The sequence below is a fragment of the Agrobacterium sp. 10MFCol1.1 genome, from assembly GCF_000381165.1.
Taxonomy (GTDB): Bacteria; Pseudomonadota; Alphaproteobacteria; order Rhizobiales; family Rhizobiaceae; genus Agrobacterium; species Agrobacterium tumefaciens.
Map to the genome: position 1 here is coordinate 113,704 of NZ_KB906083.1, position 43,272 is coordinate 156,975.

The following is a 43,272-nucleotide window of genomic DNA, read 5'->3' on the forward strand; positions in this document are numbered from 1 at the left end:
CTGAACAATCCTCACGCCGGTCGATGGACCGCAGCGTTGCATCGACGATGCCGGAAATCGTCTTCATGTCACCGCTGCCGGTAGCGACCATTGCCAGCGCGCGGCCGATGCGCCATGCACCAAAGCGGGCGCTGAAGGACAATGCCGCTTTCTTTCGCTCGGCAATATCGGTGGCGGCCGGTTGTGGCGCCATATCGCCCATGAAGGCTGCGTCGATGACGCGCGTTACCGTTCCGGCACCTGAACCGATGGTGATCCTGACGCCATGATATCCGTCCGAAATGCCTACCGTCTCGGGGATCGTCAGGGTCGATTGCCCGGCTTTCAGCACGGTATCGACCTCGGCAAGGGCGGCGCGCTCGTGGCCGTGGCTTTTCACCGCGATGTGGACGGGAAGGTCGCTGGCAGGTGCTGCCCCGAAAACCAGCTCGAGGGCCGCGCCGGAAAAAACGTCGCGTGCGGGGCGAACATCGCGCACCAGTGCGGCAAGACGTTTCGTTTCTTCCCGGTCGAGCGGCACCGGCAGCACGACGGTGAGCGGCGTGGCGTCCGTAACCTCAAGCTCGAAGAACCAGATGATGTCACGTTCCGCCAGATCTTCGCAAAGCAGCAGCACTTCGTTATCGCCGGCCGCAAGTTCGAGCGTGATATCGCGGCTGCTTTCGACATTGCGGATAAAGGGCTCAAAGCGGACCTGCTCCACGCCGCCCACCCAGATGCGCACGCCGCCGCAGGTGCGCAGCCGGAAATGCGCCTGTCTTGTGGTGTCGCTGCGGAACGTGCCCTTCAGCCAGCGCTGCACATGGGTCGGAACATGCCAGAAGCCGGTGAATTCAACTCGTCGATTGGAACCCGGCAGGTTGAGGTGCGAAACTGTAAAGCTGGAGTCGGGCGCGATGTCACGGCCGATCATCGTCTGTTGAAAGGCCTTGCGGCAGGGCAGGTCGCCAACATCCACAAAGCCGTTGATGAAGCGATAATTGACCCGGTCTTCCGCCGGTGCCGCAGTTCCCGGAAATGAGGTTTCCACCAGATCCGAGACGATCCAGGCGGTAACCGTTTCGCCTGTCGGCACGGTATATGTGGGCTGCGACGTGCCCGTTGCCAATGGTCCATCCGTCATAATGGATCGCCTCCCGTCGATCTTTATGAAATTATTTTCACAAATCTATTTTCGCTTTGTTGCGGCGATTTGTGCGATTTAGCCGAAACAAACAGCTTGACGTTTATTCTGTCAAGTCGCAAAACAAGCGAAATCGAATTAAGACGAGGAGCTTCAATTCGATTTGTGAAAAGTTTTTCATTGGGAGGATGAGCATGCTGAAACTGTTTTCGGGCGTCAGCGCCCTCGTATTGGCCTCTATCGCCGGCCTTTCGGTCGCAGAGGCCGAGACAAGAACGATCACGTTCCTTTTTACGGATGACGACCAGGGTTATGTGCAGCGCATGTCTGAACTCAGCAAGGAGTTCGAGGCGGCCAATCCGGGCGTGAAGATCAACTTCGTGTCCTCCGGTTATGATGCCGTTTCCAAGCAGCTGCCGGTACAGCTTGCGGTGGGCGAGGGGCCGGATGTTGCCAAGATCACCGACTGGCAGCTCGCTTCCTACTATCTCGACATGCGCCCCTACATGAAGGATGCGGATGGCTTTGCGAAGCTGCACGGCTCCAGTCTTGCCCAGCTTCGCCTGCCCGGTGTCAACGATCCGCAGTCGATCAACGGTTACATGGCCTCGCAGACGCTGAACCTGCCCTTCGTCAACAAGACGCTGTTCGAGCAGGCTGGTGAACCCTTGCCCGGGCCGACAGCGAAATTGAGCGAGATCGTCGAGGCGTCCGCGCGCGTTGCCAAGTCGACCGGCGTGCAGATTCCCTTCACCATGGACCGCTCCGGCCACCGCTTCTCCGGCGGCGCCTTCGCTTATGGTGCGACCTATGTGAAGGACGGCAAGTTCAGCTTCCCCGACGACGCGGCGAAAAAATACATCTCCGACATCTATTCATGGACGCAGAACGGCAGCTTCCCAAAGGAAATGTGGGGTGCTGCGGGTGGCTCGCAATACAAGAACATGGGTGATGAATTCGTCAACGGCAATGTCGTGACCTATCTGGCCGGCAACTGGATGGTCAATCCATTCCAGAACAAGATCGGTGACAGCTTCGAATGGACCGCGATCAACGCCCCCTGCGGCGATGCCGGTTGCTATGCCATGCCCGGCGGCACGGCGATTGTCGGCTTCAAGCGCACCAAATATCCCGAAGATGTCGCCCATTTCGTCGAATTCCTCGGCTCTGAAAAGGTGCAGCGGGAAATCGCCGAAAATTACGTGATCCTGACGGGCGCCGAAATCGTCGATCCGCAATACAAGCTGAAAAGCGAAAACGCCAAGGCGGCGATGAAGGTCTTCCTGGACAACAAGAAGAATGTGCCGCAGGCCGCCCGCGAATTCGAGCACGCCAAGGGTGGCACTGCCATGTATCAGCAGATCGTCCAGCGCATGAGCCAGCTCATCGTCGGCGAACTGACGCTCGACCAGACCTACAAGGTTCTGGAAGACGATGTCGCCAAGATCAATGAGGCCGTTGCGGTCAAGAAATGATGAGCGCCCGTTCTTTCATCACGAAATAACGATGCTCTCGATCTGCCCGGAGTTATGCTCCGGGCATACTTCGCCGCTTGTTCGCCGGCTGTTGTGGCATATGCGATCTGACTTAATCAGCAAGTCGAAAAAAAACTGCAATACGCCCGGCATAAAAGCTGACGGCGAGGCGCGCCGGAAGCTGCGTGCGCGCTTCGTCACGCGTCATCCGCTGAAATCATAGGATTCGTCATGGCTAAACTGAAGATGTCGTCTTTTCCGTTCGTGCGGTCGGCCTTGCTTGCCTCCGTCGCATTGCTGGTTCTTGTCCCGAACGCACAGGCATTCGAGCGCACTCAACCCGCAGGTCGGGGTTATGCCATTACGGTACCCGAACCCGCAGCAAGATATCCGCTGCCGCTTTCCGACACCTATCGCAACCAGACTGGCAAGAATGCCAAGGGCGAAGACGTCCGTGCCTATGACGACCGCGACAATCCCGTCATCGAAATCCTCTCGGGTTTTAATCGCATCTGGACGCTGGGCGATGAAGAATGGGCGGATGGCGGCGCCAATGGCGACGGTCCGAGTGATTTCAGCCATGTAAAGGCCGTCAATCCCGCTGTGTGGCAGGAAAACATGCGTTACGTGCTTTCCGTAACCGGTGAGAACCGCACCCCCGCCGCGGCCTTGAACGCCTATATGAAAGACCGCCGCTCGCAGGGTTACAGCATGATCGACGGCATGGGGCCGCTTGCTCCGTGGTATCGCGAAGGCGCGGGCGCGACGACGACCATCAACCACACCCTGGCGGATTTCGATCCGAACGAGGTCATCACGCGCAAGGAAGAGGACAAGGGCACCGAGGCTGGAGCGGCCGATTCCGAGCTGAAGGATGTCGTGGCCCTCATGAAGGTAATGCGTGGCCCGGAAGGCACGACGTCGCCAGCGAAATATTTCTATTCCACGCCGCGCCCATGGCGCATGAATGCCAAGGGCGAGGTGATAGAGACAGGCACCGAGACCATCGGCGACCGCAAGTTTGAAACTTACGAAACCGATCCCGGCGTCATTGTGCCCGCGCTCAAATATGCGCGCGAGAACCGTGGACGCGGCAAGGATGGCGGCTTTCCGAGCGGTCACACCAATGCCGCCTATCTCGCCGCCATCACTTATGCTTACGTTTTGCCGGAGCGGTTTTCCGAATTGCTGACTGCCGCTTCCGAGCTTGGCGAAAGCCGTATCGTTGCAGGGATGCATTCCCCAGTCGACGTGATCGGCGGCCGCATTACGGCCACCGCTATAGCCGCCGCTATTCTGCAGGATCCGAAAAACGCCGATCTCAAGAAGGCCGCGCATGATGAATTGCAGGCCTATTTTGCCAAACGCTTACCAGCGGGACAGTCCCTGATCGACTTTGCCCATAGCGCGAAACCGGATGTAGACCCTTTTGCCGATGCGGCGACCAACGAGGCTGATTATCGCCGGCGTATGACCATGTCCTTCAGCCGCGACAAAACCGTTGGCGATGCGCCCATGGTGGTGCCGAAGGGTGCCGAGGTTCTGCTGGAGACACGCCTGCCTTATCTCGATGCCGCGCAACGCCGCGCCGTCTTGTTCTCCACTGGTATCGAGGCCGGTTATCCGCTGCTTGACGACAGCAATGGCTGGGGCCGGATCAATCTGGTGGCCGCCGCTGCCGGTTATGGTGCCTTTAACGGCGATGTCGACGTGACGATGGATGCTGCAGCCGGCGGGTTCAATGCGGCTGACCGCTGGACGAACGATATTGCCGGGGCAGGGCGTCTCGTCAAATCCGGCAGTGGCGCGCTCACGCTCACCGGCGCCAACAGCTATAGCGGCGGCACCGTCTTGCAGGACGGAACGCTTGTGGCATCCTCCGCCAATGCGCTTGGTACAGGCGGCGTGCTTGTCTCCGGCGGAACGCTTTTGCTGAACGGCGAAAGTGACATCGTCATTGGCGGCGATTATGCCCAGACGGGCGGCACCCTGGCGCTTGATCCGCAAAAGGCTCCGCTGCGGGTCAAGGGCAACGCGACGCTTGATGGCGCAACCCTGCGGCTCGCCTTCGATGGCGCCGCACCCGCTGCCGGCAAGCGCTTCAACGTCATCGCCGCAGACGGCCTGACTGGCACCTTCGCTGCGATCGACGCGGGCAATGTGAAGGTGCGGCCGGTTTATACCGGCTCGTCGCTGTGCGTGGTGGTCGAATAGGCTGCGAGGCCAAGGTTTCGCGGGCGCGGTTTAATCGCCGCGCCCGGCCGACCCTGGTTACAGGAAATAACGGATCCTGAGCGGCAGCAATGTGGCGCCGAGTGCCGAGGAATCGCCTTCTGTCTCGCTGAGCACCAGTTTTGCTTCCTGCGGGCCGATGCCGTAACGGTGTTCGCGTTGCGAGGGCATGTGTACACGTTCGATCATCATCCGGCCGAGTGCGCGCGGCAATTGTCCACCAAAGACGATCGCCTGTGGATCAAGAACCGCAATCAGGCTCGCCACCAGCCGGTCCACCTGCGGCATGGTCCGCTCAAGCCATTCCTCGACGCCCGGCCAGGCAGGGTCAAAATGCTGATAGAGCGCTTCGATCGAATCTATCTCGCTCCCGTGTTTCTGCAGCGTCGCGATCAGATATTGCAGCGCCGGCCGCCTGTCGGCTTCATCCGGGTTGAAGATGCCGCTGAATTCACCGGCATTGCCGTGAAAACCGTAGAAAGGCTGACCTCCCAGAATGAGGCCGCCGCCGAAGCCATAGTTGAAGGATAGATAGGCGAAGGTCTGGCACCACAGTCCCACGCCGCGAAGGCTTTCGCCGATCGCGCCGGTGGTTGCGTTGTTTTCCAGCCAGACCGGCAGACTGAATTTCTCTTCAAGGATCGGTTTCAGGTCCATCAGCGACCAGTCGCGCAATGGTTCCGGCGCGTTGAATGCCCGATCTTCCGACACGAAAAATCCCGACATTGAAAAGCCGAGGCCGAGCAGGCGTTCGCGCGGGATGCCGTGGTCCGCCAGCAACCGTTCCAGAGCGAGCGACAATGCGGCAAGCGTCATTTCGCGATCGCTGGGAAGCATCCGCAATTTTTCTTCGACAACCACCATGCAGCGGAAATCGGCGATGCAGATCACCACGGAGTCAGTGTTGATGGAAATTCCGAGCGAATAGGCCGCCTCAGGCACCAGTTCAATGGTCGGGCTCGGCTGGCCACGCGTTCCTTTAAGCGGTGCGCCGGTACGCAAAAGGCCGCGTTCCAGCAGGCCTTCGATCAACCGATGCACGGATTGCTGCGTCAGGTTTGTGTGACCGGTGATTGTTGCACGGGCAATGGGGCCGTGGCGGCGCACTATATCGAGAATGAGGCGCTCATTCTCGCTGGCAAGCGGCTGGCGGTCGAAGGTCTGGCGCGGTGTCTTATCTGTTGTCATGGCCTTGGATAGCGGCTGCACAAGGCCTTCGCAACTCGGGCCGCGCGCCGGGGACGGCATTTTTCACTGGACTGTCATAAATAATACACTTAGAGTGTAGTAATAAGAAGCCGGTCAATAACGGATCCCCAGGAGGAACCATTCAATGAGCATGAAATTTATTGCGATCGCCGCGCTTGCGCTGGCGACGACGGTAGCGCCTTGCCTTGCGGCGGATACCAACATGAAGAACCTCGACTTCGATCTGTCGAAGGTCACGCGCGAAAATTTCTATGACATCGTCGTTCCCGCTGCCAAAGCGGAAGGCACGGTGACGATGTACAATTTCGCCGGCAGTTTCGCGGATACGTGGAAAGAACTGATCACCCGGTTCGAGGCCAAATATGGCATCAAGGTCACCTATAGCGACGTAAAGGGTGATCAGGCGAACCAGCAGCTCATCGCCGTGCAGGCGGCTGGGCAGGATTCACCCGTCGACGCCTATTTCGCTGGCGGCGGCGGCTATCCGCTTTTGTCTTCCAAGGGCGTCGTCGGCAATATTCCGCTGACGAAGATCTTGCCCAACATGGCCAATTACAATCCGGAACTGGCCGAGACCGTTTTCGGCAAGGCGCATGGCGGCAGTTTCCCTCTGGTGCATCTCAACCAGACCGCCCTCGGTTACGATTCCGCCTTCGTGAAAGCCGAAGACGTGCCGAAGAGCTTCGACGATCTTCTCGTCTGGGCTGAAAAGAACCCGAAGCGCCTTGGCGTCACCCTGCCAGCCAAGGGCGGCTCCGGCGGCGGCTTCATCTATTCGGTGGCGCTCAATTATCTCATCGGCGACTGCCGCAAGCAGCTTACCGACTATAATCAGACGCTGCAGCAGGCCGAAGACTGGGCAATGACGTCCGAGTGCCTTACGCCGGTCTGGGATTATTACCGTCGTCTTCTTGCCGTGGCTGAACTGACAAACGGCAACGCCGACACGCTCAACCTGATCAACAACCAGCAGCTCTACATGGGCACCGTCTGGGAAGACCAGGTCATGAGCTTCCTCGGCACCAAGCAGCTGCCGGAAAGCTTCCGCGTCACGCTGCTGGAAAAAGGCCAGGTCGGCTCGGGCGATGCCATTTTCGTGCCGGCAAATGCCAAGAACGTCGCGTCCGCGCTCCTTCTCATCGATATGGCGATGAGCAAGGAGTTCCAGCTCTGGAAGCTGGAGAACAAGGCTTCGCGCTCTCCGCGGGCGGATGTCACCAACGACCTGATGCCCAAAGCCGTACAGGAGCATGTTCTGCCGCAAAGCGTTTATCCGCGCCTGTCGGTTCCGGCGTTCTGGGACATGTCGACGGCCCTTGCCGAAGCGCTCGATGAAAAAGTGCTCAACCAGTAACACCTTCCCGGATCGACCGGACCGTGGGGCTGGAAACCGCCGAACGGTCCGGGAGCCTTGGTCGAAACCATGAGGGAGCCTCGCCATGAGTGAACTCGAGATCAGCAATATCAGCAAGGATTACGGTTTGAGCCGGGCGCTTCATCCCGTGTCGATCACTGTCGAGCGGGGCGAATTCGTCACCATTCTCGGCCCCTCGGGCTGCGGCAAGTCCACGCTTTTGCGCATCCTCACCGGCATCAGCCAGCCTTCGGGAGGCGAAATCCGGCTGGGCGGCAAGCGTATCGATCAGGCGCCGCCGGAAGCGCGCGACATCGCCATGGTATTCCAGTCCTATGCGCTTTTCCCGCATATGTCGGTTGCCAAAAACCTTGGCTTCGGCCTGAAGATGAAGAAGGTCCCGAAGGACGAGCGCGCGCGCCGCATCGCCCATGCGCTTGAAATCTGTAATCTTGCCGGCCTGGTGGACCGCATGCCGCGGCAATTGTCCGGCGGGCAGCAGCAGCGCGTTGCGCTGGCGCGCGCCATTGTCATGCAGCCAAGTCTGTTGCTGTTCGATGAGCCGCTCTCGAACCTCGACGCCAAGCTCCGGGACACGCTGCGCCATGAACTGACTGAACTTCACCGCCGGATCGGCGCGACCAGCCTTTATGTGACGCATGATCAGGCCGAGGCCATGGCGATGTCGGACCGGATCGTGGTGATGAATGCCGGCCGCGTCGTCGAAGTGGGAACGCCGCTCGAACTTTACCGTGCGCCCAAACACGCCTTTACTGCCGGTTTTCTGGGGCAGACCAACCTTTTGCCGGTTTTGGCTGAGGGTAGGCAGGCGCAATTGCCCTGGGAGCAGTCCGTAACGCTGGATGCGACTGCTGCCGGCTCCGCACAGATTTCGGTTCGCCCGGAAAACATCCACATCAGCGCCGACGAGGCGGGTGCCGGCACGGTCTCTGCCGTTTCCTTCATGGGCGCCAATGCGCTTTATACGGTCGAAATCGGCAGCCACCAGATCAAGATCAGCCAGTCCGGTGCGGAATATCTTATCGATGCGGGACGCAGGGTCGCCTTGCGTTTTCCCGGATCGGTGCATCTGCTCGATGACGGGCAGGCAGGGGAGGCGGCGTGATGCGCGGGGTGCTTCGCGACAGGCGCGCCCAGCTGCTGGTCCTGCTTGCGCCGGGGGTGGGTTATTTGCTGATCTTCTTCGGCGGTCCGCTGCTTTCGGCACTGATCGGCAGCTTCAGGCAGGACGATGGCAGCTTCACGCTGATGTTCTACGAGCGGATCTTCACACGTCCGTCGATGATCCGCGGCCTGACGACGTCCATCTATTACGGTGTCGTGCCGGTGATGGTGTCGCTTGCGGCTTCGGTGCCGCTGGCGCTTCTGATCCGCAAGAGCTTTCTCGGCCGCAAGCTGTTCAGCGGCCTTTACAAGCTCCCGATGGCGGTGCCGGGCATCATCGTCGGCCTGATGGTGATCGTCGTTTTCGAAAGGGGCGGTTTTCTCGACCGGCTGGTCGCGCCGCTCGGGCTTGAATTGCCCAAACTCGTGCGTGACGACTGGGGCATTGGCGTCATTCTCGCCAGTGTCTGGAAGCAGATACCCTTCATGACGCTGATCATCACCAGTGCCTTTGCCGCCATTCCGGAGGACATCCGTTACGCGTCGCGCACGCTCGGCGCCTCGCGGCTGAAGACCTTTCTGTTCGTCGAAGTTCCGCTTGCCATGCCCGGCATCACCGCCGCCATCCTTCTTACCTTCATCGGCTCCATGGGCTCCTACGCCATTCCCGATATTGTCGGTCCGCCCACTGCCCGGCCGCTTTCGGTTCTCATGGTCACGGAGTTTAATCAGGGGCGGTTCAATCAGGTCTATGCCATGGGCATGGTGCTGAGCCTCTTCGCGGTCTCCGTCCTGCTTCTGTATTACTCCCTGACATCCCGCATCGGCCCCGGCCAAACCCGAGGAGACGCATAATGAGCGCCATTGCCCTCGATCCCGTCACCATGACTCGTCGCCGCACCTTCACGCCGGACGACCGGATTTTCGTCTCCATCGGGCTCTTTACCGCGCTGGCGCTCGCTATCGCCGTGCCTCTGGCGCTGATGTTCCTGTGGAGCATTGCCGATGGATGGACGCCGCCTCTGGTGGTGCCGAAGGATTACACCACCACGCGCTGGGCGAGCATTCTTGGCGATGCAAGCCTCATCCAGGCCGCCGTCAACAGCATCCTCATCGCCATCGTCGTGACTTTCTCGACGGCCGCTATCGCCCTGCCCACCGCGTGGGCCATGGCCCGTTTTCCCTTCCGGCTGAAACGGCTGGTGGAGATCTTCATTCTGGCCCCCATCATCATTCCGGGGCTGGTCGTCGCTGTTGGCATCGGTCAGGTGTTTCTTCTTTTCGGTCTCGCTTATTCGGTCACCGGGGTCATCCTTGTGCAGATCGTCGGCACGCTGCCGCTGATGATACGGCTAATGACGGCGACGCTCGAAACCATTCCCGACGACCTGATCCATGCCGCCCGTTCGCTCGGCGCGGGAACGGCCGGCATTGTCATCCACATCATCCTGCCGCTTGCGGTGCCCGGCCTTCTGGCCGGTGGCCTGATGTCCTTCATCGGTAGCTTCGAGGAATTCGACAAGTCCTTCATCGTCGGTGCGCCTGTCGTGCAGACGCTGCCGATCAAGCTCTACATGTATCTCGACCCCTATTCGATGCAGATCCCGCTCGCCTCCATCGTCTCCTTCATCCTGCTTCTTCCCGCACTCGTCGTTTTCATCATCGCCGGCCGCATTCTGCGTGACGACCTGATGGCGGCGGGCATGGGGAAAATCTGATCCGGGCAACCCAACTCCGGTAAACGCAACATCCGAAAGTGAAAAAAATGCCTCAAGCCCTTGCAGCCCAACGAAAAGTCTCCAGCCCGTGCAACGTTCTCGCCCTCTGCTCGCGCGACAATCCCGCGATCCTCACCATCGCCCATCGTGGTTTCTGGACCGCGACCGCTGAAAATTCGCTGGCTTCGGTTCGCGCAGCGGTCGCTGCCGGGGTGGAGATGATCGAGATCGACACGCAGGCGACAGCCGATGGCCGGCTGGTCGTCATTCACGACGAGACGCTCGACCGCACGACGACGGCGCGGGGGACAGTGAGCGAACTGGCCTTTGATGTCGTCCGTTCCGCACGGCTGAAGGCAGGTGCTGGCGGCGATGCAGCCGATGTGACGGAGGAATGCGTACCGACGCTGGAAGAATTGCTGGAAGAGGCGCGTGGCAAAATCACCGTCAATATCGATACCAAGTTCACCCGTGACCTGCCTCAGGTCATGGAAACCGTACTGCGCCTCGGCGTCGCAGATCAGGTTCTGGTGAAAACCGATATCGATCCTGAAGCCGAGCATTTCGATGTGCTGGATACCGACTGGTTCGGCAAAATCCCGCATATGCCGATGTTTCCGGTGAGAAAGGGCAAGTTTGCCGAGGATCTGCGCCGCATCGAAGCGTTGCGCGCGCCGATGATAGAGGTAAAATTTACCGATATCGCTGATCTGGTCGAAGGCCGCGCCGAAATGGAGCGTCAGAATATCCGCCTCTGGATTAACACGCTCGACGTTTCCCATTGCCTCGATCTCAACGACACGCGCGCACTTTCCGATGCAGAAGGTGTGTGGGGCGCACTGGCGCAGGTCGGCGTCGGTGCAATCCAGACGGATGAAGTCGAGGCCTTCACGGGCTGGCTTAAGGCTAATGCAGGCGAGACGGGCAGGTCATGGACACGATGAACCAGCGCCTCGAGCGTGCAGCCGGCATCATAGAGGAGGCGATGGGGCTTGCCCTTCGCTTTTTCGAAGCGCGCGGCAGCATCGCCACCCGCACCAAGGGTTTTCAGGACTTCGTCTCGGAAGCGGATACCGCGGTTGAAAGGCTGGTGCGCGACCGGCTGGCGGCGGCATTTCCGGGTGAAACCGTTCTCGGCGAGGAGATGGGCGGGATCGCAGATGACGCCTATTGGATCATCGATCCCATCGACGGCACCGCAAACTTCCTTCGCGGCTCGCCACTCTGGGGCATCTCGCTGGGCTTCGTGCGCAACGGCGTCCCGGAAATCGGGGTCGTCGCCATGCCAGTCTTCCAGGAGATCTATTCGGCTGCCGAAGGAACAGGGTTGCTGCTGAACGGCAAGCCGCTTGCGCGCGATGTTCCATTTAAGGAAGTGCAGGTGATGTCGCTCGGTGACAGCGCGTCTGCCGATGCTGCGGAGGTGGCGGCGCTCAATGTCGGCTTGAGGCATGCCGGCTGGGTGGTGGAATCCATCCGTTCGACCTCGATTTCACTGGTTTTTGCAGCGCGCGGCATCTTCGATGGCCATCTGCAAAAACTGACGACCATGTGGGACATCGCCGGTGGCGTTGTCCTGGCACGGGAGGCGGGTCTTGACGTTCGGATTGGAACGCGCGGCGAAACCGGCATTCCCTGGGTTGCCGCCGCAACGCCTGAATTGATGGCCGTGACGGAAACGCTCTGGCCTGAGATCGCTGAATTGGTCCCGGCCGAACTTGCCTGAAATTCCCATAAAAACCGGTGCCGGGTGAGAGATCCAGACACCCGGCGCCAACCAATGGCTATCGGACCGAAAAGCCTCTGACGACTGGTGGTTATGCCCAACCCTTCAGCGCCCGGCCGGAATAATAGCTGGGCGTTGTGGCGCGGTAGATCGGTATGCTGGCGGCACCGAGATGGGGCAGGTCGCTCATCATCGATTTGCGTATTTCAGGTGGCTCGACGAAAAAGTCTTCGCCGAGCATTTCCAGCGAGCCGATGCGCTGCACGATGTGTTCAAGAACCCAGTCGGGTAGCGATCCGCCAAATATGATGGCGCCGGGATCCATCGTTCGGGCAACCGTCAGCGCCAGCAGACGAAGCTGGTCGGTCGCCCTTTCCAGCCAGGCAACCACGGCGGGGTGGTCGCAATAGCTTTCATCAATATCCTTCAAACGCCGGATGCCCACTCCGTGGGCGGCCAGCGTGTCGCAAAGGTCCTGTCCAGAGGGACGTGGATGGGATTTGGGAAACAGGCCGCCAAACTCGCCGGCATTGCCGTTCGTGCCGCGATAGAGATGGCGCTGAACCACAACGGCGCCGCCTATGCCGTATGTCAGCCAGATCATCGCAAAATTGCGGATGCTTCGACCCGCTCCGTAATACAGCTCCGAGAGGATGACGGTATTGCCGTCATTTTCGTGAAAGACCGGGAAATCGAAATAGGGCTGGAAGTCCTTGTCCACGTCGATGTCGCGCCAGCTCTCGAATTGCTTGATGCGAAAGACATGGCCTCGGTCACGTTTGAAGTGGCCTGGAAAGCTGATGCCGCAGCCAAGCACATCCTTCTTTTTGATCTTTGCCTTTTCAACCACCTGTCGGGCGGCCGTCTCGGCCATCTCCATGATATGCTCGAAACTGTGTCCCTCAAGCTCGGACCTGATTTCCTGCCTGATCGTGCCGTTGAGATCGGCCAGGCAGACACGCAGATCGTCCGGGTTGAAATAGACCCCGAGCGTGAAAAGTCCGTTCGGATTTATCTCGATGGCAGTGGATGGCTTCCCCCGTTTGCCGTCACTGCGCGCTTCCTCGGCTTCCAGGATCAGGCCGGATTCCAGAAGATTGGCCGTCAGGCGGGTGAGGGTCGGTGCGGAAACATCCATCTCGCGCGCCAGTTCGATGCGCGACATGCCTCCCTTGCCGCGCAGGATTTCGAGCAGACGCCGTTCATTGTAGCCGAGGTCGATCAACCAGGTCTCCCACGAGAAGTTAAGTCGGATGATTAGCGCAATTTCAGGGGCTGTGCACCTTGTTTTCCGGAACGTCCTGACTTTTCAGGTTCGCAGATTAAGCGCGGCTGTCTTCAAATATTGAGTTTTTTCAGGCGGATATTGGATTTTTGTATTCAAGATAAATTGCAGCTTGACTAATTAATTTACGTAAAGAAAATAAATAACAGACGGCGGGTAGCGACACGCAAAATCAATAAGAAATTATGTCGTACTGCCTTGCCAGTCAGGGAACAAAAAAACGGAGCACCCTTTATGCGTCAATCATGCACTATTTTCGCGCGCCTTGTTGCTGGCGCAACTTTCCTTGCCAGTGCGGCTTTCGCCCATGCGGAAGGTACCGTCGTGGTCTATTCGGCAGCGCCGCAGCAGCTCATGGATGAGTTGCTGCCGATGTTTGAAAAGAAGACCGGCACCAAGGTCGAGCTTGTCAAAGCCGGGTCCGGCGAGCTGATGAACCGCATCAAGGCGGAAAGCGGCAAGGCGGCTGGCGACGTGATCTGGAGTGTTGATGGCACCGTCATCGACTTTTCCGCCGACCTCTTCGAACCTTACAAGCCTGTCGAGGCAGCATCGATCAACCCTGCCTTTTCGCCGAGCACCAACTGGGTTCCTTTTACCGCAGTCGTTACGGCCTTCATCGTCAACAAGGAAGCGCTGAAAGGCGCGCCGGTTCCGACATCCTGGGCCGATCTTGCCAAGCCTGAATATAAGGGTCTGATTTCCTCGGCCCGTGCCGATCAGTCCGGCTCCGCCTATATCCAGATGGCGACGGTTTTGCAGGATTTCGATAGTGAAGAGAAGGGCTGGGAGGTCTATACCGGCATTCTCGGCAACTCCGTTCTTTCTACCTCTTCAGGCGCTGTTCCGCGTTTCGTCAATGATGGCGAGCAGGCGGTAGGTATCACGCTCGAAGACGCCGCCCTGCGCTACAAGCTTGGCAGCGCCCCGGTAGAGATCGTTTATCCGAAAGAAGGCACGGCAATCGCGCCTGACGGCATGGCGCTCGTCAAGGGTGCGCCGAACGCCGAAAACGGCAAGGCCTTCATCGATTTCATCGTCTCCAAGGAAGCGCAGGAAGTCGTGGTGAAAGCCGGTCGTCGCTCTGTCAGAACCGATGTTCCTGCCAATTCTGCGCTCGTTCCGCTGTCCGATGTTCCGGATGCAAAGTACGACTTCAAGTGGGCTGCGGACAACCGCTCGCGTCTGATGGAAAAGTGGAACGAGATCCTGCTCGACGTCCAGTAAGAACATTGCCGGGGGCGGTGCGTCAGGCAGCCGTCCCCTGCTTACCTCTTTCACAACAGCATTTTCGTTCCGTCCACCGTGGTCGCGTGCCGCGCAGGATATGTCATGGAGCAGCACATGGCCGCCGTAGAAATTACCAGCATCAAGAAAAGTTACCGGGATGTCGTTGCCCTCTCCGACATCAACATCTCCATTCCCTCTGGATCGTTTTTTACGCTTCTTGGACCCAGCGGTTGTGGCAAGACGACCCTCTTGCGCACGATTGCCGGTTTTCACCAGCAGGATAGCGGCAGCATCAGCATCGAAAGACAGGCGATCGAACATGTGCCCGCCCACAAGCGCGATGTCGGCATGGTCTTTCAGGATTATGCGGTGTTTCCGCATATTTCGGTATTTGACAACATTGCCTTCGGTCTGAAACAGCGCAAGGCGTCTTCAGCCGAGATCCGCGAACGGGTCGGCAAGATTCTCGATGTCGTGCAGCTCGCTCCCTATGCCAAGCGTATGCCTCACGAACTCTCCGGCGGCCAGCAGCAGCGTGTAGGTCTGGCACGCGCACTCGTCATCAACCCGAAAGTGCTGTTGATGGACGAGCCGCTGTCCAACCTCGACGCCAAACTTCGCGTGGACCTGCGCCGGGAACTCCGTGAAATCCAGCAAGCCATGAACATCACCACCGTCTATGTCACGCATGATCAGGAAGAGGCGCTTGCCATGTCCGATCTGGTTTGCGTCATGTATGGCGGCGTCATTCAGCAGGCTGCACCTCCCTGGGAAGTCTACAACAATCCCGCCAACCGCTTCGTCGCGTCGTTCGTGGGCGCAAACAACTTCCTGACACTTGACCGTGCAGGCGGGCAGACATCCATTTCCGGCCACAAGGTCGCATTGCCGCAGGCGGATGCGATTTCCCCGCAACGGAAGATCGTCGCCGCCATCCGCCCGGAGGCGATTTCTGTCGGTCCTGCCGCGATCGATGGTGACGAGCGCATCGAACTGCCCGTGACCATAAGACTGGTCAGCTTCACGGGGCGTGAGATGAACGTTGCAGCCGTTCTCTCGTCGGGCGAGGAAATCGAGGCGATCACCAAGCCATCGCCTGAGATCATTGCACTGCAGCCCAACCAGAAGACCACTTTCTCCTGGCGCGCGGCCGATGCGAAGCTGTTCGGCGAGGGCGTAACCGGGGAGCGCCTGTCATGACGGATATGATTGCGACTGCAACTCCCGGCGGTTTCCGCCTGCGACTGCCAGGTTTTTGGACAAGCGTGACGGTATTTGCCGTCATCCTGCTGGCGATATTCCTGATCCTGCCAATTTTCAGCGTCTTCTTCATCAGTTTCTTTGATGCCAAAACCGGTGCGTTCGGTCTCAGCAACTATGCGGAAGTGTTCACGCGACGTTTTTACACCGTCGCACTCTGGAATACGCTTCTGATCGGCGTGCTGGGCATGCTGGGCGCCTGCCTTCTCGGTATTCCGCTTGCTTTTTGCACCTCCCGTTATCGCATAAAGGGGCGCACTTTCATTGCCACCTTCGCGGTTCTGGTTCTGTGCGCACCGCCGTTCATTGGTGCTTATGCCTGGATTATGCTGTTCGGTGCCAACGGCGCGGTCACCAATCTCTTGTCCTTCGCCGGCATTTCATTGCCGACGATCTACGGGATCCCGGGCATCGTGATGGTCTTCAGTCTGAAGTTCTTTCCCTACATCTTCCTGATGACGGAGAACGCGCTGAACACCATCAACAAGTCCTATGAGGACGCGGCGGAAAATCTCGGCTGCACGGCGTTCGAGCGTTTCCGCAAGATCACCTTGCCGCTGGTCTTTCCGGCAGTCAGCACCGGCGCGATCATCTGCTTCGTGCTGTCCATCGCCGACTTCGGAACGCCGGCAATCCTCGGCAAGGGCATCAGAACGCTTTCGACCATCGCCTATGCGCAATACACCTCCGAAATGGCCGGTACGCCGACCATGGCGGTGACGATTTCCATGGTGATGATTGCAATTTCGATGGCGGCACTTCTGTTACAGCGGCACATTCTTGCCAAGCGCCGTTACGCCAGTTCATTGACCAACAAGCCGGTAAAGCAGTCCATGCGCCCGTTGAAGTCGTTCATCGTGCACGGCTTCTGCTATCTGGTCGTCTTCATCGCCATGCTGCCATCGCTCACGGTCATCTACACCTCGTTCCTCGCAACCAGCGGTCCCGTCTTTACCGGCGGCTTCGGGTTGGACAGCTATGCCCGTATCCTTCGTGATTCACCGCAGGCGATTGCCAACAGTTTCACGTTTGCACTGGCTGCCGTGGTACTGATTGCGATCGTTTCCGGCCTGCTGTCCTTCATCGTGGTGCGACGCGACAATGCGGTCTCCGGCTCGCTCGATCTTCTGCTGATGGTGCCTTACCTCATTCCCGGCGTTGTCATGGCGATCGGCTACGTCACGACGTTCCGCTATCCACCCTTCGATATCACTGGGACGGCGCTCATCATCATCGTCCTGGTGTTTATCCGCCGGCTGCCCTACGGCGTCCGCTCCACGACATCGATCCTCAGGCAGATCAAGCCGTCCATCGAGGAGGCTGCGGTCAATCTCGGGGCTTCGCCGGCAAAGACCTTCGTGTCGGTGACGGTGCCGCTGATGCTGCCCGGTCTCATCATTGGTTCGCTGATGAGCTTCATAACGGCTATCAACGAGCTGTCCTCGACGCTGATCCTCTACACGGCACGAACGATCACCATGCCGGTTCTCATCTATGTTCAGGTGATTGACGGCGAGTTTGGCACGGCTGCGGCGCTTTCAACCGTCCTTCTGGTCAGCACCGGACTTTGCGTCTTCATCGTGTTCCGCCTCTCGGAAGACAAAGAAGCCTCTTTCGTCTGAAACCATACCAGCCCTCACCAAAAGCCAGCAGGAGCGGCGACATACGTGTCGCCGCCAGCCTCCCTCTGCCCAGCCTCCCTCTGCAAGGAATACACGACGATGAATATCGCGAGCTTTTCGCAATCGAAATATAAGAACGCCGCGACGCCCGGGGACGATGTGGCGCTGATCATACCGGGAAGGGTTCTGGCCGTTTTTGACGGTGCGACCGACCCGACCGGTGCAAGTTACGGCGGCTTGAGCTCGGGCCGTATCGCAGCACTTGCTGCCGCAAATGCCGTGGCGAAAATGGGCCTAGATGGCACGCTGGAAACAATAGCCGCGCCCAAGCTTTTTCAGAACATCAGCGATATCTTGAAGCAGGAGGCCGAGCGCATCAATGCCAGCCATCCGCCGTCGACAACCCTGGCAATCGTTGCCGACCTGGGGGACAGTTTCCGCCTGCTTCTGGCTGGCGATTCCGGTGTGCGTATCAACGGCTCCCGGTTGTTGCAGCATGCAAAGCTTATAGACAAGGTAAGTACATCGGCGCGCATCCTTGTCTTCAAGCAGCTTTTTGCCGTTATGGGGGATGGTGATGCAGCCGAGGCACGCACGCGCGCGACCATCTTTTCCGGCCTGCGTTCCGCTGTCGAAAACGGCATCATGACTGCGCAGGAGGCGGAGAATGTTGTCATTGCCGCAGCCCGCATGAGCGGTCTTGAGAGCGATATCGAAGCGGTCGAGGAATTCCTGATGGGAGGAATTCGCGTCCAGCCGCAATTCGCAAACAGGCAGGGACACGTACTGGGATACGCCTCGGTCAATGGCGGAACGGTCATAGAAGAGGGGACGGTCGATCTTAGCATCGCCAAGGACACGCTTGTGAGCCTTGAAATCTTTTCCGACGGTTATCTGTCTCTGCCGGCTGGAACCGATGTCGCTGACTGGGAAGCGGAATTTGCCCGCGTCGAGACGGCAGATTTTCACAAGATCAACGAGTACCCGTCGGTGAAGGGGTCAACATCGAGCGAATTCAGCGACGACAGGACCGTGGTGTGCATGAAGGCGCGGTGAAGAGATATCCGCGCCGAAAAGTATTTCGAAGCTGTCCGTCTTTCGAAGTAACAACCGCGAAAATTCCACTGCGCGTAGGCAGTGTTTGTCGTCCGCTATCGCCCCCAATTCGAAAGGCCTTGCCCTTGAAGGCGAAGAAAGACGCTGCGCACATGAGATCATGGGAAGGTAAGTCTATGGTTTAGCTAACGGCTTACCTCCGTACCTAAATAGTTGCGTTCACTCCAGAGCAAGGGTTTGCGCAGCGGATCGAAGCTCGCTTCGATGATCGATCCAACAAACAGGATGTGGTCGGCGGCATCAATGGAGCCAACGAGTTCGCAATCCATCGAGAGCAGCGCCTCAGCAAGCCTTGAGCTTCCCGACGGCCAGACATCCCAGTGGCCGACGGAAAACCGGTCCGGCAGGTTTCCTTTTCCGGCGAACACATCGGCGATCTCCTCCTGCCCTCTGGACAGCGTCGTGACTGAAAAGCGCCGGCTTGCTGCGACAAGATCGACCATACGGCTGCTGGCATCGATGGAGATCATTAGAAGCGGCGGTTCGGCGCTGAGCGGCATGAAGGACGTGATCGTACGTCCGATCCGCTCGCCCGCATGGGAGGCCGTGGCCACGGCCACGGTGAAGACGAGGCTCGCCATAGCGTCCTTGAATTCACGCGGCGAGATTGTCGGAGAGGAGGGTGCTTTCAGCGGGACATGCGCGTGATTGACCACACCACCATCGATCAGCATGAAATTATGAGACATGCAGTGCCGGGCTAACCGCCCGCTCCGGGGTTCTTCGAAAAAATGGAAAACTTGGCCGCAGCACCATTCATGATGTCGGCATCATCAGGCGGCGTTCTTTTCTGGTGCACGCGCGGCCAGATGCCGGAATAGTGGCGGTTGAGGTCAAGCCAGACATGCAGACCCGCCTCGGTATCCGGCCGGATTGCCGCGGCCGGACATTCGCGCTCGCAGATGCCGCAATCAATACATTGATCCGGGTGAATGACGAGCATATTCTCGCCTGCATAAAAACATTCGACCGGGCAGACTTCCACGCAGTCCATGTATTTGCAGGCGATACAGTTTTCGGTGACGACATAGGACATGGGGATGCTCGCATGGAGTTGCAGCCGGGCGGCGGCTGTCCGGCTGCGCCTGGCCCGGTCGCCCCCAGGGCAGCGGGACCGGTCGGCTCGGTGGGGCTCAAATCAGAGGCGGGCGGCCACTGCCTGCCAGTTCACCAGATTGTCGAGGAAGTTCTCAATATAGGCCGGACGCTTGTTGCGGAAATCGATGTAATAGCTGTGTTCCCACACGTCGCAGCCGAGAATCGCCTTCTGGCCGAAGCACAGCGGGTTAACGCCGTTTTCCGTGCGGGTGATCTTCAGTGTGTCATCGGTATCCGCCACCAGCCACGCCCAGCCCGAGCCGAATTGCGAAGCGCCAGCGAGGGCAAAATTCTGCTTGAACAGCGCCACCGAGCCGAAAGACTGCGTCAGCGCATCTTCCAGCACCTTGGGAATCGCATGTTTTTGTGGCCCCATGATTTCCCAGAAGAGACTGTGGTTCCAGTGCTGGGAGGCATTGTTGAAGATGCCGGACTGCGCGACCGCACCTTTTTCATAGGTGGCGCGCACGATCTCCTCGAGGCTGCTGTTTTCCCATTCGGTGCCTGATATCGCCTTGTTGAGATTATCGACATAGGCCTTGTGATGCAGATCATGATGGAACTTCAGCGTCTCCTCGGACATGCCAGAAGGGGCGAGCGCATCATGGGCATAGGGGAGGTCGGGAAGCTGGAAAGCCATGGGGTATTCCTTTGTCACTGTTTGCTCAAGAGCATGGAAAAAGCCTTGCGACAACAAGGTGACAATACGACTAGGACCTCAATCACAGTTGAGGTCAAGCGGTTTTTCGGGGGATAAATCCACGAACTGGCGGGCTTATGAAACATGCGCCACGATGGCGCGGATTATCGCTCGTCGACGTTCACCGCGGCGACCCATTCTTCGAGTGCCCTGCGAATTGCCGAGTTCGCATCTTCCCCGCGGACGAATGCCCACCATGTATGTGCGCCTTGCCACAAGGCGGCCATCTGCCAGCCAAGCCGTTCCTCTCTAGCCTTGTCGTGGGTAAGGCGGCAGCCAAGCGCCTGGGCGAGGGTGTGTCCCCAGAGTGCTCCTCTCGCGCGCAGCTGTGGATTGCGAATGTCTTCTCTTAGCAGCAGCAACCCGTCACTGGCGTTTTGTTCTGCGGCTTCGGGGGGCATGAGGCGCATGAGAAGGGATATGGCGCCCTGCGGCGTCAATGGTTCCTCCTCATCGGCTGTTTCCGTTTCCGCCTGCAGCTTGTCCCAGGCGCGCAGAAGCACGGTTTCGACAAGGTCTTCGCGCTTGCCGTAACGCTGCACCAGGGTTGCCGCAGATAGGCCGCAGGCCTTTGCGGCTGAGGCAAAAGTCAGCCCGTCGGGGCCTGTCTGCAACATGAGGGGCAGCAGGACATCCAGCACCTGACCATCTGAAATCGACTTGTGTCTTGGCATGACATATATATAAACGTATATTCATTTATAAATCAAGGAGGATAATATGGCGGTCATTCGCGGATATATCGCGGCGAGTCTGGACGGGCGGATCGTTTCTGGAGACGGCTCCTTGGACTGGCTCTACAAATATGATGATATGGACCTCGGCGAACACGATTATCGCCTTTTCCTGAAAGGAATTCGAACGGTGGTCATGGGGCGGGCGACCTATGATTTCATCGCCGGTGAACAGGCGCCCTGGGCTTACGGAGATCAACGCGTTATCGTCGTCACCTCAAGGCCGATCGAGGGCCCCAAGGGACCTTTGGAGGCGCGCAGCGATGTGGGCTCGTTGATCGAGGAATTGCGCGCACTCGATGATGGCGATGTCTGGATGCTGGGCGGCGGAAAGCTGCAGATGGCCTTTCTGGAGCGTGATGCACTGGATGAGATCGAGATTTATGTCATCCCGGAAATCCTTGGCTCAGGTGAGCCCCTTTTTCCGCTCACCGGGCATCGGGCCAGTCCCACTCTCGTGAGCGCAACGGCAATCGAAAAGGGCTGCGTTCGATTGCACTACCGCTTCTCGTGATGCTCTCGGGTTCATGATGTTAGTGAGGTGGCGAGGAATGGTCGATACAGACCGTGCCAGCTGCTCCCGGCCTAACTGGGCGGTTTCCGCCCTCAAAGCCCGAGAAACTTAAAAGGCTTGGTTTCCTTCAAGCTCTCATTCGCCATCCCCGAATAAATCTGCATCTGATTGGGGCCCAGGTCGAGTTTCTTGACCTTACCCGTCTCTTTCGAAAGGTCGAGTTTTGTCATGTCGATCCAGAAGATGTTCGGCGTCAATGCGGATTCGAAGAAATAGAGCTTGCGCTTGTGGTCTATCACCGTGCGCCAGCGGGTAGAGGAAATATTCGGCTGGTCCGGCGTGGTGATACCGTAGGGAACGGAAACATTGCGGATGACGCTAAAGACGCTGGCTATCGCCTCGACCGGATTTTCGCTCTTGGGGATGGCATTGGCGTAGAATGAAGCCCGGGCGAACCGGTCCGCGGCGCGATTGGTGCCCGGCAGCATGACGGTGCCGCCGATCTGCTTCCAATATTCGTTGAGCGCCAGCTGGTGATCGAAGGTCGGCGAATTGGTCATGACCTGATATTGACGACCGTGGTGGATGACCTGCTTGCCGTCAATATATTCGATGATCGCACTGTCACCGGTCGCATCCGAAAGGGAAAGGTGTAAGGTCGCCAGACGTTCTTCGCCGGGAACATTGTCGGTGACAATGGTGAAAGGGTTCTTCTCGAGCGCGCTGACGGCCTCGTCCACCGTTGCGAAATTATCGAGCGCATATTGCGCCCAGGCGGCGATGGAGAGGCCCGGCGATTTCCCGTCATAAGCGGGATAGCTCGACTCGACCAGCCAGAGAACATTTGCAGCAAGGCCTGCCTCATTCATGCCGTCTGTCGTCGAAATATCGTAACCTGAAGCAATGACGCTGCCGTATTTCGAGGTCCATTTGACCGAATTCGGCCCGGCCTCGCCGGAGCGTTCCATGCCGCGCGGGAATACCCAGATGTTGGTTCCGACATCCGTCTTCCAATCCATCGACCGGGCCGTCATCACCTGATCATTTTCGCCCAGATAGACGAAGCGCGTGCAGGCTTCGGCCACAGATGTCGTCAGTGTGGCGACAGACAACATCGCGGCGGTGCAGGCGGAAAAAATCGGCAAGGTCTTCAGGTGCATGGAAAAGCCTCCGGTGTTCGCGGCACAAGATACAGCGTATGATAGAAAATCGGACTTGTTGCCGGAAGTCAAATAGGCTTAGCTGCGGACGATTGTCGGGGGGAAGGCATTGCTAAAATTACCAATTTTTTCGGTCCTTATGGCTTTTTCCGCAACCGCGGCCACAGCTGCGGACGACGTTGTTGCCACACCCGCGCCGGTTGATGTGGCACCAGACTGGGCATTTCAGGCGACGGGTTATCTCTGGGCGACCGGCTTGAATGGCAACGTGTCGCCGTTCCAACGTGCCCCGACCCTCCATGTGGAGAAATCCTTTTCAGATGTCATGGATGATCTCAATTTCGGTGGGTTTCTCAACATCTGGGGACGTTACGACCGTTTCGTTCTTTCCGGCGATTTAATGTATGTCGATACCACCGACAGCAAGGCAGCCGGTCCGCTGCCTGCGCTGCAAATTCCAGGTTTGCCAACCTTGCCGGCCGGTGCCGCCATTGATGCGACTGTCGACACACAGGAATTCATGGCAACACTGCAGGCGGGTTATCGTCTTATCGACGCGGACGGATTTTCTCTCGACGCGCTTGCCGGCGGGCGCTTCTGGCGTATTTCCAATGACGTTGCGGTTGCTGCCAGCCACCCACTGATCGGCAGCGTTTCCGCCAGTCATAGGGAGAGTTTCGGCTGGGTGGATCCCGTCATCGGCGCGCGCGCATTTTTCAGCCTCACGGACAAGCTGTCCGTTCAGGGGCAGGTGGATATCGGCGGTTTCGGCGCGGGTTCCGATCTCACCTGGTCAGCACTCGCGACGGTGAACTACATCTTTACCGACACATTGTCGGTCTCGGCAGGCTATAAGGTGCTCGACGTTGATTACTCGCGCGACGGTTATGTCTTCGATTCACGGCTGAGTGGACCGGTTGTCGGGTTGACGTACCGGTTCTAGTCACTGTTGTCGCGAGTCTCATCGCCTTTTCACACCCATCCCAGAAACAATTTTAGTTTCTCCTTAACTTTGGTCTTCATCTCGGTCTTGCAGAGAGATGCGCATTGCAGTAACTTCTGGTTGTTATTTGACTCGAAGAACCGAAGGGCATGAAATTGGCGGGTCGCGCTTAAAATTCACGGATGAAAAATAATATCCATGCCATGATGTTGGCAAGATTGATTATTTCGTGAATTTCTAATGTTTACGGTTCTTTCAGAAAATGACTAAAGACTATCGTCTCGTAAAGAAACTTACTACTTTAACGCTTCTTGGATCAGATGAACTGATCTATGTACCCGGTAGGGGATCGACAGCAAGGACAGCTGCAGAGTGAAGCATGGGCGGCATTGCCGCGAAAAACTTCATTTCAAATGCAGGCCTCCGAACTATGCCACTTGCTGCTTTCATTCCTGGTTTCCGACGGCTAGTCCCTCCTGACTTTTGTCTCGCAATTGTGCCGGCCGCTCAAATCTTAGCCAACTCCCCGAAGAGCGCGCGAAACAGTTTCAAGCGGACCTTTGTCATTGCGCTTTTTGCAGGCCTGATCGCGTCAGGGCAGGCAACTGCACAGTCGCCCGCCGATGATTTTTCCCGGCGGCAAGAACAACAAGAACAGTTGCAGCGGCTGGAAAACCTGAAACAGGTTACGCCTGATGGCGTCGCTGGTCGTGAGAGCCGGGCGCCGGGAGGCGACGCGAAATCCGCTGGTCCTTGCTTCGATATTTCACGTGTAGAGATCGAAGGTGCGACAAGGCTGTCTGGCGCTGCGGTCGGAAAAGTCACGAAGCGCTACGACAATCGCTGCGTCGGCGTTGCGGATATTACCGCCTTGCTTAAGGCCATCACCGACCTTTATCTGGACAAGGGATTTGTGACTTCGCGCGCCTACGTTCCCCCACAGGATATTGCCGGAACAAGATTGCTGCGGCTGGTCGTCGTCGAGGGTAGGATCTCGGATATCTACCTTAACGGCCAACCAGCCGAGCGAAACGGTTCATTCGCGACGGCTTTTCCCGGCGTGAAGGGTGAGGTGGCCAATATTCGCGATATTGAACAGGGGCTGGACCAGATCAACCGGCTGTCATCGAACGACGCGAAAACCTCCATGTTGCCGGGCAAAGAGGACGGCACGTCCATCCTCAACGTCGAGAACAAGCCCGCCAAGCGCTGGTACGCGAGCATTTCCAACAACAACCTCGGTCAAGAGAGTACCGGTTACTCCCAGACCAATGTTTCCGTCGGCTTCGACGACCTGTTGGGCATCAATGATCAGTTGGGGTTCTCCTACGGTCGGAGCGGCCCGGATTATCCTTGGGACGACGATGGCCGCGGGCACAGCAACAGCTATTCGGTCAATACAAGCGTACCTTATGGATACTGGACGTTTTCAACAAATGGCTCCTGGTACGAGTATAACAGCACCATTCCCGGCAATTTTGGGCCGATCGAAACCTCGGGCAATTCCGGTCAGGTTGGATTTGGCATAGATCGCGTCATTCTGCGCGACAAGGATTCTATCACGACCCTTAGAGGCGGTCTCACCTACAAGCAGACCGACAACTTTCTTCTCGGCAATCGAATTGAGGTGGGAAGCCGTCGATACACGATTGGCAGTCTGGGCTTGTCGCGTTCACAGAGAATTCTGGGTGGCGTCATCGCTCTCGATTTTGCCCTTGATAAGGGTCTTGATCTCTTCGACGCCGTGGAGGCCGGAGAGCCGGGGGCGGGCACGGCGGATCCCCGGTTTTTGAAATTCAACACGACCGTCAGCGCGACGCGGCCGTTTGAGGCGGCTGGCCAGCGGTTCGAGTTAACGACGCTCCTCAATGCCCAATATTCGCCCGATAACATGTTTGGCGCAGAACAGATCGGGCTTGGTGGCTCCAGCAACGTACGTGGCCTGAGGGAAAGCGCCATATTCGGTAACAACGGATTTTTCAGCCGCAACGAACTGGTTTGGCGGACAATGCCATGGGAGGGCACAAGTCTGGCGCCCGTTCTGGGCGAATTACGCCCCTACCTGGCCCTCGATTATGGCCGCGTGTTCTCGCAGCATCGCTTCGATATTCCAGACGGCTATCTCGCGAGTTGGACCGTTGGTGCGAAGCTCGTTGGCGGAAACATCAGTGCCGATTTCGGCTACTCCCAGGCATTTTCCAGCAGCGTCAGTCACGGACGCGGCAATCTCATTTTCGCCAGCGTGACGGCACGCTGGTAGGCTTCAAAAGAGAATATTATGGTCAGATCTTCTTTTCACGCCCCCAAATTGTCTGTCGTATTCGCGCTGGTGGCGACTGCCAGTGTCGTTTCCGGTTGTGGTGGCCGGGCAGCGCATCCGGTTGCCTCGACAAACCCTGCCGACAGCGCTTTCGATTGCGCCGGCATCAAGCGCGAATTCGAGGCTAACGAACGGCAGGTCCTGGCAACGGTGAAAGAACGATCCGATGCGCAGGGTAAAAACGTCGTCCTCGGTGCGACAGGTGTTCTTCTGTTTTGGCCGGCTCTTTTCTTTATGGATCCGAAATCGCCAGAGAAACTGGAGATCGACGCATTGCGTAACCGCAATCAGGTCCTTGGCGAGATTGCCAAAAGCAAAAAATGCCCGGCCCCGCAGTCGAAGCTGGCGGATGTCTACAAAAAACTCGAAAGCAAACCCTCTTCGTCGCCCTCCAGCAAAAACGATAACTGATCCCGCTCACTCCCATAGTACAGCGTAAAAAGGTGAACAAGCGATGACACGAGCAGTGAAGCGCCCATTGAGCGATACGAGCGGCCAAACGGCAGCGCCCATTGAAACGGGAAAACTCGTTCGCAAACTTGTCGCCGCTGGTTTGAGCTTCGTCATGGCGTTTCAGCCGGTCTTGCTGCGGGCGCAGGAGATCGCGCCGGATGTGGGGGCGGCTGCAATCAATCGTCCGGGTGTTGGCGCGGCTCCGAACGGCGTGCCGCTGATCGATATCGTCACTCCAAATGGTCAGGGTCTGTCGCATAACAAATACAACAATTTCAACGTCGGCACGCCGGGTGTCATCCTCAACAACTTCAATGGTGAGATCGGTACGTCGAAACTGGGTGGCGTGACACCTGGAAATCCAAACCTGCAAGGCAAAGGTCCTGCCACTGTCATCCTCAATGAGGTGACGTCGCAAAATCGCAGTTCTCTCGTCGGGCCGACCGAAGTGTTCGGCGGCCGCGCCGACGTCATCATCGCCAATCCGAACGGGATTACCTGCAACGGCTGCGGTTTCATCAACACGCCACGCGCCACGCTGACGACGGGTGTGCCTGACATCGGCGCTGATGGACGTCTCAATGGCTTCACGGTCAATAGTGGCGACGTTACATTCGGTCCGAACGGTGCAAATTTCGCGCTCGGTGATGGTGCAGTCAGTCTGTTTGATGTCGTATCCCGTACCATCCAGATCGACGGCACGATCTATGGCGAGGACCTGCGCCTGACGGCCGGTAAGAGCAAGTTCGATTATGCCACTGGTGAAGCGACACCGCTCGATGCGACCTCCGGAACACCTGAATATGCAATTGATGGTTCCGCACTCGGGGCGATGCAGGCCGGCCGCATCAAGATGGTGGTCACGGAAAAGGGCGCTGGCGTTCGCATGCGCGGCGACATGGCCGCCAATGCCGGGGAGCTCTCGCTGTCGGCCGACGGCAAAATCTCGATCGGCAATGCCTCTGGCAATAACGGCGTGAACATTTCCTCGAAGGGAAGTGTTTCAACTGGTCGTCTGACCTCGAAAAAGTCGGTGTCGGTCAAGGCGGGCAAGGACACCAAGGTCGCTTCGATCGGTGCTGAAGAGGATATTCTGATCAATGGTGGGGCCGGCTTCATCGATGTCGCCGGTACTATCGGGGCCAGTGGTGCAGTCAACCTTCTGGCGGATGGTCGAATTGCCTTGGCCGACGCGTCGGCTGCCGGGCCTGTTTCGCTGTGGTCTGGGGCTGGTTCCATTGCCATCGGTGGCACGGCCCAGTCTGGCAAGGCGATGTCGCTTACGGCGGCCTCAGGCGCGATCGCAGCGGGCTCGCTGCTTTCGAAAGGCGATTTGGCGCTGCTCTCCGGCCTTGATCTCGGGATTTCCGGGCTCGTACTTGCCGAGGGCAATTTGCAGGCGTCCGCAGGCGGGAACATCCACTATGACAGCATGGAGGCAAACGGAGACATTTTGCTGTCTTCGACACATGGTGTCATCAGCTTCGATAAACGCACGGCCGCCGGGGGCGACATCAGGATCGGGCAGCAAAATGCCGACCTTTCCAATAACAGGAGCAGACTTGCCACATCCGGCACGCTCTACATCGATGCCAATAATATTAATCTCACCAACAGCACGCTAACGTCAGGTGGCATTGATCTCATCTCATCTGGAACGACAGATCTGACGGGTGCGCGGCTTAATGCTGTCACCGTGAGCAGCACAGCTCGTTCCGTGCAGGGGTCAGGTGACATCGCGATCCAAGCGGGTAGCCTCACTGCGAATGACGCCACCAATATTCTTGCGGCCCATGATCTGACGCTGTCGCTTTCGCAACTTGCCAACGCCGGTCAGCTGGCTGCTGGCAATGATCTTACCCTCAATATCGCCGGTAACCTGACCAACACCGCCACGGGGCTCATCTATGCCGGTAACGACGCGGCACTTTTCGTGGGCGGCGTGCTTGCCAATGATCAGGGGGCGATTGTCGCAGGTCGTGACCTCACAATTGCTGGAAGTGCTTCTGGCGCGCGCAATGCTGCTACGGTCAACAGTTCAGGTCTAATTTCCTCTGGTCGCAATATTTCGATCCTGACGGCAAATCTGCGTAACGAGAAAAGCGTGGCTCCGACCTATACGAGCCAGCAAATCTCAAACGCACTCGTGTCGGCTTATGACACCTATTATGCACGCGAATGTGGAGATTGTTCAACTCCCGTCTCTTTCGCTGGCAAGCAGTTCGTCATTGGTGCGCCCATCCGCCATGTCTATCGTGATGTGACTGAAGACCGTCTCACATCGGCTGGTAGCCCCGCAGCGACAATCAAGGCGGGCAATACGCTTTTTGTCGATACCGTCGATCTCACCAATGCCTATAGCAACATCGAAGCCGGCTCCGGCATGACACTTGTTGGCTCCGGCACTCTTAACAATCTCGGTTTGCAATTGCAGCGTACCACTTCGCTCAATTGTAACCAACAAGGTGGCTGCCAGTATTATCCTGATGTCATCTATGAGTGGCAGGAAACGAGAACGACCGGCGACACGGGTGGTTGGGAAGGTTCATGGCAGGTCGCCATGCCTGGTCCCAGTCCCTTTGGAACGCGCGATGCGTCAAAGGATATCGGGCCAGGACGGAGTGTAGAAAGCGTCGAGGCGATCGGCGGTGTTCCCGCGGCGATCCGCTCTGGCGGAGCGCTGGGTATTACCGGTTTTGGTGCCGTTAACAATACCGTCGCAGCAGGTACGATCACCGACCATGTCGCTATGGCAGCGCCTACGCCTTCGAGCGATCCCACCGGATTGCTCGCTGGCATGACCGCAAGCGGTGCGCTGTTCACACTCGGCTCCGTTGCAACCCCGCAGTCCGGTGGCTTTGGCGGCACTATTCCCGGTCAGACGTTCCTCTATGAAACGCGTGCCGCCTTCCTCGATGTCTCGAAATTCTACGGATCGAGCTATTTCCTTGGCCGCATCGGCTACCAGCCGGACCGGCAGATCCAGTTCCTTGGGGACGCCTATTTCGAGAACCAATATATTGAGCAGCAGCTCAGACTGGCGACGGGTTCCGGCTTTACCGGGCAGGATTCGATCGCTCAGATAAAGCAGCTCCTTGATAACGGCGCTGCCTATCTCGGAGCGAACCAGCGCCCGCTCGGCCAACCGCTTACGGCTGAGGAGATCGCCAGCCTCACCGAATCCGTCGTCGTATATGAGTGGCAGACGGTGAACGGTACGACCGTTCTTGCGCCGGTACTACATCTCGCCGCCAATGACAGGGAAAGATTGAATTCTGCGGGCGCGCTGATCGCCGGCAATCAGGTGACAATCGATACTGGCCTGCTTGCAACATCAGGCATGATTGCATCGGCTGGTGATCTGACTGTTTCCGGTTCGTCGATCGCGGCGATCGGCGGCACCTTCACGGCGGGTGGCAATGCCTCGCTGACGGGGAACGAGAGCATTCTGCTGGCCAATGCAAAGGTGAAAGCAGGCGGCAATCTGGGCCTGACATCGAATGGAGACATCAACATCTCCGTGACCGAACGGTCGACAACCAGCACCTTGCGCGACAAGCGGAGTTCGACAACCGTTGTTAGAACCACAAGTCAGGGCTCCGAGATCACTGCGGGCGGATCGGTCTCAGCCAATGCAGGCGGCAGCCTCAACGTCATCGGCAGCATGATTGCCGCCGATGGGACGGTCGGGCTGAAAGCGACCGGCGACGTGACAATTGCCGAGGCTGTCGACACCACCACGATCGATTACACCTACAAGAAAAAGGGCGGCCTGTTCGGCGGCAAGAAACAGACGACGAGTCACACGGAAACGCAGGCCGTCGTCGGATCATCGGTCAGCGGCGGGAATGGTGTGTCCATCGTCTCACGTGGAGACACCGTCGTCTCCGCCTCCAACGTAACGGCCGGCGATGAGACCAACAAAGCTGATATCAACGTCAGCGCAGGCGGGAATTTGCTGATTGCGTCGGGCAAGAATACCGCGGAGTTCGAGCAGAGTTCCTCATCCAAGGGCTTTCTCTCGAAAAAGAGCTCAACACAGTACAACTATGATGAAGCTACAGTCGCCTCCGAGCTTTCCGCCTCCGGCAACATCAAACTGGATGCTGGCGGCAACACCGTCATCGCTGGCTCGAATGTCACGGCAGGCGATGCGATCAGCGTCGCGGGTGATAGTGTCGCCATCATCGGGGCCGAGGAGCAGCATGCGCTAGAAAGCAGCAGCAAGAAGTCCGGCCTGTTTGCGGGGTCTGGAGGTGGCTTCCTCTCGCTCTGGGGCAAAGAACAGAAAGAAAAGAGCCAATCGTCTACTATTAACGTTGGCTCCTTGCTGACTGCCGGGACCGATGTAACGCTCACGGCACGCGAGAACGACGTGACTGTCATCGGCTCGTCCATCGCAGCCGGTCAGGATATTACGCTTGATGCAGCCCGCGACGTCAATATCACTCCCGGGGCAGAAAGCGCCTCATCGCAGGAGAAAGAAAAGCGCTCAGGCTTCGGCATTCAGGTGAAATCAGGCAATGGCAGCGCATCCATCGGTATCGGTTACGGTAAGTCGGTCGATCAGACGAGCCAGTCATCAGAGACTAACGCCAGATCCATCCTGTTTGCCGGTCGTGACCTCACGATATCAGCAGGTCGTGATGCTAACCTGCAGGCGGCTGAGGTGTCCGCACAGCGTGATGTTGTCATCCTCGCAGACCGTAACGTCAACCTTCTCTCGGCGCAGGACAAGTCCAACTACGAACACATGCATGAGGAGATGTTTGCCGGCGTGACGCTATCGGTCTCGACCTCGCTGGTCAGCGCTGCCGACAGCGTCGGCAACGCGGCGCAGAAGCTTACGACCATCAACGACGGCTATTCTGCCGCCAATGCTGCCTTTGCATCGCTCAAGGCCTATGATGCGCTCGACACTGTCGTCAACGGCAATGTCGCTTCGGCCTCGCTTACCGCCGGTTTCACCTATACAAAGGACAAGGCGGCGGGGGCGGGCTCTGTTCCTGTCACCACCGAAATCAATGCCGGCCGCTCGGTGATGATCGAAGCCGCATCCGGGGATATCACCGGCCATGGCGTGCAGATCTCGACCGGCTACGACGCCGATGGCCTGCCGGTCGATAGTGCCGACGACAAGGTCGGCGACATTACGCTGAAGGCTGGCAAGGACGTCACCCTTAAAAGCGCCGTGGCGACGCAGAGCTCGTCGTCCAGCAGCACGTCCGCCGGCGCCAGTATCGGTATTGGCGGCGGCGTCAGCCTGTCGGGTGGCGTCGGCGTCGGGCTGACAGGCGGCGCCAGCGCTTCCACCGCCAGGGCGAACGCCAACGGAACTACTCAAGTCAACAGCCACGTCACCGGTACCGGCGACATCGTCATCCAGTCCGGCAACAATACGACGCTAGCCGGCGCCGTCGTTGCCGGTCAGACGGTGACGGCCGACATTGGCGGCGATCTTACCATCGTCTCCGTTCCCGATACCGGCGAGATCACGAACAAATCCACCTCTGGCGGCTTTAGCCTCGGCGGGGGGAAGAGCCTCATCTCCGGTATCCAGATCGGTGGCGGTGCGGGCTCCGGGTCGACGAACTGGGTTTCCGAACAGTCGGGTCTCGTTTCCGCGGACACGATGGATGTCACCGTCGGTGGCAATACCCATCTCGGAGCGGGCAAGATCGTGTCCGGTTCGGGTGATCTCACTCTCGACACAGGCACGCTTACCCATGAGAACTTTGAGGGCCAGAAGCAGTATGAGGGCTTCAGCGCCAATCTCGGCCTCGATCTCACCGGCGGCAAAGGAACCGATGTCAATCCGGTCGGCAACAGCACGCTCGAAGGCAGCTATCAGCTCGACGATACCCGCCAGAGCGTCCGCGCCACCGTCGGTCCCGGAGACATTGTCATTCGCGACAAGGAACAGCAGGCGGCGCTGGAAACCGGCGGCGCCTCCACCCTGCCGCTCGACGAACTCAACCGCGATCCCGACAAGGCCTACGAAATCACCAAGGACAAGCATGTCGGTCTTGAGGTCTATCTGTCGACCAACAGTCTGAAGGCCGCCGTTGAGGCGGGCAAGACGATCACTGATGCGTTTGGCGAAGCCCTGGATCGCATGGTTCAGGACGGCAAAAGAACGCCCGAGCAAGCCGCGCTTTCAAAAGAAATATTCCCGTTTCTCGATGATCCAAAGGTTCAGGCACAACTTGAGGAGTGCGGTCGGCAAGGGGCTGCTGATTTCAGCATATTCGACTGGCTAGTGACACCCGCACACGCTCAGTCTGCATGTGCAGTAATGCTGCCGAATGGTCAGATGAAATATTTCACGGCCACACAAGCCGTGGACTGCCTCACGGACTATCGGCAAATGACCAACATCGTTCGCGGCATTATTGGCGCCACTGGAGCCACGGTTGCAGGGCTGGCGGGTGCCTTCCTGCTGGCCTCGACAACCAGCACTGGTAAAGAGATCAATCAGAAGTTCACAGGGAGCGACGGCAGTACGGTTCTTGTTACCGGTAATGGAGATCAGCCAAAACGACAGATATTGGTCACATATCCGGATGGCGTGAGGGCCAGCCTAACAATTGAAGTCTACGATGACGGCGGCGCCATTTTCCTTACCGGTGGCACGATTGGCAATCAGACTATGACGCCGGGAATGCTGACAGATATGCAGCAGACTCTCGCAAATGCGGGTATGTCGAATGTTGTCCTCAGTGAGAATACAGGAGGGAAGAATGGCGATCATCAGTATTACCCAAAACCTAAGACTGAAGAAATTACAGGTTTCCCGGGTTTGAAGGAAGTGCGTGGCGTTGGGGGCAGACCCCGTTGGGTTGATAGCAAGGGGAAGATTTACGAATGGGATAAGCAGCACGGTGCAGTAGAAGTCTATGACAAGACTGGTAAAAAGCACCTCGGAGAATTTGATCCTAAAACGGGAAAGCAGACAAAGCCGGGAGATCCCGGGCGGTCGACGCCAAAGTAGGAGAGCCTGTTATGCACAAGGTTGAACGGTATATTGCTGCCTTTGAAAAGAAGGGAAGTAGATTCCTTGTCAAGAAGATGCGTATTCCAAGTGAAGATTTCGAATATCTGAAAACAATATTCGAGGTCAAAGCTGACGATCCATGTATGTATGATTATTACGATTTAAGTGAAGAACTGGCAGAGAAACTGGTCGAAAGGTATGGGTTCGAATTTTCTTTCAGCGAATTCGATTACGCGCTCGGGGCAGAAGCAGCTTAGAATGCGGGTGGCGATTACGGAAATTACTGTTAGCTAGAGAACTCCTTTCTCCACCAAGTGCGATGTGGACCCTCTTTGCCCGTAACAATATCAACCTCCTGACGGTCAACGACCGAACCAATTATCATGAGATGCATGAGAAAATTTTTCTGGAATGACGACTCCGGTGACCAGTCAGGCCGGCAAGGCAGCAAAAAGCATCATGCGCTCGGCCGAGCGCCTTTCGGATAGCGGCGGCGTCAACGCCGTCACAGAGACGGCCATAGCCGGGCTTGGTTTCTAGCAGGCTATGAGGATCGGCAGCCGTCTGCGAGGGACTGTCCTCCAGGATTGGCGTCTGTGCCTGTATTGGCCATCAGCAGCACCACGCCTCTTCTTCGTTTTCCACATGATAAAAATGGGAAGAACATTTAGGTGAATACGATCCTAAAACTGGGAAGCAAACAAAGCGCGGAAACCTGGTCGAAGTACAAGAATGTGAGGTGCGGCGATGGGAATTTATTTAATCATCAGCATGTTCCAAAGCGAGAGTGCTGCACTCGTGAACATGTTACAGCTCGAAAAAAGTGATCTTCAATTTTTTAGGGAAGTGCTAAACGTACCCGACGAAGATCCACTTCTATATGGAGAGTATCAAATTAACGCAGAAGCGAACGAAAAGCTTTTTCAGCGGTATGGGTTCAGATTTGACTTGGAGAAATATGACTGTTTCGCAGGTTATAAGTCAGTTTAGCGAATTGTAACCTAAACGGTGCGCAAACAAGCTGCTACAGTGACAGCACTGACCAGCGTGTTCCTACCAAGCAGGTGCGGAAGATGCCAGCAGGCATAAAGGGTTCATCGCTGACGGCCGGTGGCAACGTCTCCGTCTCTGCGGGCACGGCTGGATCAGGCGACCTGAACATCATCGGCAGCCGGATCGCGGCGCCTGACAGGGTCGCGGCTGATCTCAATATCGATGTGGGCGGCGGCCTGATCGTCAGTGCGGGCAGAAACTTCATGGAGACGGACACATCGAATTCCAGATCCGGTTCCCTGTCGAAGGCAAGTGAGCGGCATCACACCTATGACGAGGAGACGGTCGGGTCCGAACTCGCTGCATCCGGCAATGTGAACCTCAATGCCAGCAAAAATCTCGCAATTGCCGGCTCGAGTGTCACCGCGGGCCAAAACATCGCCGTCGAAGGCGAAAGCGTCTCAGTTATCGCCGCCCAAGAACACCATGACAGCGCCTCGTCGTCCAAAAAGTCAGGCGTTGGTGCCGGTTCCGGCGATGGCTTTGTCTCGTTAAGGGGACGCGCCTCGGAACTTACGACACAAATCTGAAACGTATAGGGGATTTATAATGAGCGTCAAAAACACAGATCATAAGGATTGGGTTAATAATGGGAAAACCATTGAAGAGTTGATAAAGGAACTTCAGTCTTTTGAAAATCAAGGCTTGCCGGTAGAGATATCTATCGATGGAGGTGATGATGTTCGACCGATCAGTCTTGTGGGGGAAAAGGACGGGAAATGCTTGCTTATCTATTTGAAATAATAGTTTTTATCAACTTCCGCTAGCCCGCTACATGCCGTACGATTACCAATAAAAGCCGTCTAGTATCTGCGTAACCCTGCCAAACTTGTGGGCACATATCGATGGTTCCGGGCAGATATCCCGACATGGAAATGCGATCGGTCAATGGAGGCTTCGGTGGCCTCTCAAACCAGCGGCTGAACGCGGCCGCTTATGCCGAACGTCTTTAGACAATCGAATTGGTAGCGCGATATCCGGATTCCGTCCAAGCCGAGCAAACGATTTCTAGGAGATGTATCTGGTGACTGAACATATTGACGCGATTATTAGTGAAGTGAATCGACTAGATGATCCGCGAAAACGTAAAATTCCGCTTCCAGATGATGCTCTAATAGCGAGATACGAAGCCGCCACGGGTTTCGAATTCTCGGAAGACTATAAAAAATTCCTCAAGAACATATCTAATGCTTTCATGGGTTACCTGTCGCCACTTACTCTAAATGAAGAGATGGGTGGCGTTTATGGGGAATTGAGATCGGCTATTGAACAAGGCCGCAGCGCTGGCCTACCCCACGATTGGCTTCCAATATGTGAAGACAACGGTGACTACTACTGCATCGCGCCCGACGGCAAAATACATTTCTGGGACCACAACGGTCCAACGACCGAGACTTGGCCCAACCTCGCAACGTGGGCAAACGATGTCTGGTTGGGTGGAGCGTAAGAATTTCGGCTATGCAATACGAGCCACCGTTGAGACAATTTGAGCCGCCCCGGCATTGCTGAAAAGCTCGGGCAGACCAGGCCCGGAAGCGCTGGGTCGAACGGCACTGCTGGACAAACTACTGAAGGCGCGGCAAATACTATAGCAACCGAAACCACGCCCAAGATTGAGCGGCAAATCGGCCGGCGAGGCTTGGATAATTGTCGTCTCTCTTCTCTTGGGCGGATGCACCGTGTTGAATACAAAATCTTCGGCGATCCAGGGAGTGAATGACAGTTTCGTTACCACCATGTTGTCACTCTATGGGACGCGCTGTTGGAGGCGCTTGTCGAACTTAGGCTGGCCGATGACTGGCAGCATATGATCGACGGGTTCGCGGCCATTCTCAGGCTGCGGCGGCAAAAGGGGGACTTATAAGGAAGCTCTTGGTCAATCCCGCGGCGGCTTTTCGACGAAAATCCACGCCCGTGCAGGCGGTCAGGGACGTTCTCTTCGCTTCATCCTGACAGGTAGCTTCGGATTACAATGCCGTTCCCGATCTTCTGGCAATGCCGGTTGGCAAGCTGAGACTGTTTCTTGCAAGGGCTATGACAGCGACGCTCTGCGCGAAGAGTTGTTGGTCCACGGGATCAAACTCGTCATCCCTCCGAGGGCCAACCGCAAAGACCCGCCCGCCTGTGACTTCAGAGCCTAGAGGGACCGAAACCGCATTGAGCGGCTGTTCAACAGGCTCAAGCAATTTCGTCGCGTCGCTACCCGATACGCCAAAACCCAAAAATCCTTCGCTACCTTTCTCGTGTTGGCCGCCGCAAAAATATGGTTGCCACACTTGCGCCGGTTCGTGAGTTGTGCAGCTTAGCTGAAGCTGCCACACGCTGTAAAAACAGGAGATAAATCTTGTATAACTTCAATTATTTAGAGCGCCAAGCAAAAGACCTGATCGCAAGTGGGAAGGCAGCGGACGCGATTAAGATTTATCTTTTCATGGCAGATGGCGACCAGTCGTTGGATGATATCTCGGTGAGCGTTTGGGAGAGTGTTATGAGAAGATCGGCGACCTTCATGCCGCAAAATATTGGTATGGAAGGGCGGTGGAGGAAAATCCCGACGTCAGGCTGACGTCCGCGGCAGCGCGTCAAAGGCTTCACGGAGTTAGCATCGAAGCCTTTTTGGGAGACGCAGACAAGTAGTTTTCAACGCGCGGCTGAAGCTACTTTGTCAACAGGGCCTAGCACCGATCGCTGAGGAAGGCGTGAAGCGCCTCGGCAAGTCCTGGGCGGTTGGATATAGCAATTCATAAGAAATTAAGTGCACGAACTTGGTCTCAGTGAGCGATTGGTGCGAGGTCTTTTCTTTAATTAGGACATGGAACGATTAATGGCGCTTATTGGTATCGATCTTGGAACCTCAAACTCTTTAGTAGCACACTGGACTGATCAGGGCGTGAAACTGATCGAGAATGCGCTGGGCGACTTTCTGACACCATCGGTGGTCAGTATTGCGGATAACGGCGACGCAATTGTCGGACGTCCAGCTCTCGACAGGCTGGTTACTCACCCGGACAAAACGGTGGCATCCTTCAAACGGTGGATGGGGACAAATCACGAGGTGAAACTTGCGAAGAAGGCATGGCGCGCCGAGGAGTTGTCTGCGCTTGTCCTGAGAAGCCTGAAAAGAGACGCAGAGGCTGCGCTCGATATCGAAGTATCTGATGTGGTTATTTCTATCCCGGCCTATTTCAGCGATCCGCAGCGTAAGGCCACCATCAATGCCGCGCATCTGGCAGGGCTGAATGTAACGAGACTTATTAACGAACCGACTGCCGCTGCACTGGCCCATGGACTCGCAAGCTCCGAGGATGGGCAATTTCTGATTCTTGATCTCGGAGGAGGCACGTTTGACGTTTCCCTATTACACAAGTTCGACGGGGTTATGGAGCTACGGGCGTCCGCCGGGGACTCTATGCTAGGTGGCAATGATTTCAGGGACAGCTTGGCTTCACACCTCATGAACCTCCACAATATCGATTTCGAAAGCCAGCGGCCTCTGGATCGGGCCAGGTTTTTGAACGAGGCCGAGCGGATTAAGGCAGCTCTGAGCGAGACCCAGGACGCGGCTTATCATATCAACATCTTTGGAAAAGACGTTGAGGGCAAAATTACGCGACTGGAGGCAGAGGAGCTGTGGAAGCCGCTGATCACTCGGTTGCGGAGACCGATCGAAAGGGTCATTCGCGATTCCGAAACAGATCCGTCGTCGCTTAGTCAGATTGTTCTGGTGGGTGGCGCATCGCGAATGCCGCTGCTCAAGACCATGACGACCCGTTTGTTCGGGCGGTTTCCCCTGTTGCATCCTAATCCCGATCACGCCATTGCCATCGGAACGGCGCTTCAATCTGCGCTCCATGCACGGCACGAAGCGCTTGACGAGATAATAATGACTGATGTGTGCCCCTATACATTGGGTATTGCGTCGGTTGAGCAAGCCTACGGCCTAAACGAGTTGCTGATGTCGCCCATTATCGAACGCAACGCGATCATTCCGCAAAGTCGCGAGCAGTTTTACTCCACCACCGTCGATGGGCAGACCAAGATTGATGTACAGGTCTATCAAGGCGAGAACATGCGGCCTTCACAGAACATTCTGATCGGAAATCTGGAAGTGCCGGTACCGCTTGGCAAGGCCGGATCTCAATGCATTGGGGTCCGCTTTACTTATGATGTCAGCGGCGCGCTCGAGGTCGAGGTCAAGATTCTCTCGACAGGAGAACTTAAGCGTAAAGTGTTCCAAAACCAATCCAGCCTGACCGAATCCGAAATCGCTCTGCGCTTCAAGGAACTATCGAAAATCAAGTTGGCCCCGCGCGAGCAGCAAGAAAACCTCGCCTTGGTCGCAAGGGCGGAGCGCCTCTACGCCGAGGCAATCGGCGAGCAGCGCCAACAGATATCAGCATTAATGGCGCAGTTTATCGCGGCTCTGGATAATCAGAGACTGCGGGATGCGAGGCCACTGCGGGAAAAGTTTGCCAAACAGCTGGACGCGCTTGATCAAATGTGGGGCCAGCCGCAATGAGTGGCGATTGTTGGGCGTTGCTCGGCATCAAGCCCCTGAGCAACGAGGAGGCGATCCGCAAAGCCTATTCGCGACGTCTCAGGGATTTTCGCCCGGATGAGGACCCAACAGGGTTCCAGCTTCTGGTCGAAGCTCGCAAGCAGGCGCTTGCGACGGTAAAGTGCCGGATGGTAGACGTGCTAATCGCCAACCCATCTTCGCCTGACGGCATAAGCACAGACGGAGTTGCAGAGGGTTCCGGCAGCTTCGGCAATTCTGAAAATCCCGACAATCCGGCTGAGCTTGAAAATGACTCACAACGCGCCGTAGCGCCGTTTTTTTTGGAGCCCACGCAGAAGGAGAAAGCCGGAAAAGAAAATCTACCTCGGCTGCTAGATGAATTGGGTGAACTTATCAGCTTTGGAAGAGAACGGACACGCGGAGTTGCGCAGAAAGGCAACTGGCGCGTCGACAAGTGGACAGAACTATTAAACCGCGCATCTATTGAGCTAAGTTTTGCCGAACATGCAAACTTCATCCAAGCGCTCGCAAGAGGTATCGAGGGACTGTTGCCGCCGAAGGGTGATACAATCCCGTTGTCAGACTATACGGAGGGAAAAGGCGTCGCTGCAATGGTCAACGCCATTGAGGAGGGAGCTAATTTTTCGGAAAATCCGGGCCTTCTCACCACGGTCTGCGGCTGGCAATCGGCAAAACATTATTTCGACTGGCTCGCCGAAGCGCAGCGCGGCAATGCTATTTTGCGCAGAAGTAGTCAGGGCAAACCGGCTTACTTCAATGGAAAAATCCCGCTCTTCCCCTTGGAAGATCAACCACCACGCCTAGAGACAATTGATCTCAACTCATATTATCACGAGGCTTTGGAGAAGGGGCGCTGGCCTTTCTCGTTCGATTGCACCAAGACGCTGATGCCGTCGTATTACATCATGCGGTCGATAAATCTCTGGTTTGGTCTTACCATTTTCGGACTCACTCTTGTTACCGCCTATCTGGCATGGGGAATTGGTAATGGCACAGACATTCGTTTAGCCGCTGTCTCGCTTTTGTCCTTGCTATCATTACGTCTGACTTTTGGGATCCTTTTCCGGAGGCTCACACTCCGATCCTGGATCAAACGTATTATCAAGACGGATAAAAAACACATTTGGGACTTGGTCCGGCGGCGCAACCACCTGCAGCCTTACTCGCCTGCCAGCCAAGACTGGCCATTAATTTTTGTCACCGGTATAGAAATAATTCCTATTGTTGTCGGACTTATAATCTTGGCGGCGAGTAGCAGCAACATATGGAGCAACAGGCACCTTTACCCCTTGCCCGCCGAAAAGCTCGTGACGGACATGGTTTTACCAGCGTTTGATGCGGCAATCAGAGCCGAGGCGTTTAGCTACGATTCATTTTTCGATTTCTTTCAAAGCATTAGATCGAGCAAACCGGACGGCTTTTCGACCCGCCTGATCACGCCCGATATTCCTGCTGGAAAGTTGTCCAACTTGCTATGGCTCCCCACCCTGACCCGGAACCAAGAGCGTTTTCTTAGCGCGAGCAGCGGTCCAACGCATACCGCCTTATTTGCGTCCCTCACTATTGATCCGTCCGCCAACAGGTTGCACGAGGTCCGAAACGCCAAACTGCGCGTTTGGTCGTTTCTCTATCGTATCGGTACACCACGGATGCGTGTGGATATTGAGAAGGCTCTGAACGAGTGGGGTCCTCTTATTAGGGATGCGAAATTCCGCAATGGTTGGCCGACCGAGCAGGCAATCTGGAGTTTCATGGCTCCAGAGCTTCAAGGACTCGTTTCCGCCGATGACAAAAAGTTTCTTAGAAAGGCCGTTTTATCTGAGTTTGCGCGTCAGGCGAGGCGCTATGAGTCAAAATCGAAACCGGACATTCTCTATTCACAGTTCCATTGGCTGCTGTTTGCGCCTGATACCGCATTGTTTCAGCCGCAATCTCTTCTTGCCGACACACCGCTCCCAGAAATCAAGCTTGATAATGAGTCCATCAGACGTGAGGCTTTGCCCCGCAACCCTATCCTGAGTAACTTCCTGCGGGGATGGGCAAAAGGGACGCAGCCCGACCGCCCGTCCACGATTTCATCAACTGATAAGCTCCAAGTGCAGCCTGGAATGTTCTATATTGCACACGTGCCTGACATATCGGCATTGGCTGGGAGGCGTGCATTTTTCTTCCTTCTCGGCACGATCCTGGAGACCGACAATACGCTGCTCGGCTTGAAGATTTCGCGCCGCGGTTTTGCAGAACTTCCAGAGTCGCTTCCGGAGGACACTCCCGGTTTCTGGACCACGGCGACAGCGTATCTGCTACTGGCCCAACGACAGGAAACCGGTAAAAATCTGTCCCGGTTTTATATCGAGCACAACGGTGATGACGACGTCAGGACAATCTTGAGCCGGCTTCTGGACGAGTTACATGGCACCCCCGAAGGACAGAAGGTATGCAATTCTCGTCTTCATTTGCCAGGAGGTTCTTGTTTTGACCTGTGAAAAAAATGCCAATAGCGCGTAAGCTGATAGCAATTTTCCCTGAAACTACTTTTTACGGCAGTGTGGACATCGTTGTGGTGGCAAGCTGGAAGGTAACCGGTGGTCTGCCCCCACGTTGCTCGCTGCCGCCTAATCTGACATCGACGTTCCATGGATGAAGAACTGGCCTGCTGCCGGTTTCGTGGACACGGAGCTATCTCAGCCCTATGGAATTGAAAACAAGGTGGGATTAGCTTAACCTCGTGTCCCATAAACCGGCAGCATGCCATGTCGATATTTCCTTATTTAGTCGACATGTGGGATTTAATATGTCGATGCAATCGACATATATCTTCTACTGCAAGGTGTTGTGCTTCCTGGGTTTATGCGTAGGTTGTGGCTCTATCGGCCCCGGGTATTTTGTTCCCTAAACTATGAACCGATCCATCAGGAAATTGGGACGAATATCATATCCAGCGGCAATTCCATCCGGTTCAGCATGGGGTGCGCTGGGAGGATGCCGGTCCTGACAAGGCATGAGGCAAGACCCGCGCCGGAAGCGCCCGCAATATCACGTTCCATGAGGCATTTCTACTACTAAAAGTAGTAGTCGCCAAGTGGCAATTGCTCGTGTTTGAATAGGGACACAAGCGCGTCAATCAGGGGAGGGCGATATGCGTAAACCGATCGCACGATTGATCAGTGGCGGGGGACAAGGGGTGGACGATACGAGGATTGGGTTTGCTGGCGCGACTGGAAAAACAGGTGAGGGCGCAGACAACGCGCCGGAAGATTGCGCTAGCGGGAGACAAGCATGCGATTGGCGGCGACCAAAAATCGGAGTTTCAAAGAAGTTTACAATGGCCCATAGAGGATACCGTCCAGAAACGGAGCAGACATGAAGACCAGCGTTGAACATTTGCCGGAACGAAAGCAGCGCGAGCTCGCGCGCGTCGTCGGAATTATTCAGGAAGAGTTTGCTGATCTGGTGGAGCGCTCCAAGTCTGACGCCAAGAAGGATGGACGCATTTTCAAAATCATTCTGTTTGGTTCTTACGCGCGTGGCACCTGGGTGGATGAGCCGCATACGTCGAAAGGCTACCGCTCGGATTTCGACATCCTTGTCATCGTCAGCAACAAGGAACTTGCCGATCCCAAATACTGGGACAAGACAACAGACCGGCTGATGTGGGACAAGGAGATCGAGACGCCCGTGGGCCTCATCGTGCACGGCGCTCGCGAAATCAGTAATTTCCTAAATGATGGCCAATACTTCTTCGTTGATCTCGCCCGCGAAGGTGTTGTTCTTTACGAATTCGACGATCGGCCGCTCGCAGAGGCGAAACAACTCAGCCCTGCCGATGCACTCAGGGTGGCAGAAGATCATTTTTTGCGGCACTTCCCGGATGCGCGAGATTTCGCTGATGTGGCAAAATATCTCGTTGCGAAAGGTAACCTGCACCTAGCGGCCTTCAATCTCCATCAGGCAGTGGAGAGCGCCTACAACTGCTACCTCCTGACACTGACAAACTATTCCCCTGCGTCGCACAATCTCAAATTCCTGCGTGGACTTTCCGAAGGTCGTGATCACCGTTTGATCGACATCTGGCCGCGCGACCGTCAGCGATTTACCACGTGGTACAACATTCTGAATGAGGCCTACGTCAAGGCACGCTATTCGAAGCGTTTCGAGGTTTCCGAAGAGGCGCTCACCTGGCTTCTGGAGCGGACCGCGGAACTTCACAAGCTGGTTGAGACGCTCTGCCGCGAGCACATCGAAAAGCTCGAACAGGCCGCGAACGCCAGCGACTGAGCTTCACCCG

36 protein-coding genes (1 of these 36 only partly in view) are annotated in these 43,272 nt (G+C 56.8%); 27 read left to right on the forward strand and 9 right to left on the reverse strand.

What is annotated here, in order from left to right:
• Nucleotides 1–1,123, reverse strand: partial view of a hypothetical protein gene (locus tag F617_RS0124000; RefSeq protein ID WP_019567014.1) — the 5' end (the start) only. It extends 1,403 nt beyond the left edge of the window; 1,123 of the gene's 2,526 nt are visible here — the first part of the coding sequence; it begins with the start codon at nucleotides 1,121–1,123; its stop codon lies beyond the left edge, outside the window.
• A gap of 194 nt (nucleotides 1,124–1,317) precedes the next feature.
• Between F617_RS0124000 and F617_RS0124010 the strand changes: the two genes are divergently transcribed.
• On the forward strand, nucleotides 1,318–2,598 hold the full coding sequence (locus F617_RS0124010) for an ABC transporter substrate-binding protein (RefSeq protein ID WP_004431072.1): 1,281 nt from the start codon (nucleotides 1,318–1,320) through the stop codon (nucleotides 2,596–2,598).
• Between the two features lie 231 nt (nucleotides 2,599–2,829).
• A complete protein-coding gene (locus F617_RS0124020) occupies nucleotides 2,830–4,812 on the forward strand; it encodes a phosphatase PAP2 family protein (RefSeq protein WP_019567016.1) in 1,983 nt (660 codons plus the stop codon).
• Nucleotides 4,813–4,869: 57 nt separating this feature from the next.
• On the opposite strand, the gene F617_RS0124025 is transcribed toward F617_RS0124020, so the two are convergent.
• Nucleotides 4,870–6,018: an ROK family transcriptional regulator gene (locus tag F617_RS0124025; RefSeq protein ID WP_025594999.1), complete on the reverse strand. Its 1,149-nt coding sequence runs from the start codon at nucleotides 6,016–6,018 to the stop codon at nucleotides 4,870–4,872.
• A gap of 145 nt (nucleotides 6,019–6,163) precedes the next feature.
• Between F617_RS0124025 and F617_RS0124030 the strand changes: the two genes are divergently transcribed.
• The 6 genes from F617_RS0124030 to F617_RS0124060 all read left to right on the forward strand — a co-directional run bounded on the left by F617_RS0124030 (nucleotide 6,164) and on the right by F617_RS0124060 (nucleotide 11,962).
• Complete coding sequence (locus F617_RS0124030; RefSeq protein WP_019567018.1) at nucleotides 6,164–7,393, forward strand: extracellular solute-binding protein; 1,230 nt, start codon at nucleotides 6,164–6,166, stop codon at nucleotides 7,391–7,393.
• An 85-nt stretch (nucleotides 7,394–7,478) separates the two neighbouring features.
• Entirely contained in the window at nucleotides 7,479–8,519 is a 1,041-nt protein-coding gene (locus F617_RS0124040) for an ABC transporter ATP-binding protein (RefSeq protein WP_019567019.1), read from the forward strand.
• Complete coding sequence (locus tag F617_RS0124045) at nucleotides 8,519–9,373, forward strand: ABC transporter permease (protein WP_019567020.1); 855 nt, start codon at nucleotides 8,519–8,521, stop codon at nucleotides 9,371–9,373. The genes F617_RS0124040 and F617_RS0124045 overlap by 1 nt, the downstream gene beginning before the upstream one ends.
• Nucleotides 9,373–10,236, forward strand: coding sequence for an ABC transporter permease (locus F617_RS0124050; RefSeq protein ID WP_019567021.1), 864 nt, complete (start codon nucleotides 9,373–9,375; stop codon nucleotides 10,234–10,236). The genes F617_RS0124045 and F617_RS0124050 overlap by 1 nt, the downstream gene beginning before the upstream one ends.
• A 47-nt stretch (nucleotides 10,237–10,283) precedes the next feature.
• Nucleotides 10,284–11,180 (forward strand): glycerophosphodiester phosphodiesterase family protein, encoded by an 897-nt coding sequence (locus F617_RS0124055; RefSeq protein ID WP_019567022.1) that lies wholly within the window; start codon nucleotides 10,284–10,286, stop codon nucleotides 11,178–11,180.
• Nucleotides 11,168–11,962 (forward strand): inositol monophosphatase family protein, encoded by a 795-nt coding sequence (locus F617_RS0124060; RefSeq protein ID WP_019567023.1) that lies wholly within the window; start codon nucleotides 11,168–11,170, stop codon nucleotides 11,960–11,962. Before F617_RS0124055 ends, F617_RS0124060 begins: the two co-directional genes overlap by 13 nt.
• A 91-nt stretch (nucleotides 11,963–12,053) precedes the next feature.
• Here the strand turns inward: F617_RS0124060 and F617_RS0124065 are convergent, their stop codons facing one another.
• Nucleotides 12,054–13,187: an ROK family transcriptional regulator gene (locus tag F617_RS0124065; protein ID WP_004431088.1), complete on the reverse strand. Its 1,134-nt coding sequence runs from the start codon at nucleotides 13,185–13,187 to the stop codon at nucleotides 12,054–12,056.
• Nucleotides 13,188–13,481: 294 nt separating this feature from the next.
• Here F617_RS0124065 and F617_RS0124070 point away from each other — a divergent pair, with 294 nt between their 5' ends.
• The 4 genes from F617_RS0124070 to F617_RS0124085 all read left to right on the forward strand — a co-directional run bounded on the left by F617_RS0124070 (nucleotide 13,482) and on the right by F617_RS0124085 (nucleotide 18,415).
• On the forward strand, nucleotides 13,482–14,474 hold the full coding sequence (locus F617_RS0124070) for an ABC transporter substrate-binding protein (protein ID WP_013762397.1): 993 nt from the start codon (nucleotides 13,482–13,484) through the stop codon (nucleotides 14,472–14,474).
• Nucleotides 14,475–14,591: 117 nt separating this feature from the next.
• Entirely contained in the window at nucleotides 14,592–15,677 is a 1,086-nt protein-coding gene (locus F617_RS0124075; RefSeq protein WP_004431090.1) for an ABC transporter ATP-binding protein, read from the forward strand.
• Complete coding sequence (locus F617_RS0124080; RefSeq protein WP_019567024.1) at nucleotides 15,674–17,359, forward strand: iron ABC transporter permease; 1,686 nt, start codon at nucleotides 15,674–15,676, stop codon at nucleotides 17,357–17,359. Before F617_RS0124075 ends, F617_RS0124080 begins: the two co-directional genes overlap by 4 nt.
• A 99-nt stretch (nucleotides 17,360–17,458) precedes the next feature.
• A complete protein-coding gene (locus F617_RS0124085) occupies nucleotides 17,459–18,415 on the forward strand; it encodes a hypothetical protein (RefSeq protein ID WP_019567025.1) in 957 nt (318 codons plus the stop codon).
• A 185-nt stretch (nucleotides 18,416–18,600) separates the two neighbouring features.
• Here F617_RS0124085 and F617_RS0124090 read toward each other — a convergent pair whose 3' ends face one another.
• From F617_RS0124090 to F617_RS0124105, 4 genes are all read right to left on the reverse strand, one after another.
• Nucleotides 18,601–19,164 carry a flavin reductase family protein gene (locus F617_RS0124090; protein WP_019567026.1) on the reverse strand — a complete coding sequence of 188 codons (564 nt, stop codon included), beginning with the start codon at nucleotides 19,162–19,164 and terminating at the stop codon, nucleotides 18,601–18,603.
• An 11-nt stretch (nucleotides 19,165–19,175) separates the two neighbouring features.
• Complete coding sequence (gene fdxA / locus F617_RS0124095; protein WP_019567027.1) at nucleotides 19,176–19,511, reverse strand: ferredoxin FdxA; 336 nt, start codon at nucleotides 19,509–19,511, stop codon at nucleotides 19,176–19,178.
• Nucleotides 19,512–19,613: 102 nt separating this feature from the next.
• On the reverse strand, nucleotides 19,614–20,213 hold the full coding sequence (locus tag F617_RS0124100) for a superoxide dismutase (RefSeq protein WP_019567028.1): 600 nt from the start codon (nucleotides 20,211–20,213) through the stop codon (nucleotides 19,614–19,616).
• A 164-nt stretch (nucleotides 20,214–20,377) separates the two neighbouring features.
• On the reverse strand, nucleotides 20,378–20,947 hold the full coding sequence (locus F617_RS0124105; RefSeq protein WP_019567029.1) for a TetR/AcrR family transcriptional regulator: 570 nt from the start codon (nucleotides 20,945–20,947) through the stop codon (nucleotides 20,378–20,380).
• A gap of 46 nt (nucleotides 20,948–20,993) precedes the next feature.
• Here F617_RS0124105 and F617_RS0124110 point away from each other — a divergent pair, with 46 nt between their 5' ends.
• Entirely contained in the window at nucleotides 20,994–21,521 is a 528-nt protein-coding gene (locus F617_RS0124110) for a dihydrofolate reductase family protein (protein WP_019567030.1), read from the forward strand.
• Between the two features lie 92 nt (nucleotides 21,522–21,613).
• Here F617_RS0124110 and F617_RS0124115 read toward each other — a convergent pair whose 3' ends face one another.
• On the reverse strand, nucleotides 21,614–22,681 hold the full coding sequence (locus F617_RS0124115) for a linear amide C-N hydrolase (protein ID WP_019567031.1): 1,068 nt from the start codon (nucleotides 22,679–22,681) through the stop codon (nucleotides 21,614–21,616).
• Between the two features lie 139 nt (nucleotides 22,682–22,820).
• Here F617_RS0124115 and F617_RS0124120 point away from each other — a divergent pair, with 139 nt between their 5' ends.
• The 13 genes from F617_RS0124120 (at nucleotide 22,821) to F617_RS0124190 (ending at nucleotide 41,470) form a co-directional block, all read left to right on the forward strand.
• Nucleotides 22,821–23,624, forward strand: coding sequence for a hypothetical protein (locus F617_RS0124120; RefSeq protein ID WP_019567032.1), 804 nt, complete (start codon nucleotides 22,821–22,823; stop codon nucleotides 23,622–23,624).
• Nucleotides 23,625–24,003: 379 nt separating this feature from the next.
• Complete coding sequence (locus tag F617_RS0124125; protein ID WP_019567033.1) at nucleotides 24,004–25,884, forward strand: ShlB/FhaC/HecB family hemolysin secretion/activation protein; 1,881 nt, start codon at nucleotides 24,004–24,006, stop codon at nucleotides 25,882–25,884.
• 18 nt (nucleotides 25,885–25,902) lie between these two features.
• The gene (locus F617_RS0124130) at nucleotides 25,903–26,355 is read left to right on the forward strand and encodes a hypothetical protein (protein ID WP_019567034.1); all 453 of its coding nucleotides are present in this window, start codon (nucleotides 25,903–25,905) and stop codon (nucleotides 26,353–26,355) included.
• 43 nt (nucleotides 26,356–26,398) lie between these two features.
• Nucleotides 26,399–33,388 (forward strand): hemagglutinin repeat-containing protein, encoded by a 6,990-nt coding sequence (locus F617_RS0124135; protein WP_196811692.1) that lies wholly within the window; start codon nucleotides 26,399–26,401, stop codon nucleotides 33,386–33,388.
• An 11-nt stretch (nucleotides 33,389–33,399) separates the two neighbouring features.
• Nucleotides 33,400–33,648, forward strand: coding sequence for a hypothetical protein (locus F617_RS0124140; RefSeq protein ID WP_019567036.1), 249 nt, complete (start codon nucleotides 33,400–33,402; stop codon nucleotides 33,646–33,648).
• Nucleotides 33,649–33,802: 154 nt separating this feature from the next.
• A complete protein-coding gene (locus F617_RS29060; RefSeq protein WP_019567038.1) occupies nucleotides 33,803–33,931 on the forward strand; it encodes a hypothetical protein in 129 nt (42 codons plus the stop codon).
• Between the two features lie 533 nt (nucleotides 33,932–34,464).
• Nucleotides 34,465–34,974, forward strand: a complete 510-nt coding sequence (locus tag F617_RS0124160) for a hemagglutinin repeat-containing protein (RefSeq protein WP_019567040.1) — start codon at nucleotides 34,465–34,467, stop codon at nucleotides 34,972–34,974.
• Between the two features lie 19 nt (nucleotides 34,975–34,993).
• Entirely contained in the window at nucleotides 34,994–35,188 is a 195-nt protein-coding gene (locus tag F617_RS0124165) for a hypothetical protein (RefSeq protein WP_019567041.1), read from the forward strand.
• 271 nt (nucleotides 35,189–35,459) lie between these two features.
• Complete coding sequence (locus tag F617_RS0124175) at nucleotides 35,460–35,891, forward strand: SMI1/KNR4 family protein (protein ID WP_019567043.1); 432 nt, start codon at nucleotides 35,460–35,462, stop codon at nucleotides 35,889–35,891.
• Nucleotides 35,892–36,609: 718 nt separating this feature from the next.
• Nucleotides 36,610–36,750: a hypothetical protein gene (locus F617_RS28940; RefSeq protein ID WP_233283711.1), complete on the forward strand. Its 141-nt coding sequence runs from the start codon at nucleotides 36,610–36,612 to the stop codon at nucleotides 36,748–36,750.
• A 38-nt stretch (nucleotides 36,751–36,788) separates the two neighbouring features.
• Nucleotides 36,789–37,010 (forward strand): hypothetical protein, encoded by a 222-nt coding sequence (locus F617_RS0124180; RefSeq protein WP_019567044.1) that lies wholly within the window; start codon nucleotides 36,789–36,791, stop codon nucleotides 37,008–37,010.
• 258 nt (nucleotides 37,011–37,268) lie between these two features.
• Entirely contained in the window at nucleotides 37,269–38,963 is a 1,695-nt protein-coding gene (locus tag F617_RS0124185) for an Hsp70 family protein (protein ID WP_019567045.1), read from the forward strand.
• Nucleotides 38,960–41,470 carry a hypothetical protein gene (locus tag F617_RS0124190; protein ID WP_155846283.1) on the forward strand — a complete coding sequence of 837 codons (2,511 nt, stop codon included), beginning with the start codon at nucleotides 38,960–38,962 and terminating at the stop codon, nucleotides 41,468–41,470. Before F617_RS0124185 ends, F617_RS0124190 begins: the two co-directional genes overlap by 4 nt.
• 426 nt (nucleotides 41,471–41,896) lie before the next feature.
• On the opposite strand, the gene F617_RS29185 is transcribed toward F617_RS0124190, so the two are convergent.
• Complete coding sequence (locus F617_RS29185; RefSeq protein ID WP_019567047.1) at nucleotides 41,897–42,031, reverse strand: HAD hydrolase-like protein; 135 nt, start codon at nucleotides 42,029–42,031, stop codon at nucleotides 41,897–41,899.
• Between the two features lie 316 nt (nucleotides 42,032–42,347).
• On the opposite strand from F617_RS29185, the gene F617_RS0124200 reads away from it, so the two are divergent.
• Complete coding sequence (locus F617_RS0124200; RefSeq protein WP_019567048.1) at nucleotides 42,348–43,262, forward strand: nucleotidyltransferase and HEPN domain-containing protein; 915 nt, start codon at nucleotides 42,348–42,350, stop codon at nucleotides 43,260–43,262.
• Nucleotides 43,263–43,272 lie beyond the last annotated feature (10 nt).

Coding starts and splice junctions, on each gene's coding strand:
- F617_RS0124010 (WP_004431072.1), top strand. CDS start 1,318: ATGCTGAAACTGTTTTCGGGCGTCAGCGCCCTCGTATTGGCCTCTATC.
- F617_RS0124020 (WP_019567016.1), top strand. CDS start 2,830: ATGGCTAAACTGAAGATGTCGTCTTTTCCGTTCGTGCGGTCGGCCTTG.
- F617_RS0124025 (WP_025594999.1), bottom strand. CDS start 6,018: ATGACAACAGATAAGACACCGCGCCAGACCTTCGACCGCCAGCCGCTT.
- F617_RS0124030 (WP_019567018.1), top strand. CDS start 6,164: ATGAGCATGAAATTTATTGCGATCGCCGCGCTTGCGCTGGCGACGACG.
- F617_RS0124040 (WP_019567019.1), top strand. CDS start 7,479: ATGAGTGAACTCGAGATCAGCAATATCAGCAAGGATTACGGTTTGAGC.
- F617_RS0124045 (WP_019567020.1), top strand. CDS start 8,519: ATGCGCGGGGTGCTTCGCGACAGGCGCGCCCAGCTGCTGGTCCTGCTT.
- F617_RS0124050 (WP_019567021.1), top strand. CDS start 9,373: ATGAGCGCCATTGCCCTCGATCCCGTCACCATGACTCGTCGCCGCACC.
- F617_RS0124055 (WP_019567022.1), top strand. CDS start 10,284: ATGCCTCAAGCCCTTGCAGCCCAACGAAAAGTCTCCAGCCCGTGCAAC.
- F617_RS0124060 (WP_019567023.1), top strand. CDS start 11,168: ATGGACACGATGAACCAGCGCCTCGAGCGTGCAGCCGGCATCATAGAG.
- F617_RS0124070 (WP_013762397.1), top strand. CDS start 13,482: ATGCGTCAATCATGCACTATTTTCGCGCGCCTTGTTGCTGGCGCAACT.
- F617_RS0124075 (WP_004431090.1), top strand. CDS start 14,592: ATGGCCGCCGTAGAAATTACCAGCATCAAGAAAAGTTACCGGGATGTC.
- F617_RS0124080 (WP_019567024.1), top strand. CDS start 15,674: ATGACGGATATGATTGCGACTGCAACTCCCGGCGGTTTCCGCCTGCGA.
- F617_RS0124085 (WP_019567025.1), top strand. CDS start 17,459: ATGAATATCGCGAGCTTTTCGCAATCGAAATATAAGAACGCCGCGACG.
- F617_RS0124090 (WP_019567026.1), bottom strand. CDS start 19,164: ATGTCTCATAATTTCATGCTGATCGATGGTGGTGTGGTCAATCACGCG.
- fdxA (WP_019567027.1), bottom strand. CDS start 19,511: ATGTCCTATGTCGTCACCGAAAACTGTATCGCCTGCAAATACATGGAC.
- F617_RS0124100 (WP_019567028.1), bottom strand. CDS start 20,213: ATGGCTTTCCAGCTTCCCGACCTCCCCTATGCCCATGATGCGCTCGCC.
- F617_RS0124105 (WP_019567029.1), bottom strand. CDS start 20,947: ATGCCAAGACACAAGTCGATTTCAGATGGTCAGGTGCTGGATGTCCTG.
- F617_RS0124110 (WP_019567030.1), top strand. CDS start 20,994: ATGGCGGTCATTCGCGGATATATCGCGGCGAGTCTGGACGGGCGGATC.
- F617_RS0124115 (WP_019567031.1), bottom strand. CDS start 22,681: ATGCACCTGAAGACCTTGCCGATTTTTTCCGCCTGCACCGCCGCGATG.
- F617_RS0124120 (WP_019567032.1), top strand. CDS start 22,821: ATGGCTTTTTCCGCAACCGCGGCCACAGCTGCGGACGACGTTGTTGCC.
- F617_RS0124125 (WP_019567033.1), top strand. CDS start 24,004: ATGGGCGGCATTGCCGCGAAAAACTTCATTTCAAATGCAGGCCTCCGA.
- F617_RS0124130 (WP_019567034.1), top strand. CDS start 25,903: ATGGTCAGATCTTCTTTTCACGCCCCCAAATTGTCTGTCGTATTCGCG.
- F617_RS0124135 (WP_196811692.1), top strand. CDS start 26,399: ATGACACGAGCAGTGAAGCGCCCATTGAGCGATACGAGCGGCCAAACG.
- F617_RS0124140 (WP_019567036.1), top strand. CDS start 33,400: ATGCACAAGGTTGAACGGTATATTGCTGCCTTTGAAAAGAAGGGAAGT.
- F617_RS29060 (WP_019567038.1), top strand. CDS start 33,803: ATGACGACTCCGGTGACCAGTCAGGCCGGCAAGGCAGCAAAAAGCATC.
- F617_RS0124160 (WP_019567040.1), top strand. CDS start 34,465: ATGCCAGCAGGCATAAAGGGTTCATCGCTGACGGCCGGTGGCAACGTC.
- F617_RS0124165 (WP_019567041.1), top strand. CDS start 34,994: ATGAGCGTCAAAAACACAGATCATAAGGATTGGGTTAATAATGGGAAA.
- F617_RS0124175 (WP_019567043.1), top strand. CDS start 35,460: ATGTATCTGGTGACTGAACATATTGACGCGATTATTAGTGAAGTGAAT.
- F617_RS0124185 (WP_019567045.1), top strand. CDS start 37,269: ATGGCGCTTATTGGTATCGATCTTGGAACCTCAAACTCTTTAGTAGCA.
- F617_RS0124190 (WP_155846283.1), top strand. CDS start 38,960: ATGAGTGGCGATTGTTGGGCGTTGCTCGGCATCAAGCCCCTGAGCAAC.
- F617_RS29185 (WP_019567047.1), bottom strand. CDS start 42,031: ATGGAACGTGATATTGCGGGCGCTTCCGGCGCGGGTCTTGCCTCATGC.
- F617_RS0124200 (WP_019567048.1), top strand. CDS start 42,348: ATGAAGACCAGCGTTGAACATTTGCCGGAACGAAAGCAGCGCGAGCTC.